Annotated in this window: 52 protein-coding genes and 1 other RNA gene (2 of these 53 cut by a window edge); 27 read left to right on the forward strand and 26 right to left on the reverse strand. The window is 57.0% G+C overall.

The features are described from left to right. The 3 genes in view from AC1RKC_RS20520 to AC1RKC_RS20530 are tightly spaced (at most 30 nt apart) and all read right to left on the reverse strand, a layout consistent with a single transcriptional unit that may run on beyond the window. A protein-coding gene (locus tag AC1RKC_RS20520) for a DUF4286 family protein (RefSeq protein ID WP_048760839.1) crosses the window boundary here: on the reverse strand, nt 1–299 show its 5' end (the start). 355 nt of this gene lie to the left of the window's left edge; the window shows 299 of its 654 coding nt (coding positions 1–299); the start codon lies at nt 297–299; its stop codon lies beyond the left edge, outside the window. A 30-nt stretch (nt 300–329) separates the two neighbouring features. Then, nucleotides 330–1,679 carry an amidase gene (locus tag AC1RKC_RS20525; RefSeq protein ID WP_261440392.1) on the reverse strand — a complete coding sequence of 450 codons (1,350 nt, stop codon included), beginning with the start codon at nt 1,677–1,679 and terminating at the stop codon, nt 330–332. Beyond that, nucleotides 1,679–2,392, reverse strand: coding sequence for a DUF2848 domain-containing protein (locus AC1RKC_RS20530; protein ID WP_128865163.1), 714 nt, complete (start codon nt 2,390–2,392; stop codon nt 1,679–1,681). Before AC1RKC_RS20530 ends, AC1RKC_RS20525 begins: the two co-directional genes overlap by 1 nt. A 129-nt stretch (nt 2,393–2,521) precedes the next feature. On the opposite strand from AC1RKC_RS20530, the gene AC1RKC_RS20535 reads away from it, so the two are divergent. Further along, nucleotides 2,522–3,199 carry a GntR family transcriptional regulator gene (locus AC1RKC_RS20535; protein ID WP_020828484.1) on the forward strand — a complete coding sequence of 226 codons (678 nt, stop codon included), beginning with the start codon at nt 2,522–2,524 and terminating at the stop codon, nt 3,197–3,199. Between the two features lie 7 nt (nt 3,200–3,206). Here the strand turns inward: AC1RKC_RS20535 and AC1RKC_RS20540 are convergent, their stop codons facing one another. From AC1RKC_RS20540 to AC1RKC_RS20550, 3 genes are read right to left on the reverse strand one after another with little or no spacing between them, the layout of a single operon-like run. Continuing rightward, nucleotides 3,207–3,953, reverse strand: coding sequence for an SDR family oxidoreductase (locus AC1RKC_RS20540; protein ID WP_020828485.1), 747 nt, complete (start codon nt 3,951–3,953; stop codon nt 3,207–3,209). Between the two features lie 25 nt (nt 3,954–3,978). Continuing rightward, entirely contained in the window at nt 3,979–4,791 is an 813-nt protein-coding gene (locus AC1RKC_RS20545; RefSeq protein ID WP_046372708.1) for a MipA/OmpV family protein, read from the reverse strand. Between the two features lie 13 nt (nt 4,792–4,804). Beyond that, nucleotides 4,805–5,038, reverse strand: a complete 234-nt coding sequence (locus tag AC1RKC_RS20550) for a hypothetical protein (protein ID WP_020828487.1) — start codon at nt 5,036–5,038, stop codon at nt 4,805–4,807. Between the two features lie 187 nt (nt 5,039–5,225). Between AC1RKC_RS20550 and AC1RKC_RS20555 the strand changes: the two genes are divergently transcribed. The 3 genes from AC1RKC_RS20555 to AC1RKC_RS20565 are packed head-to-tail and all read left to right on the forward strand — an operon-like array spanning nt 5,226 to nt 7,834. After that, nucleotides 5,226–5,894, forward strand: a complete 669-nt coding sequence (locus AC1RKC_RS20555) for a response regulator (RefSeq protein WP_020828488.1) — start codon at nt 5,226–5,228, stop codon at nt 5,892–5,894. Further along, nucleotides 5,891–7,297: an ATP-binding protein gene (locus tag AC1RKC_RS20560; protein WP_048760850.1), complete on the forward strand. Its 1,407-nt coding sequence runs from the start codon at nt 5,891–5,893 to the stop codon at nt 7,295–7,297. The genes AC1RKC_RS20555 and AC1RKC_RS20560 overlap by 4 nt, the downstream gene beginning before the upstream one ends. A 6-nt stretch (nt 7,298–7,303) precedes the next feature. Further along, nucleotides 7,304–7,834 carry a GNAT family N-acetyltransferase gene (locus AC1RKC_RS20565; RefSeq protein ID WP_046372706.1) on the forward strand — a complete coding sequence of 177 codons (531 nt, stop codon included), beginning with the start codon at nt 7,304–7,306 and terminating at the stop codon, nt 7,832–7,834. Between the two features lie 4 nt (nt 7,835–7,838). Here AC1RKC_RS20565 and AC1RKC_RS20570 read toward each other — a convergent pair whose 3' ends face one another. From AC1RKC_RS20570 to AC1RKC_RS20610, 9 genes are all read right to left on the reverse strand, one after another. Next, nucleotides 7,839–8,804: a quinone oxidoreductase family protein gene (locus tag AC1RKC_RS20570; protein ID WP_308738030.1), complete on the reverse strand. Its 966-nt coding sequence runs from the start codon at nt 8,802–8,804 to the stop codon at nt 7,839–7,841. Between the two features lie 135 nt (nt 8,805–8,939). Continuing rightward, nucleotides 8,940–12,224, reverse strand: coding sequence for an autotransporter outer membrane beta-barrel domain-containing protein (locus AC1RKC_RS20575; protein ID WP_493092740.1), 3,285 nt, complete (start codon nt 12,222–12,224; stop codon nt 8,940–8,942). Between the two features lie 240 nt (nt 12,225–12,464). Next, nucleotides 12,465–15,344 (reverse strand): aminomethyl-transferring glycine dehydrogenase, encoded by a 2,880-nt coding sequence (gene gcvP / locus AC1RKC_RS20580; RefSeq protein WP_187961880.1) that lies wholly within the window; start codon nt 15,342–15,344, stop codon nt 12,465–12,467. Nucleotides 15,345–15,430: 86 nt separating this feature from the next. Continuing rightward, nucleotides 15,431–15,817, reverse strand: a complete 387-nt coding sequence (gcvH, locus tag AC1RKC_RS20585) for a glycine cleavage system protein GcvH (RefSeq protein WP_020828494.1) — start codon at nt 15,815–15,817, stop codon at nt 15,431–15,433. A gap of 44 nt (nt 15,818–15,861) precedes the next feature. Next, complete coding sequence (gcvT, locus tag AC1RKC_RS20590; RefSeq protein WP_048760857.1) at nt 15,862–16,959, reverse strand: glycine cleavage system aminomethyltransferase GcvT; 1,098 nt, start codon at nt 16,957–16,959, stop codon at nt 15,862–15,864. A gap of 549 nt (nt 16,960–17,508) precedes the next feature. Next, nucleotides 17,509–18,711: an FAD-dependent 2-octaprenylphenol hydroxylase gene (gene ubiI / locus AC1RKC_RS20595; protein ID WP_493092739.1), complete on the reverse strand. Its 1,203-nt coding sequence runs from the start codon at nt 18,709–18,711 to the stop codon at nt 17,509–17,511. An 86-nt stretch (nt 18,712–18,797) separates the two neighbouring features. Next, nucleotides 18,798–19,976 carry a 2-octaprenyl-6-methoxyphenyl hydroxylase gene (ubiH, locus tag AC1RKC_RS20600; RefSeq protein WP_020828497.1) on the reverse strand — a complete coding sequence of 393 codons (1,179 nt, stop codon included), beginning with the start codon at nt 19,974–19,976 and terminating at the stop codon, nt 18,798–18,800. Between the two features lie 4 nt (nt 19,977–19,980). Beyond that, nucleotides 19,981–21,294 carry a Xaa-Pro aminopeptidase gene (gene pepP / locus AC1RKC_RS20605; RefSeq protein WP_493092738.1) on the reverse strand — a complete coding sequence of 438 codons (1,314 nt, stop codon included), beginning with the start codon at nt 21,292–21,294 and terminating at the stop codon, nt 19,981–19,983. 61 nt (nt 21,295–21,355) lie between these two features. Beyond that, nucleotides 21,356–21,934: a YecA/YgfB family protein gene (locus AC1RKC_RS20610; RefSeq protein ID WP_041414927.1), complete on the reverse strand. Its 579-nt coding sequence runs from the start codon at nt 21,932–21,934 to the stop codon at nt 21,356–21,358. A 321-nt stretch (nt 21,935–22,255) separates the two neighbouring features. Here AC1RKC_RS20610 and zapA point away from each other — a divergent pair, with 321 nt between their 5' ends. The 3 genes from zapA (at nt 22,256) to AC1RKC_RS20625 (ending at nt 23,446) form a co-directional block, all read left to right on the forward strand. Continuing rightward, on the forward strand, nt 22,256–22,585 hold the full coding sequence (zapA, locus tag AC1RKC_RS20615; protein ID WP_012146623.1) for a cell division protein ZapA: 330 nt from the start codon (nt 22,256–22,258) through the stop codon (nt 22,583–22,585). Nucleotides 22,586–22,626: 41 nt separating this feature from the next. Further along, nucleotides 22,627–22,809: non-coding RNA, 6S RNA (ssrS, locus tag AC1RKC_RS20620), on the forward strand. 28 nt (nt 22,810–22,837) lie between these two features. After that, nucleotides 22,838–23,446, forward strand: a complete 609-nt coding sequence (locus AC1RKC_RS20625; RefSeq protein WP_048760863.1) for a 5-formyltetrahydrofolate cyclo-ligase — start codon at nt 22,838–22,840, stop codon at nt 23,444–23,446. A gap of 207 nt (nt 23,447–23,653) precedes the next feature. Here AC1RKC_RS20625 and serA read toward each other — a convergent pair whose 3' ends face one another. Further along, on the reverse strand, nt 23,654–24,892 hold the full coding sequence (serA, locus tag AC1RKC_RS20630; RefSeq protein WP_044553273.1) for a phosphoglycerate dehydrogenase: 1,239 nt from the start codon (nt 24,890–24,892) through the stop codon (nt 23,654–23,656). A 324-nt stretch (nt 24,893–25,216) separates the two neighbouring features. Then, the gene (gene rpiA, locus AC1RKC_RS20635) at nt 25,217–25,873 is read right to left on the reverse strand and encodes a ribose-5-phosphate isomerase RpiA (RefSeq protein ID WP_020828502.1); all 657 of its coding nucleotides are present in this window, start codon (nt 25,871–25,873) and stop codon (nt 25,217–25,219) included. Nucleotides 25,874–26,075: 202 nt separating this feature from the next. On the opposite strand from rpiA, the gene AC1RKC_RS20640 reads away from it, so the two are divergent. After that, on the forward strand, nt 26,076–26,969 hold the full coding sequence (locus AC1RKC_RS20640) for a LysR family transcriptional regulator ArgP (protein ID WP_020828503.1): 894 nt from the start codon (nt 26,076–26,078) through the stop codon (nt 26,967–26,969). A 384-nt stretch (nt 26,970–27,353) separates the two neighbouring features. Here the strand turns inward: AC1RKC_RS20640 and AC1RKC_RS20645 are convergent, their stop codons facing one another. From AC1RKC_RS20645 to AC1RKC_RS20655, 3 genes are all read right to left on the reverse strand, one after another. Beyond that, nucleotides 27,354–28,085, reverse strand: coding sequence for an oxidative stress defense protein (locus AC1RKC_RS20645; protein ID WP_071888896.1), 732 nt, complete (start codon nt 28,083–28,085; stop codon nt 27,354–27,356). A gap of 122 nt (nt 28,086–28,207) precedes the next feature. Further along, on the reverse strand, nt 28,208–28,825 hold the full coding sequence (argO, locus tag AC1RKC_RS20650) for an arginine exporter ArgO (RefSeq protein WP_020828505.1): 618 nt from the start codon (nt 28,823–28,825) through the stop codon (nt 28,208–28,210). Nucleotides 28,826–28,947: 122 nt separating this feature from the next. Beyond that, nucleotides 28,948–29,766, reverse strand: a complete 819-nt coding sequence (locus tag AC1RKC_RS20655; protein ID WP_020828506.1) for an IclR family transcriptional regulator — start codon at nt 29,764–29,766, stop codon at nt 28,948–28,950. Between the two features lie 362 nt (nt 29,767–30,128). Here AC1RKC_RS20655 and AC1RKC_RS20660 point away from each other — a divergent pair, with 362 nt between their 5' ends. From AC1RKC_RS20660 to AC1RKC_RS20720, 13 genes are all read left to right on the forward strand, one after another. Beyond that, nucleotides 30,129–31,682 (forward strand): sugar ABC transporter ATP-binding protein, encoded by a 1,554-nt coding sequence (locus tag AC1RKC_RS20660; protein ID WP_308530244.1) that lies wholly within the window; start codon nt 30,129–30,131, stop codon nt 31,680–31,682. After that, nucleotides 31,675–32,757 (forward strand): ABC transporter permease, encoded by a 1,083-nt coding sequence (locus AC1RKC_RS20665; protein WP_046372694.1) that lies wholly within the window; start codon nt 31,675–31,677, stop codon nt 32,755–32,757. Before AC1RKC_RS20660 ends, AC1RKC_RS20665 begins: the two co-directional genes overlap by 8 nt. Nucleotides 32,758–32,772: 15 nt before the next feature. Then, nucleotides 32,773–33,873 carry an ABC transporter substrate-binding protein gene (locus tag AC1RKC_RS20670; protein ID WP_115058079.1) on the forward strand — a complete coding sequence of 367 codons (1,101 nt, stop codon included), beginning with the start codon at nt 32,773–32,775 and terminating at the stop codon, nt 33,871–33,873. Between the two features lie 12 nt (nt 33,874–33,885). After that, nucleotides 33,886–34,746 carry an SMP-30/gluconolactonase/LRE family protein gene (locus AC1RKC_RS20675; RefSeq protein WP_046372692.1) on the forward strand — a complete coding sequence of 287 codons (861 nt, stop codon included), beginning with the start codon at nt 33,886–33,888 and terminating at the stop codon, nt 34,744–34,746. A gap of 256 nt (nt 34,747–35,002) precedes the next feature. Beyond that, entirely contained in the window at nt 35,003–36,001 is a 999-nt protein-coding gene (gene yiaK, locus AC1RKC_RS20680; protein WP_046372691.1) for a 3-dehydro-L-gulonate 2-dehydrogenase, read from the forward strand. Nucleotides 36,002–36,014: 13 nt separating this feature from the next. Further along, entirely contained in the window at nt 36,015–36,485 is a 471-nt protein-coding gene (locus AC1RKC_RS20685) for a NanQ anomerase/TabA/YiaL family protein (protein ID WP_046372690.1), read from the forward strand. A gap of 119 nt (nt 36,486–36,604) precedes the next feature. Further along, nucleotides 36,605–37,900: an MFS transporter gene (locus tag AC1RKC_RS20690; protein WP_129941766.1), complete on the forward strand. Its 1,296-nt coding sequence runs from the start codon at nt 36,605–36,607 to the stop codon at nt 37,898–37,900. Then, complete coding sequence (locus AC1RKC_RS20695) at nt 37,900–39,378, forward strand: FGGY-family carbohydrate kinase (protein ID WP_493092737.1); 1,479 nt, start codon at nt 37,900–37,902, stop codon at nt 39,376–39,378. Before AC1RKC_RS20690 ends, AC1RKC_RS20695 begins: the two co-directional genes overlap by 1 nt. 9 nt (nt 39,379–39,387) lie before the next feature. Beyond that, entirely contained in the window at nt 39,388–40,044 is a 657-nt protein-coding gene (ulaD, locus tag AC1RKC_RS20700; protein WP_129941768.1) for a 3-keto-L-gulonate-6-phosphate decarboxylase UlaD, read from the forward strand. A 1-nt stretch (nt 40,045) separates the two neighbouring features. After that, on the forward strand, nt 40,046–40,906 hold the full coding sequence (locus AC1RKC_RS20705; protein ID WP_493092736.1) for an L-ribulose-5-phosphate 3-epimerase: 861 nt from the start codon (nt 40,046–40,048) through the stop codon (nt 40,904–40,906). Then, complete coding sequence (gene araD / locus AC1RKC_RS20710) at nt 40,900–41,601, forward strand: L-ribulose-5-phosphate 4-epimerase (RefSeq protein WP_020828517.1); 702 nt, start codon at nt 40,900–40,902, stop codon at nt 41,599–41,601. The genes AC1RKC_RS20705 and araD overlap by 7 nt, the downstream gene beginning before the upstream one ends. Before the next feature lie 175 nt (nt 41,602–41,776). Beyond that, nucleotides 41,777–42,475 carry an RluA family pseudouridine synthase gene (locus tag AC1RKC_RS20715; RefSeq protein ID WP_493092735.1) on the forward strand — a complete coding sequence of 233 codons (699 nt, stop codon included), beginning with the start codon at nt 41,777–41,779 and terminating at the stop codon, nt 42,473–42,475. 203 nt (nt 42,476–42,678) lie between these two features. Continuing rightward, nucleotides 42,679–44,028 (forward strand): MFS transporter, encoded by a 1,350-nt coding sequence (locus tag AC1RKC_RS20720; protein ID WP_115058071.1) that lies wholly within the window; start codon nt 42,679–42,681, stop codon nt 44,026–44,028. Nucleotides 44,029–44,118: 90 nt separating this feature from the next. Here the strand turns inward: AC1RKC_RS20720 and mscS are convergent, their stop codons facing one another. Continuing rightward, a complete protein-coding gene (gene mscS / locus AC1RKC_RS20725) occupies nt 44,119–44,988 on the reverse strand; it encodes a small-conductance mechanosensitive channel MscS (protein ID WP_020828520.1) in 870 nt (289 codons plus the stop codon). A 205-nt stretch (nt 44,989–45,193) separates the two neighbouring features. Between mscS and AC1RKC_RS20730 the strand changes: the two genes are divergently transcribed. Then, complete coding sequence (locus AC1RKC_RS20730; protein WP_020828521.1) at nt 45,194–45,862, forward strand: DUF1345 domain-containing protein; 669 nt, start codon at nt 45,194–45,196, stop codon at nt 45,860–45,862. A gap of 56 nt (nt 45,863–45,918) precedes the next feature. Here the strand turns inward: AC1RKC_RS20730 and fbaA are convergent, their stop codons facing one another. From fbaA to AC1RKC_RS20750, 4 genes are all read right to left on the reverse strand, one after another. Beyond that, nucleotides 45,919–46,998 carry a class II fructose-bisphosphate aldolase gene (gene fbaA, locus AC1RKC_RS20735; protein WP_020828522.1) on the reverse strand — a complete coding sequence of 360 codons (1,080 nt, stop codon included), beginning with the start codon at nt 46,996–46,998 and terminating at the stop codon, nt 45,919–45,921. Between the two features lie 117 nt (nt 46,999–47,115). Then, complete coding sequence (pgk, locus tag AC1RKC_RS20740) at nt 47,116–48,279, reverse strand: phosphoglycerate kinase (RefSeq protein WP_020828523.1); 1,164 nt, start codon at nt 48,277–48,279, stop codon at nt 47,116–47,118. Nucleotides 48,280–48,350: 71 nt separating this feature from the next. Further along, nucleotides 48,351–49,367: an erythrose-4-phosphate dehydrogenase gene (gene epd / locus AC1RKC_RS20745; protein WP_020828524.1), complete on the reverse strand. Its 1,017-nt coding sequence runs from the start codon at nt 49,365–49,367 to the stop codon at nt 48,351–48,353. 323 nt (nt 49,368–49,690) lie between these two features. Next, nucleotides 49,691–50,650 carry a LysR family transcriptional regulator gene (locus AC1RKC_RS20750; protein WP_162488645.1) on the reverse strand — a complete coding sequence of 320 codons (960 nt, stop codon included), beginning with the start codon at nt 50,648–50,650 and terminating at the stop codon, nt 49,691–49,693. A gap of 79 nt (nt 50,651–50,729) precedes the next feature. Between AC1RKC_RS20750 and AC1RKC_RS20755 the strand changes: the two genes are divergently transcribed. The 5 genes from AC1RKC_RS20755 (at nt 50,730) to AC1RKC_RS20775 (ending at nt 57,454) form a co-directional block, all read left to right on the forward strand. Then, complete coding sequence (locus AC1RKC_RS20755; protein WP_234529584.1) at nt 50,730–51,809, forward strand: tartrate dehydrogenase; 1,080 nt, start codon at nt 50,730–50,732, stop codon at nt 51,807–51,809. A gap of 379 nt (nt 51,810–52,188) precedes the next feature. Further along, nucleotides 52,189–53,787, forward strand: coding sequence for a BCCT family transporter (locus AC1RKC_RS20760; protein WP_234529585.1), 1,599 nt, complete (start codon nt 52,189–52,191; stop codon nt 53,785–53,787). A gap of 41 nt (nt 53,788–53,828) precedes the next feature. Next, nucleotides 53,829–54,953 (forward strand): aromatic ring-hydroxylating oxygenase subunit alpha, encoded by a 1,125-nt coding sequence (locus AC1RKC_RS20765; RefSeq protein ID WP_493092734.1) that lies wholly within the window; start codon nt 53,829–53,831, stop codon nt 54,951–54,953. 44 nt (nt 54,954–54,997) lie between these two features. Beyond that, complete coding sequence (locus AC1RKC_RS20770; RefSeq protein WP_493092733.1) at nt 54,998–56,446, forward strand: NAD-dependent succinate-semialdehyde dehydrogenase; 1,449 nt, start codon at nt 54,998–55,000, stop codon at nt 56,444–56,446. Nucleotides 56,447–56,488: 42 nt separating this feature from the next. Continuing rightward, the gene (locus tag AC1RKC_RS20775; protein WP_261136540.1) at nt 56,489–57,454 is read left to right on the forward strand and encodes a PDR/VanB family oxidoreductase; all 966 of its coding nucleotides are present in this window, start codon (nt 56,489–56,491) and stop codon (nt 57,452–57,454) included. Between the two features lie 42 nt (nt 57,455–57,496). Here the strand turns inward: AC1RKC_RS20775 and AC1RKC_RS20780 are convergent, their stop codons facing one another. Then, nucleotides 57,497–57,671 carry the end of an ABC transporter ATP-binding protein gene (locus AC1RKC_RS20780; RefSeq protein WP_046372679.1) on the reverse strand. It continues 896 nt past the right edge of the window, so the window shows 175 of its 1,071 coding nt (coding positions 897–1,071); its start codon lies off the right edge, out of view; its stop codon occupies nt 57,497–57,499.

Raw genomic sequence — 57,671 nt, forward strand, 5'->3', positions numbered from 1 at the left:
GCACACACCCGGCGCATCGGGTCACGCATTTTATCGAGGCTCGCCACCGACCAGGGCGTTTGCTGGGTAAACGCAGCGCGGTAGGCCGCTGAGGTAAAACTGGCCAGTGATTCGGTTTTGTACAGGCCAAGATATTTACGCCCGCCGTGCAGCGCCTGATAACGGGTGCCCGACAAAAAACCAGGCACCCGCACTCGCTCTTCCACGTGCTCGCGGTCGTACCACTGATTGAAATCCGCCTCATCCTGCGTGGCGATATCTGTTGCGACAAACAGCATTCCGTTCGGGGAACCGGTCATGGGGACTCTCCTGTTAGCTCAAAGTAAAAATCACGCGCCGGCGAGGCAACGTTCGATTGCCAGCGCCCACCCCAGCAGCGCTTCGTCATGCAAATGCAGTGCGGCCACCATCAGGCCAACCGGTGCCGCATCGGCCTGCTGGCACGGCAGTGACAATGCGCAGCCGTCGAGGAAATTGATCACCGAAGGATTACGCAGCACGGCGCCATTGATACGAAAATAGGCTTCTTCATCTGCTTCCAAATCGGCAAGGGTCGGGGCAACGAAGGGCACCGTCGGCATCAACAACGCATCGAATCCTTGCACTGCGGCACTCACCCGCCGTTGCCAATCGGCGCGCTGCGACCGTAATTGCTGCAGGTTGTTTTCATCCAGCGTTTGGCCGCGACGAATGCGTGACAGCACCCGAGGGTCATAAGCATCGGCATGTTCGGCAATCAAAGCCCGGTGCCAGTGCCAGGACTCCAGCGCGCTAAAACCGCCGTCGGCATTGATCGCCGCCAACTCGGCGAACTCCTGACAGGGAATAAATTCAATTTGCGCCCCAGCCTGCGTCAAACGTTGCAGGCTGAGATGAAACGCGGTGGTGACCTCCCGATCCAGGCCATCCAGCACCAGGGTTTGCGGGACGGCAAAGCGTGCCTGACTCAAATTTTTCTGCTGCGGTTGCAGCGGCCGATCGGCTATTGCCGTATCCAGCGCCAGGCACCCGGCAACGTCATGAGCAATTACGCCTATCGAATCCAGTGAAGGGGAAAGTGGCAGCAGGCCGCCGCTGCTAATGCGGCTGGCGGTGGGCTTATAGCCGGTCAGGCCGCAGAAGGCCGCCGGGATCCGCACCGAACCGCCGGTGTCGCTCCCTATCGAGCCGAAACACATGCCATCGCTCACCGCCACCGCAGCCCCCGAGGACGAACCGCCGGGAATGCGACGAGCGCTGCGATCCCAGGGATTGGCGGGCGTGCCGTAGTGGGGATTGATCCCCAGCCCGGAATAGGCAAATTCGGTCATGTTGGTTTTGCCCATCACCACCGCGCCCGCTTGCAACAAACGCGCCACCACGGCGGCATGGGCATTGGCCGCTGGCGCACTGGCCAGTACGCGCGACCCGGCCGCAGTAGCCTCCCCTGCGACATCAAACAGGTCTTTGACCGACACCGGTACGCCGTCCAGCGCCGACAACGGGTTAGCCGCGGCACGCCGCCGATCGGCCGCCAGGGCCTGCTCCTGAGCCCATTGAGCATACACATGAGTAAAGGTGCGCCGCCCCTCTCCCTGCTCGTCCGCAATTTTCAACAATGCGTCAGCGGTTAACCGCGCGGCGGTAAATTCGCCGTTGGCCAGGCCTGAAGCAGCCTGGGATAACGTCAGCTTTTTCATCAGGCCACCACCGGCAGCTCAATGCTGCTGTAATGGTGGCTGATGGTCCGCCCCAGCACTTCATCCACCAGTTCCATACGGAATTCGGTCGCCGGCCGGATGCCGCCAATCGCCGCCACCGTACCGCAGGCCATCGCCAGACCGTCTTGCGGCTGCGGCACTGTCAGCCCACTTTCCGGTAACTGTTGGCCGCTCAGGTAGCGATCCAGCAGATCGCCCGGAGTACGCAGGCTGGCCAGACGGCCCTGCTGATAGAGCTGGAATTCGCCGTTTTCCTTGATCCACGAGCGCAGGATCAACGAGTCCCAGTGCGCGATCACCTCACGCAACGGCCAGGCGGCACGAGCCACCGGCTTGACGCAGAGCTGTTTGGACAGGGCCACGCTGTGCGCCTCCAACTGACGATCGGTATGATCCGAAGCCAGCGAGACATACAATTCACCGCGATGTGTGAAGATCAGCGGTTCCGCTTCGCCGGAGCTGGCATTGCCGATAACTTCGATACGTTCGCTCTGGCTGAGCTGGTTAACCGCCACCCGGTAAAACAGAGGAATTGCACTGGGTTGGGGCACGCCGAGCTCGGCCAGCTCCCTGATATGGTGCAGGATCGCCTCGCGATCCCGGCCGGTCCAGCCGGCAATCACCAGGTGATCGATCTCGACATCCAACACCCCAGTGCCGCTGGATTCGGGTAAAGTAAAGGTCAGTCTCATGGCGTTTGTGCCTCTTTGGTTAAAATACTGTGAAATTTCACTATATCTTTAGTTACCAAATAAGCGATTTCCGTGCCATGTTTTTGTGTACTATGTCTAAAAACTTTCGTCTTGCAGGAGCAGAACGTGATGACCCTTGACGCAGAGAGCCCGGAACTCCCGACGGCAGAGGAAGCCGGGCTGTCACTGAATGAACTCGCCTACCGACGCTTTAAGCAGGCGCTGGTGACGTTAAGTTATAAACCTGGTGAATATCTCAATACCGCTCAGGTGATGAGCGAGCTGGACATGGGCAGAACGCCGATCAATCAGGCGATCCACCGGCTGGCCAATGAAGGATTGCTGCAGGTGATCCCGCGTAAAGGGGTGATGGTTGCGCCGCTTTCGATGGATGATGCGCTGGAATTGATTGAAGTACGTTTGGCCAATGAAATGCTGTGTATGCGGTTGGCGAGCAAGAGAATTACGGCCCCCCAGATCGCCGAGCTGACGGAGCTCAATCAACAAATCGAAGCCGCCAGTCAGCAACGCGATCGAGTAAAAATGATGACGTTGGATCATCAATTCCACCAGCAGCTGGCGCAAATCGCCGGTAATAATATGCTGGCGGACATTCTGAGCGTACTGCACGCCCGAGCACAGCGCTTTTGGGCCAGCACGCTATCACGCGAAGGCCACATGCGAGAGGTGATAGAGGAGCATCGGGCGATTATCGCCGCACTGGCCGCGCAGGACGATGACGCAGCCGCCAATGCGGCGCAGGCGCACATACTCTCATTCCGCAGTGCGCTACTGCACGAAGGATAAGCCGCCGTCAGCGGCCGCCGGCGGCTTCAATAAAGCTGCCGGTGACGTAAGAAGCGGCATCGGACAGTAACCAGACGATGATTTCCGCCACCTCTTCTGGAGTACCGCCACGCTGCATCGGCAGGCTGCTTTTTACCCGATCAACGCGCCCAGGCTCGCCGCCGCTGGCATGCATTTCGGTATAAATCAGCCCTGGCCGCACGGCATTTACGCGGATGCCCTGCGCCGCCACCTCCAGCGCCAGCCCGGTGGTAAGCGTGTCTACCGCCCCTTTGGAGGCGGCATAGTCGATGTATTCTCCCGGAGCGCCGAGGCGCGCGGCAGCGGAAGAGACATTGACGATCGCCCCGCCCTGGCCGCCATGACGCTGCGCCATGCGCTTCACCGTCTCACGGCAACAGAGAAAATAACCGGTAACGTTGGTACTCAATACCTTATTGATGCGCTCGGCGGTCAGTTGCTCAATCCCCGTCTGCTGAAACAAGATACCGGCGTTGTTAACCAGCGCGCTGATCGGGCCAAGGCCGACATCCAGTGCATTGAACATCGCCACCACCTGATTTTCATCGGCGACATCCGCCCGTAGTGCCAGTGCACGACCGCCCATGGCTTCAATTTCCGCCACCACCTGCGCCGCCGCGGCCTCATCTTTCAGATAGTTAACGCCCACCGCATAACCCTGTCGGGCCAATAACAACGCCGTGGCGCGGCCAATGCCGCGGCTGGCGCCGGTAACCAATACAACTTTCGTCATGTCGTTCCTTTCTCTGGTTGCGAAGTCAGAAACTGTAGCTGGCGCTCAGGAAGGCGATGCCAGCCGTTTTTTTCTCGACGATCGGGCTTTTGGCCGCGTCACCCAACAGAGTATAGAGACTCACACCGCCCTGAAAGGCAATTTCTGGCGTCAATTGGTAGTTCAGCACGCCGGTAAGCGTGGCTTGCTTAAAGCCGCTGCCCGGTCGATACGCGGCGAAAGACGTTTGCTGCGCCTGTTGCTGCGTCACACCAAAATAACCACGCTGGTAACCCTTGTTGGCCCAGGTGGTGCTCAAATCGGTTGAAAACGTCAATGCCTCGCTCAGCGGATAAACTGCCGCGATACCCAGATCGACGTATGCAGTATGCCCCAGGTCCTCATCCCCATAACGCCGTGCTTTGGTGGCCTGCATTCCCTTAACGTAAGTGCGAAAAGGGTCAAATTTATAGCTCAGCTCAATACCGGCTTCAAAAGCGCCATCCAAATCGCCCATACCTTTCAGCCGCTTGTTGTGACCCCGCAGCGTTTTCACCTCTTCATCCCGTCCACCGTCATAACCAGCCAATAGGGCTATACCGAAGGGCCCGGATAACGGCAACTGCCAGCGAGCACCGTTTTGCAGCCCCAGGCTGAAGTCACCCCAGGCAGACTTCTCGTAACCGGCCTCAATATCGTACAGCGGCACCGCACTGTAGTCGGAAGCTCCCTGATAGTCCGGCGCCACGGCCATGCCGCCGCTGAATTTCAATGACGCCTCTGTGCCATCTTGCGTCAGCCCCTGCAGAGGGAATAACACCAATAACGTCGCCGCGGAATAACCCAGGGTATTTTTCACCGTATCTGCCTTATTATTTAATAAAGGGTTGTAGCGCCACCAAGCGCCGCAATTGTTTTTTAATGCGTGGTTTTAAGCTTTTATAAAAATCCGATGACTCCGTATGCTGAATAAGAGGCAGGGTGGGTAACAATGGGCCGCCATGATCCCCATCTTGCGCATCGACGTGGAAAGACAGCATGGTCAATACCAACAATAAAATTGCGCCTAAGCGGGCAGCCTTCATTGAAAGATTGTCGATACGCATTTTTTCCACCTGAATGATTTATTCAGAGTCGAGCGTACTTGAAAAAGGACGGGGCTCCCTTAACGTCAAATTAATCCCAGATTAAGGTTTGCTTAAGAAGGAGCGAACAAACGGGATGACGTCGTTGTCTTCCCTGTGCGGTTGTAGTTATATAGCCGCCAGCGCCGTGACATAAACCGGATACCCCGTGAACATATTGCTTGTGGAAGACGATCTGCAATTGGGCAAAGCCCTGTGCCGTGCTTTGGAGCTGGCCGGGTTTGATTTGTGCTGGGTGCGGCTAGTCCATGATGCACAACATAAATTGTCTGAGGGCAACTTTGATTTAATGCTGCTGGATCTCACCCTGCCCGACGGCGATGGCTTGAAAAAACTGATCGAATGGCGCGCTGCCGGCCAAAATATTCCGATCATTATTCTCACCGCCCGTGACCGCATTGAAAGCCTGGTCAACAGCCTGGATTCCGGCGCAGATGATTTTCTGGCAAAGCCTTTTGCCCTGCCTGAGCTGATATCCCGCGTGAAGGCGGTAAACCGGCGCATGGCGGGGTTTGCCTCCCAAACCTGGAGCCTGGGCAACCTGTATCTGGACCCGATGAACCACCAGGTCACGCTGGACGATGAACTGCTGTTGCTGTCGAAAAAAGAGTACCGCCTGTTGCACGAACTGATGCGTTGCGCCGGTACCGTGGTACGAAAGGCCGCCCTGGAACAGCGTCTGTTCGGTAATGGCGATAATGTAGAAAGTAATTCTCTTGAGGTGCACATGCATAATCTGCGACGAAAAATTGGCAAGGAGAGAATTATTACCGTACGCGGCATAGGGTATTTATTGAAAAAAGAGTCTCAGGGATGATTAGCTTCAAATCCTTTTTCATGCGAACCATTGTTTTCCAGGTAATGGCCATACTGGTGCTCTGGGGAATATTGCTTGGCTGGGTAAAATACCTTTATTATCCAGATGCTGAAAAGTACCTGGATAATCAGCAACGCATTGTCGCACAAGGCATCGCCAATATTCTCGACAAGACTGATATCACCGACAAAAATTACACTGACATCATTAAAGATATCGAAGTCATGTATATCGACTCGATTAAAAACGGCATGCAAGACGAGATAGATTATCGCCCGTTATTCGTTGTTTACGACAGCAGTAATCGGATGATCTACGCCTCGCCGCAACAGGACAAAGCATTATTCCTGCCCCCTTCAGTACTGTCCGGCACCATCAGTTACGCCAACGTGAAGTGGCATATCGCCGGCAGTTGGAGCGATAAACAAAAATATCGGGTGATTGTCGGCGAATCCTTTGACAACCGGACCACCATTTTCGGCAATCCGGCGGAAAGTACCGCGATCCCTTTGCTGGTGATCCTGGCGGCGATCATTGTCACGCTGCTGATCACTGCCTACTTCAGCCTGCGGCCGCTGCGGCAAATTGCCCGTACCATCTCTGACCGTAAACCAGGCAATTTATCCCCGATCAATGTACGCGCGCAGTATCAGGAAATTCGGCCTGTGGTGCTGGAAATCAATAAGCTGATGACGCGTATCGACGCCGCCAACCAGCGGGAAAAACGCTTTATGGCGGATGCCGCCCACGAACTGCGCACCCCGATTGCCGCCGTGCTGGCACAGCTGCACCTGCTGACCCAGGTGGCGGATAAAACCGAACGGCAGGAAATTATTGGCGACATGCAACAGGGGCTGGATCGCGCCGCATCGCTGTCGCGCCAGCTGATTGATCTGGCCAAGCTGGAGTCGGAAGACTTCCCACTGAAGATTGAAGCAGTGGATATCTACGCAGAAATCAGCAAATGCATTGCTCAACACGTGCCCTACGCAATGGAGAAGAACGTTGAGCTTTCGCTCGAGGGCAGTGAAAACGTGGTGATCGATACCGATCGCCATTCGCTGATCACCATCTTTACCAACCTGCTGGAAAATGCCATCAAATACGCACCGCCCGGCGGCAGGATCGAAGCCAACATCCGTTCGTTGTCCCCCTTGGGCTGCTATATTACCCTGCGTGACAATGGCCCTGGCGTTAGCCGGGAATACCAAAAACGCCTGTTTGAGCGTTTTTATCGCGTGCCTGGCGTCCAGCAGACCGGTAGCGGCCTGGGGTTGGCCATTGCCAAAAACCTGGCCGATAAAATCGGGGCGCAGCTAAGGATCACCGAAGGGCTTGATGAACGCGGTATCGGGTTTGTCATCGACCTACCGGAAAGTTACCTGATACCAACGGAGAACTAATCCCCCATGACCGCTCCCATTTTACTGCAGCAGCACCAGCTTGATGCGCTGTGGCAGATCGACCGCAGTGAAATTATTGATACTCTTTATCGCCTGCAAGACGGGGAGTTACAGCCTTACAGCGACTATTACGATGTACGCGGCTGGGATCCACACGATCGGGAAACCTATACGCCGATCCATGAACAATGCTTTGCCCGCGGCGGGGCATTTTTCGCCCTGTTCGAAAAAGGTCAGATTGTCGCTGCTGCGGCGGTAGATACCTTGCCACGCGGCCCGCAACAGGACTTGCACCAACTGCTGTTTTTCTACGTCGGTGCCGCCCAACGCGGTAAAGGGCTGGGCAAAATCCTGTTCCGCCGTTGTCTGCAGCAGGCCAGAAAAGGCGGGGCTCAGGGGCTGTACGTCTCCTCAATCCCCAATAAAAACACCGTGGATTTCTACCTGTCGCAGGGCTGCCAGGTGATTGATCAGCCGGATGCAGAGCTGTTCGCCCGCGAACCGGAAGATATCCACCTGGTTTGCTATTGCCGCTAGCCGCCTATTGGGCAATACGGATCACCGAACGCACGTCGCTTTTCTTGTTCAGATCCCAGACTTCAGCGATCTCTGATAAGCCGTGCTCCTGGGTTTCGACCGAAATCTGCCCTGCCGCCGCCAATGCCAGAATTTCGCTGGCATATCTTTTCATTTCAGCCACCGGCGGGAAATTGCCGGTGCCGCTGCCCATGATTTGTAGTTGATTACTGCGCAACACCGCCGCCGGCAGTCGGATATCCGGCCCGGCCATCGATCCGACGTTGACCAAGCGTATGCCGCGTCCACCTGCGTAGGAAGACAAATCATGGTTGTTAAGCGTCGCAAGCAAGGCTTCGGTCGCTGCCCCCCAGATATAATCGACAATCACCTGATAGCCATGCGGCCCCGCTGCGGCGGCGAAAGCCTGTGTCAGTGCAGCCCCTTCCAGTCCAAGATCGACCGTAGCATCAACGTCCAGCGCATCCAGCACGCTCTGGCGGCGACCGGCAGCGACAATTCGTCCCGCCCCCGCCTGACGTGCAGCCGCCACTGCCAGCTTACCTGACGTCCCGGTCGCGCCAATAATCAGCACCGTTTCACCGGGCTGCAGCTCGGCACGCCAGTGCAGTGGCAGCCAGGCAGCAAACGCCGGGTTAATCAACGCGGCGGCGGTAGCATCATCCACGCCTTTCGGCACCGGTACCGTCCAGGAGGCGAGGCTACGTTCTGCCAGCGCACCGTGCGGTTGGCGGAAGGAGGCAAAATAGACCCGTTGACCGTCCGGCGCGTAGCCAACGCCATCGGTGCCGGGCACGATCGGCAGGATCTTCGGGCTTGAGTAATGCGTTCCGGACACTATGGCGCGATCCAGTTGTTTGATGCCGGCCACGCTCACCGCGATCACCGTTTCCCCTTCACGCGCTACCGGTTCGTCGATATTGCCAAACACCGGTGCCTGCCCTAATGCGTTTACGATTGCTGCTCTCATCATGGATCCTCACGCCGTTCAGATGGCCCTGCGGCGACAATTGAAAAGGGACACTGCATCATGCCGTGTCCCTTGATAATACATCTAGCCGAAAAGTGTTATTGATATTCGCTCAGCGGCAAGCTGATTTAAACATCAGAAGCGCCAGGTCACGGCAACGTTACCCTCTAATGAATGACTGCCCTGGCGTAACAGCTCGCTGGAAACGCCGGCGCCCAAAGAGACCGCCTGGTTGAGTTGATACTGCACACCGGCCTGTGCGGCCAACGTATCACGCCCGGCCAAGGTGCTTTCGCTATCAAAGGCAGAGGCGTTATACCCCACAAATTGAGCGCGCTGGGTCACTTTGTTGCTTAACAACTCATGCTGCCAACCCAGGCGCAAAGTGGCGGACAATGCCTGTGAGCCCTGCAACGGCTGCTGGTACAGTGCCTCCACGCCGAGCGTGCTTTGCAGCGAGTCGGCGTAACGCCCCTTAATCTGCAGCGGCGCGGTACCGAACCCGGACTCTTTGATTGTGCGATGAGTAGTCGCGGTATAGTCCAGCGCCGCGACCGGGCCGAGGCTGAAGGTATCGGTTAACGCAAAATGATAGCCACCGCCCAAGGTCAATGACCCATTCCAGGCCGTCCAGTGACTTTTGCTGGTACCGCTAATGCCGGCAACATCAAACTGGCGCTTCATCTGATTATCCTCCGCCCCTATGCGGCCCAGGCCGTAGGCGAAAGGCCCGGCCATCACGTCCTGCGCATAATTGAACTGCATCCCAACATCAAATGAGGTGCTGTTCGTACGTGCCCGATCGGCGCTTTTGGCATTGACCGTTTGCCCGCCGACCGCCGCGTGGAACCCGGTGGTCAGGCCCGCTACCAGCCCGTTACGTTTCTCGGCACCGAACAGCACGCCATAACGCGATGCGTTGTAACCGGCGATATTGCCCGTATTATTTTGCCAATTGCCACCGCCGTAAGGCAGAGCAAAGCTGATCCAATCTGGCTCGTCGCCGGTGGGTGCCAACGTCAGATTGCGTTCCGGCGCAGTCAAGGCACGGGTTAACTGGCGTTCGCGGTCAAATGAGGTCTGAATCAGGCTGTTATAAGCCGACGGCTCCAGTTGAGCCAACGCGCTATTCACCTGCCGGCCTTCGGGGCTGGAGAAGTCCAGCGCGGTCAGTAACGGCCGCAGGTCATCCCCCGCCGTCGCCGCAGCATGGGCTAACGCCAGACCCACATTTCGTTCATTCGCAGTCTGCGCGTACTGGCTGTAGGCCGATGCGTCACGGGTTGCGCTGATTTGATATTGCCCGTCCTCCAGTGGCGCCACCCGGAAGCTCAGCGTCGGTGACTGTGCCTGAATGCTCAACTGCTCGAATTCACCGCTGACCTGGCCTAATTGCAGCAGGGAAGTACTGTTCATCTGCCAGTCCGAGGCATACCAACCTTTGACCGGCAGCAGCTCCAGAGCCCCGCCCAGACTGGATTTACCGCTAACCTGGAGCTGATCCCCCTGCCCCAGACCGTCAAACATCAGTTGCAAGCGCCCTTGTGGCCCTTGAAGATAATTGCCGTCGATCGAAAGTTTGCCAAAAGGAGACCCGGTGGTGAGCAAGCCGTTGTTGGTGAACAGCCCGGCATCCGACAGCGCATAGCGACTATTACCCGCCAATTGGGCGCCCGGTTGGATATCAACGCTATAGACCTGGTGGTCGCCGTTCAGCGTGGTTTTCCCGCCTTCGGCCACCAGCGCCAGGTTATCCTTGCCGCGGATATTACCGTTATAGGTGAAATCAAAACTGTTATCCGCCACCTCAGTGACCCGCCCCTGCGCATCTGGCTGCAGGCCGAAGGTTAAGCGAGTCAGGCGAGCCTGGTTATTTTCGTCCCATTGTGCGTAGTCGGAAATTATGTCGCCCTGAATATCGGCGCCGCGCATCACGTTAATCGCACCGGCCAATGCATTCACCGACTGGTAGATGGCCGCTTTGGTTCCTTTCAACGAGCCGGTAATATCGAAGTTAGACACCAACGGCGCAGCGCGGTATTGGGACAGGTCGACCCCAGCCCACTGCCAGATATACGAGCCACGGTATTCGGTTTCGTTGCCCAGCAGGTTGTTGCCGAAATCCAACCTGGCGGCGATGCCTTCTTTACCGGTGGCTTCCAGGCTGCCGCGTTGAACGATATTGTGGCGATCTCCGTATGCTACCAATAAACCGGTGCCGTAATCGCCGTTGGCTTGCACCCGCACACCAGGTGCAATACTGAGCGTATTCCCTGCGCCATCAATTCTGATACCCGCTGCGGCAACGCCGTCCGCCAAGATATCGCCGCGCTGCTCGACACGATTATTGCTGCCGTAAATGTGCAACCCAACACCCCGTGCTGCGGTATTGGCCTTACCGTCAAGATACGCCGTGCCTGCCGCATTGCGCGCACAATAACCCTGTTGGTTTACCACTTCCAGGCCGCTGCCGTAAATCGAGCGGCCAAAGAAGTTACGGCGATCGATGTCGTACCCCATGTCCTGCAGCAGCGCCAGCTCGGCCTCCATCATTATGGTGTAATTACGGTAATTTTGGTGGCTCATCAGGCTGCGCTCCAGCTCAATGTGCGACATGTAATCGTCGTCGAGATCGCCCAGTACATCGAGAATACGCACCGGGACACCCGGCATGGCCCCTGCCAATACCTCATTGACGTGGCTGCCTGCGAAATAACCCCGATCTTTGCGTACGTCAAAGGCCGAAGGGTCGTCCGGCCCCTCACACTTAGTACACAAGATAGCCTGCCCCGGCTGCGCCGGATTGCCATTGTCATCAAACAGGTGCGAACTCCAGCTGCCGAACGTCGGGCCAAACTGGGTCACACCATCAGCCACACCGGCATCAGCGCTGATGCCTAATGCATGGGCTATTTCATGAAAAATGATGACTTCCAGATCGGCACGGTGATCGGTGGGGATCAGTGCTGGCGAAGCCTGGCCAGGGGTAAAATCCATTTTCCCGATCTGGACGACGGCATGGGCACCGCTGTTCAATTCGCCGGCATCCTGGCCCTGCAACACTGCCTGAAGCTGGGTTAGGCTAAATGCGGCCTCACTGACGTCTGGGCTCATCGCTCCGGCGTTCTCATCGTCAAAGGTGCCGACGTTGATCACGCCCGGCAATTTGCCCGGTAGGGGTTTGATAATATCGGCCCAGCGTTGCGCGGCGCTGATCACCTGTGCCTTTTGCGCATCATCCAATCCCCAGGAGGAATGCTGGGGGGCACCTTCTTCATTGAAGTAGCTGCCGTCGGTCGGACCGTAGAAGTTCAGTTTAAACACCGTTTGGCCGCTGTTATTCCGAACGTCGTAAGTCTCAATTGCCTGCGCGGAACACAAGGGTAAAGCCGCAACGATTGCGATAGCCAACTTTTTCATAGTGCACTCCCTGTCAGTAAATCTTCCCTGCAAAATAGTTTGCTGATGACAATTTAGCCGCAGGGGTTTAAACGGAAAGTAAACTGGAGAGAGTCTTAAACGATCGGGGTAACAAAATGCAGAAAAATAAAATAACCAGTAATTAATCAAATATATAAGCAAGAAAACTCTCAGGGTTTAGCCATAAAAAAAGCAGCGCATAATGCGCTGCTTCCTGATGGCAAACCTCGCCGAATAAACTTATTCGTAATCGCTCATCGGCACGCAGGAACAGAACAGGTTACGATCGCCATAAACGTCATCCAGACGCTTCACGCTCGGCCAGTATTTGTTCTCACGTACTCCGGCGATAGGGAACACCGCCAGCTCACGGCTGTAGGCGTGCTGCCAATCGCTGACCAGCTCCGCCTGCACATGTGGCGCGTTTACCAGCGGGTTATCTTCCAGCGGCCATTCACCTTTTGCTACCCGGTCAATTTCTGCGCGAATCGCCAACATCGCATCGATAAAGCGATCCAGTTCAACCTTGCTCTCCGACTCGGTTGGCTCAACCATCAGCGTGCCCGCCACCGGGAACGACATGGTCGGCGCATGGAAGCCGTAGTCGATCAGACGTTTGGCGATATCCATTTCGCTGATACCGGTTTCTTCCTTCAGCGGACGAATATCGAGAATACATTCATGCGCCACGCGATGATCGCGACCGGTATACAGCACTGGGTAAGCGTCCTTCAAACGGGTCGCAATATAGTTGGCATTAAGGATTGCCACCTGGCTGGCCTGCTTCAACCCTTCCGCGCCCATCATGCGGATATACATCCAGCTGATTGGCAGGATAGAAGCACTGCCGAACGGCGCAGCGGAGACCGCGCCCTGCTGGGTGGTCACGCCGTCGATCTGCACCACACTGTGGCCTGGAACGAATGGGGCCAGGTGGGCTTTCACGCCGATAGGGCCCATGCCTGGACCACCGCCGCCATGAGGGATACAGAAGGTTTTATGCAGGTTAAGGTGCGAAACGTCCGCCCCGATGTAACCTGGGGTGGTGATGCCCACCTGCGCATTCATATTGGCGCCGTCGAGGTAGACCTGGCCGCCGAACTGGTGAACGATCTGGCACACTTCACGGATGGTTTCTTCGTACACGCCGTGGGTCGACGGGTAGGTCACCATGATGCAAGACAGTTCTTCGCCCGCCTGCTCTGCCTTGACGCGCAGGTCATGCAGATCGATGTTGCCGTTCTTGTCGCAGGCGACCACCACCACGCTCATGCCCGCCATTTGCGCGGAAGCAGGGTTGGTGCCGTGCGCAGAGCTTGGGATCAGGCAAATATGACGGCCCGCTTCATTGCGGCTTTCATGGTAACGGCGGATCGCCAGCAAACCGGCGTATTCACCCTGTGCGCCGGAGTTCGGCTGCATGCAAACCGCATCATAACCAGTCAGTTGCACCAGCCACTGCGACAGTTGGCCAATCATTTGTTGGTAACCTGCCGCCTGCTCCGGTGGACAGAACGGATGCAGTTCGGAGAATTCAGGCCAGGTGATCGGGATCATTTCCGCCGCGGCATTGAGCTTCATGGTGCAGGAGCCCAGTGGGATCATCGCCTGGTTGAGCGCCAGGTCCTTGCGTTCCAGACGGTGCATATAGCGCATCATCTCGGTTTCGCTGTGATAACGATTAAACACCGGGTGAGTCAGGATCGGATCCTGACGCAGCATGGCGACCGGGATCGACTGGCTGTTTTTACTCACCGCGGCGTCCAGCGCGTCGATGTCCAGGCCGTGATCGTCACCCGCCAGCAAGGCAAACAGCGTCTGCACGTCTTCACGTGAGGTCGCTTCGTCCAGCGTAATGCCTACGGCACCGTGAATGTCGGTACGCAAGTTGATGCCGAAGCTCAATGCACGTTCCAGCACCGCGGCCTTGTCTTTCACTTCTACCGTCAGGGTGTCGAACCAGGTTTTATGGCGCAATGCCAGCCCGGCTTGTTGCAGCCCGGCGGCCAGAATGTCGGTCAGACGATGGATGCGCCCGGCGATGCGTTGCAGGCCCTGCGGGCCATGGTACACCGCATACAGGCTGGCTATGTTGGCCAGCAGCACCTGCGAGGTACAGATATTCGAGTTGGCTTTTTCGCGGCGGATATGTTGCTCACGGGTTTGCATCGCCATGCGCAGCGCGGTGTTGCCGGCGGCATCGCGGGAAACACCAATGATACGGCCCGGCATTGAGCGTTTGAACTCGTCGCGACAGGCAAAGAAGGCGGCATGTGGGCCGCCGTAGCCCATCGGCACGCCGAAACGCTGTGCAGAACCGAACACCACGTCGGCTCCCTGTTTGCCCGGAGCGGTCAGCAGCACCAACGCCATAATGTCGGCTGCCACGCTGGTGCCGATTTTACGATTCTTCAGCTCGGCCAGCAGTGCGCTGTAGTCGTGCAGTTCACCGGTGGTACCGACCTGTTGCAGCAGCACGCCAAACACGCCTTGCAGCTCCAGAACTTTCTCGGCTTTATCCACGATCACTTCGAAACCGAAGGTTTCGGCGCGGGTACGCACCACGTCCAGCGTCTGAGGATGTACGTCATCAGCCACGAAGAAACGGTTGGCGTCTTTCAGCTTGCTGGCGCGTTTGGCCAGCGCCATCGCTTCGGCAGCCGCGGTGGCTTCGTCCAACAGCGAGGCGGACGCCAGATCCAAACCGGTCAAATCCAGGGTCAGGGTTTGGAAGTTCAACAGCGCCTCAAGACGGCCCTGGGATACTTCTGGCTGATACGGGGTATAAGCGGTGTACCAACCTGGGTTTTCCAGCATGTTGCGCAGGATCACCGGCGGCGTCAGCACCGCGCTGTAGCCCATACCGATATAGGATTTGTAGCGCTGATTCTGCGAGGCAATCGCCTTCAGTTCGGCCAACGCCTGATGTTCAGTTGCCGCATCGCCCACCGGCGGCGGCGCAGGCAGTTGAATGTCTGCCGGCACAATCTGTTGGATCAGCGCGCTGAGCGAGCGTGCGCCCACCGCTTCCAGCAACTGCTGCTGTTGTTCTGCAGAAGAGCCGATGTGACGTTCGATGAACGCTTCGCTGTGTTCAAGTTGGCTGAGTGTCTGAGTCATTGCTACAAATTCCTGAATTCTGGCGTGGTACGGGATATAGCCTGAACTAAAACGCCCCGGCAGAAAGACCTGGGGCGTTGCATGGATTACTCGTCGATAGAAGCCTGATAAGCACCGGCGTCCAGCAGGTTCGCCAGCTCGCTCTCGTCTGATGCTTTAATCTGGAACAGGAAACCTTCACCGTAAGGCTCGCTGTTCACCAGCTCCGGAGAACCTTCCAGTTCAGCGTTTACCGCTACGATTTCGCCGCTGATTGGCGCGTAAATGTCCGATGCCGCCTTAACGGATTCCGCCACGGCGCAATCTTCGCCTGCGGCAACGACGCGGCCCACTTCTGGCAAATCAACAAACACCATATCGCCCAGCAGTTCCTGCGCGTGTTCGGTGATACCTACGGTGTAAACGCCGTTACCTTCTGAACGAACCCACTCGTGGGAGGATGCGTATTTCAATTCTGTTGGCACATTGCTCATCGCCAGCTACTCCTTCGAAGAAATAAAGAATCAACAAACAAAAATTAATTAATCAGTGACTTACCGGCACGCACAAAGCCAGGTTTGGTGACCCTGACCGGCATTTCACGGTTGCGGATCTGTACGATAGCCTGTTCGCCGATACCGGCAGGGACGCGGGCCAGGGCGATGCTGAAGCCCAGGGTCGGTGAAAATGAACCGCTGGTGATCACCCCTTCATGCGTCTGGCCTGCCGCATCGGTGAAACGCACCGGCAGCTCATTACGTAATACGCCTTTTTCCGTCATGATCAAGCCGACCAGTTGTTCGGTGCCCTGCTCACGCTGTTTTTCCAGCGCGTCACGACCGATGAACTGACGATCTTCCGGCTGCCAGGCGATGGTCCAGCCCATGTTGGCGGCCAACGGCGAAATACTTTCATCCATCTCCTGGCCATACAGGTTCATGCCAGCTTCCAGACGCAGCGTGTCACGCGCGCCCAGCCCGGCTGGCTTAACGCCTGCCGCCAGCAGTTGCTGCCAGAAATCCGCCGCCTGCTCTTTCGGCAGGGCGATTTCATAACCCGCTTCGCCGGTATAACCGGTGGTGGCGATAAACAGATCCCCTGCCTGCACGCCGAAGAAAGGCTTCATGCCTTCAACCGCGTTTTTTTGTTCCGGGGTGAATAAGGTAGCCGCGCGTTCTTTGGCCTGTGGGCCCTGTACTGCAATCAGCGCCAGATCGTCACGCACCGTCAGCGTTACGCCATACGGCGCTGCGTGCTCTTCGATCCAGGCCAGGTCTTTGTCGCGTGTGGCGGAGTTCACCACCAGGCGGAAATAGTCTTCAGTAAAGAAGTAAACGATCAGGTCGTCGATTACGCCGCCGGACGCGTTCAGCATGCCGGTGTACAGCGCTTTGCCAGGCTGGGTGAGCTTGGCGACATCGTTCGCCAGCAGGTAACGCAGGAATTCACGGGTACGGGCACCGCGCAAATCAACAATGGTCATATGGGAGACGTCGAACATACCGGCATCCTGACGCACGGCGTGGTGCTCATCGATCTGGGAGCCATAATGCAGCGGCATCATCCAGCCATGAAAATCTACCATGCGCGCACCGCACGCCACGTGCTGGTCGTACAGTGGGGTTTGCTTTGCCATCTTTTCCCTCATTCCACTCAGAAGCTGAAGATAGGGTGCTGCTACGCAATACGTCAGATTATGGCTCGTGGCCGGATTGCGTGGCGCACTGACTGCCCAACAGAAACGCTGCGTCGAAATTGACAAAAACTGCGGCAAATCGCCGCGACGCAAACGATACCTTTGCTCTGACGTTATCACCGAACGACCACATTAACCATAAGTTAAAATAGGCTGGGCGGCGTTCTGCGCCAGTAAAAAGCTGGGCTAGTGTGCAGAGTTTTAAACTGGAAAACTGCGCTTTAAGGCACAAAACCAACAATTAGAGCACCAAAAATCCGAAGTTATATAACAAACCCACGGCCAGAGACGGAATTTCGACTTTTGATAACCGGTTATGGAATTAGAAAAAGTAATGGTAAAAACAGCCTGAAATTAGATTATTTCAAATGAAGGGTTATATAAGGAAAAGCTATGAGCATAAGGCGCAGATCTGCGCCTTTGGAGAGCGATAACGCTACGGGGAAACAAGACAGAAAGACCGGCAAACCGGTCTCTCTCAGGCGGTGATCAGGCCAGCCAATCCGGCAGATCGTTCAGGCCCATAGCCTGGCGTACCAGCTTCGGCTTCACGCCCGGCAGGCTGTCAGCCAGCCGCAGCCCGACATCGCGCAGCAACTTCTTCGCCGGGTGATTGCCGTCAAACAGTTCGCGGAACCCTTGCATGCTGGCCAGCATGACCGCTGCACCGTGTTTGCGACGACGCTCATAGCGGCGCAGATACAGGTGTTGACCGATGTCCTTGCCCTGACGTTGCAGGCGGCGCAATTCGGCGATCAGCTCAGCGGCATCCATAAAGCCCAGGTTGACCCCCTGGCCAGCCAACGGATGCACGGTATGGGCAGCATCGCCCACTAATGCCAGACGGTGTGCAGCAAAGCTACGCGCATAGCGCCCGGTCAACGGGAAGGTCTGGCGTTCGCTTTCCAACTGGCAGGCGCCAAGGCGCAGATCGAAGGCCATCGCCAACTCACGGTTAAACTGCTCGGGCTCCAGTTGCCTGAGGCGTTCGGCCTCTTCAGGAGCAACCGACCAGACGATGGAGCTTAAATGCGGATCGCTGAACGGCAGAAATGCCAGAATGCCGTCGCCGTGGAATACCTGACGCGCCGTCGCCAAATGAGGCTCTTCGGTGCGAATGGTGGCCACCAACGCATGATGGCGGTAGTCCCAAAAGGTCAACGGGATATCGGCATGCTGACGCAGCCAGGAGTGAGCGCCGTCGGCGCCGATCACCAGCCGGGCGGTCAGCATGCGGCCGTCCTCGAGGGTGATAAACGCGTCGTTTTCGCCCCAGGCTACCTGTTTGAGCGCCGCCGGGGTAATCAGCGTGACATCGCTCAGGCTTGCCGCCCGTTTCCACAACGCCTGCTGGATCACCGAGTTTTCAATGATGTGGCCGAGGTGGCTGAAGCCGCATTCGTCACCGCGGAAGGCAATCTTGCCGAAGCTGTCGCGATCCCACACTTCCATCGCGTTATAGGCACTGGCGCGCAGATTGAGGATCTCGTCCCAGACGCCAATATGCTGCAGCAGGCGCTCGCTGGCGGCGTTGATGGCGGATACGCGCAGTGCCGGCTGTGGCGACGGCGGTGTCATATCCGGTGGCTGATGCTCCAGCACCGCAATGCGCAGGCCGCTGCCCTGCAATCCGCAAGCCAGTGCCAGCCCCACCATACCGCCACCGGCGATAACCACGTCAAATGATTGCATGCTGCTTAATTTCCTTAAATGACGCGCTGCGCAGTGATTGCCCAGCGCTTTTGGGCGCAACACGCTGCGCCGCTACTGAATATCGCCTAGCGATCTACCCAGCCCAAAGTCCGCTTGGCAAAGGCATCACGCACCGCCGGCAATTGGGCCATCGCCATCAGACCGAGATTACGTCCGACCACCAAAGGACCGTAACGGTTGGCGAACAGCCGGATCAAACCGTCGGTGACGCCAATCGTCGCTTGCTGATCCTGCTGGCGGCGTTGTTGATAACGACTCAACAACGCATAACCACCGGGATCTTCTCCGTCCTGCTGTGCCTGGGCCAGCGTTTCCGCCAGCGACATCACGTCGCGCAGGCCAAGGTTGAACCCCTGACCGGCGATCGGATGCAACGTCTGGGCGGCATTGCCCACCAGAGCCAGCCGATGGCTGACGTGCTGATTAGCGGTCAATAGGCTGAGCGGATAGCTGTGGCGCTTACCGGCACGCAGGATCCGCCCCAATCGCCAGCCGAACGCCTGCTGCAATTCACTGATAAAGCGTGCATCGTCCCACGCATCAACCTGTTCACGATCTTCGCGTGCATGGCACCACACCAATGAGCTACGCCCCTGGGACATTGGCAACAGCGCCAAAGGCCCGTAGCGAGTGAAACGCTCAAAGGCACGCCCTTGCGGATGCACTGCCGTGGTTACGTTGGCGATGGTGGCAAACTGCGGATAGTCACTTTGCTGCCATTGCAGATTACAGGCCTGAGCCAGCGCCGAGCGCGAGCCGTCCGCTGCCACCAGCAATTTTCCACTGATACGCCGACCATTATCCAGCAATACCTCTGCCTGCTCCGCCGTGCGCACCACATCGACCACTCTGGCCGGACAATGCAGCGTGACGCCGGGTGCCTTGGCCAGCAACGCAAACAACCGTTGCCCGGCGTCGTGCAGTTCAATCACCTGCCCTAGCGCGTCAACCTGATAGTCTTGCGCGTACAGATTAACGAACCCGGCGTGACCGCGATCGCTGACGTGTACCTCGGTGATGGCCGTCGCACAATCGCGTAGTGCCGGCCAAACGCCGATACGCGTCAACTGTTGGCAGGTGCCCTGCGCCAAGGCAATGGCGCGGGCGTCAAACCCCGGATGGCTACGATCGTCCGGTCGGGTAGCTTCGACCAGATCAACCGCCATTCTTCCCTGAGTGAGCGATGAAATGGCCAGCGCCAAGGTCGCGCCCGCCATGCCGCCGCCAACAATAATTACGCTCATGCCGTTACCTTGCCGCCGCCATCAGTGCTTCGATGGCGTCAGCGTCTTTCACTACGCTGGCGGTCAGGTTTTCATTACCGTTGGCAGTGATCACAATGTCATCTTCAATGCGAATACCCATGCCGCGGTACTCTTCCGGCACGTCGGCATCCGGCGCGATGTACAGCCCTGGCTCGACGGTAAACACCATGCCCGGCTCCAGCGTGCGGTCGCGGTTTGGCGTGCCGTAATGCCCGACGTCGTGCACATCCAGCCCCAGCCAGTGGCCAAGTCCATGCATGTAGAATTGACGATGGGCCTGTTCGGCAATCAGCTGCTCCACTTCGCCCTTCAGGATCCCCAGCTCCACCAGCCCGGTGATCATGATGCGTACCACCTCATCATTAACCTCACGGATACTGGTACCCGGTTTGAACAACTCCAGAGCACGCGTCAGCGATGCCAGCACGATGTCATACACCGCGCGCTGTGGCCGGCTGAATTTGCCGTTGACCGGGAAGGTCCGAGTGATGTCACCCGCGTAGCCTTTATACTCGCAGCCGGCGTCGACCAGCACCAGATCGCCATCGCGCAATTCACTTTCATTTTCGGTGTAGTGCAAAATGCAGGCGTTGTCACCGCCGCCGACAATGGTGTTGTAAGACGGATAACGAGCGCCAAAGCGGGTAAATTCGTGATGAATTTCCGCTTCAAGCTGGTATTCGAACATGCCGGGACGGCATTTCTGCATCGCGCGGGTATGGGCCAGCGCGCTGATTTCACCGGCGCGGCGCATGATCGCCAGCTCTTCAGGCGATTTAAACAGGCGCATTTCATGCACCCACGGACGCCAGTCGGTCACGGTCGCCGGTGCCTGAAGATTCTGGCGGAAACCCTTACGCAGCTTGTCCAGCGCGTTGAACAGGATTTTATCGGCGTAATCGTATTGGCCCTGCCCGTGGTAAACCACGTCCAGGCCATTGAGCAGCAGGGGTAATTGATCGTTGATTTCATCGAACGGCAGCGCGCGGTCCACACCCAGTTTCGCCGGAGCCGCTTCTTGCCCCAGGCGACGGCCAAACCAGATTTCCGCCGTCAGGTCGCGCACCCGGTTGAACAGCACGCTGTGGTTGTGCGTCTCGTCGCTCTTGACCAGAATCAACACCGAACCCGGTTCGTTGAAGCCGGTCAGATACCAGAAATCGCTGTTCTGACGGTAGGGATATTCGGTATCTGCACTGCGCGTCACTTCCGGCGCAGAGAAAATAATTGCCGCGCTGGCCGGAGCCATTTTAGCCAACAGCGCCTGACGGCGGCCGTTGAATTCCTGCTGAGTCATCACCTTCTCCTGAAATCAATCTGCCTGTGCTCACGGCCGCTAAGGACGTGAAATCGGGTGTTTAGTGCAAGGTCGGTTTGGCATTTTCCGGCGCCGTCGGCTTATGGCGGGTAAATTCGGTGTGGCACAAAATGGCCGCCACACGCACGTACTCCACCACTTCCTCCAGAGAGTGCTCAAGCTCTTCCTGGTCTTCGTCTTCGTCATAACCGAGCTGAGCGATATTGCGCAGATCGTCGATCGCCTCGCCCACTTCGTCTTTCACCTGCGCCAGCTTGGGTTGCATCATGCCCAGCCCCAGCAGGAAATGATTCACCCAACCGGCCAGCGCATCGGCGCGGTCAAACACGCTGACGGTTTCGCCTTCCGGCATCATCAATTGGAACATGAAGTCGTCGTCTTCCAGCGTTTCACGCGTGATTTCATGAAGTTGCTGTAACGGCAGGCTCAGCGCCTGCGGGAAGGCCACGCCTTCATTGGTCAGATCGTAGACCAGCGATTGCCAGCCGGCGTCGCGGCTGCCACCGCACAGCAGGCCGCTGATCAGGCCGTGCATTTCTGCTGCGGTTAACGCCACCGCTTGCTGGTTGAGAGCAACGGTCAAAGATTGGTAACTTGGAAATGTATTCTGTATAGACATGCGCATTCGTCATCGTTGGCAGGATAAGTTCGTGTTATGCTACCACCAAGGTCCGTCGCTGTACCAGATAAGCGCGACACCTCAGTGGCTAGTTATAATCGTGATGTGTCAGAACTCACACGCTGCCGGCAGGGGACGAAATGACGCTAAATACGCATTTTGAAACCCTTTTTTGACTGGTAATGTCTGACGCAGTAGATTACAACCAGGTACTGAAAAAGGGGTTGTATCTTGGTACCGAGGTATATATAGTGGCGCCCGCTTTGGTAGGCCCGGTCAGGGCAAGCTGGGGCTGGCGCGAAATTTAGGCAGGAAGGTGGCATGTCTGCACAACCGGTAGATATTCAAATTTTTGGTCGCTCTTTAAGAGTCAATTGCCCGCCAGAACAACAAGATGCGTTGAACATGGCCGCGGTCGATCTTAACGAACGGTTGCAAGATCTTAAAGTTCGCACTAGAGTCACAAATACTGAGCAGCTCGTTTTCATCGCAGCATTGAACGTTTGTCATGAACTTGCTCAAGAACGGTTGAAAACCCGTGATTATGCGTCCAATATGGAACAACGCATTCGCATGCTGCAACAGACCATTGAACAGGCTTTGCTTGAACAGGGTCGCATCTCTGAACGTCAGGATGCACAATTCGAATAACTTAAGTTGCTGAAACCTCAGGTTTTGGCAATGAGTAAAAAATTTCTCTGAGATGTTCGCCAGCGGGCCAGTCCCCTGAGCCGATATTTAGTACCAACAGAATGTGATGATCCGCGATCGGTGTGCATGCTCGGCCCGCCGAGAAGCCTTAAGATTGCGACAGCACGTTCACCTTGAACCATGGGTTCAAGGGTTACAGCCTGCGACGGCATCTCGGAGATTCCCCCTTCCTCAGCGGTATGTGTGCTGACTATGTCTTTTCAAGCCCAGTATGCCCAGCAGCGGCAAAATATCCGAAATCAAATCCGTCAGCGTAGACGCGCTCTAACGCCTGAACAACAACAACAATCCTCCCTGCAGATAGCTGAACGCATCGCTGCACATCCACGCATCCTGGCAGCGCAGAATATCGCGGTATTTTTGTCGTTCGACGGTGAGCTAAATACCCGCCCGTTGATTGAACGGCTGTGGCAATTGGACAAGCAGGTTTATCTGCCCGTGTTGCACCCGTTCAGCAAGGGTAATCTGTTATTCCTGCATTACACCCCTGAAACGCCGCTGGTGCACAACCGCTTCAACATTCTCGAGCCCGAGCTCGACGTGCGCCACGTGCTGCCATTGGGCTCGCTCGACGTGGTACTGACGCCGTTGGTGGCCTTTGACAGCGCGGGCCAGCGCCTGGGGATGGGGGGTGGCTTCTACGATCGCACGCTGCAAAACTGGCAACACCGTGGCCCTTATCCGATAGGCCTGGCCCATGATTGCCAGCAGGTCGAACAGGTGCCGGTGGAACACTGGGATATTCCGCTGCCGGAGATTGTTACCCCCGCGCAGAATTGGGTTTGGCAGATCGTTAAATAGCAAAAGGCCGGATAAATCCGGCCTGAGACTGCTGACAAACATATAATGTTTGGCGGCAGGCGCTAAAGGTTTTGAAAATAAACCAGGAAAATCAATTTGTTGATTTTCGGCTAATAACACAAAGGGGGAAAAACCACGCTTTTATCCCCCTTTGTCAATAACCTGAGGCCGGATAAATCCGGCCTTTATTCGTTACAGCACGTTCAATCAGAACAGCAAGCGAGCACGGATAGTGCCGTCAATCGCCTTCATACGTTGCAATGCCGCATCGGCACGCTCGGTTTCCGCTTCAATGTCGATCACCACATAGCCGATTTCCGGACCGGTTTGCAGGTACTGCGCGGCGATGTTCACCCCTTCTTCAGCGAAGATTTGGTTAATCTGCGTCAGTACACCCGGACGGTTTTCATGGATGTGCAGCAGGCGGCTGGCGTTAGGCCCATGCGCCGGCAGGGACACTTCCGGGAAGTTTACCGCCGACAGGGTTGAGCCGTTGTCGGAATATTTCGCCAGCTTGCCGGCCACTTCGTCACCGATATTCTCCTGCGCTTCCTGAGTGGAGCCGCCAATGTGCGGGGTCAGGATCACGTTATCGAATTCACAAAGCGGTGAGTTGAACGGCTCGCTGTTGGTCGCAGGCTCTTCCGGGAAGACGTCGATCGCCGCGCCGGCCAAGTGCTTGCTGGCCAATACCTTGCACAGTTCCGGAATATCCACCACGGTGCCGCGCGAAGCGTTGATCAGAATCGAGCCCGGCTTCATCAGTGCCAGCTCTTCTGCACCCATCATGTTTTTGGTTGATGGGGTTTCCGGCACGTGCAGCGTCACCACATCGCTCATATTGAGCAAGTCTGACAGGTGGCGCACTTGCTGAGCATTGCCCAACGGCAGCTTGTTCTCGATATCGTAGAAGAACACTTTCATGCCCAGGCCTTCGGCCAGGATGCCCAGTTGGGTACCGATATGGCCGTAGCCGATAATCCCCAACTTCTTGCCGCGCGCTTCAAACGAGCCCACGGCCAATTTTTGCCATTCGCCGCGGTGCGCTTTGGCGTTGGCGGATGGAATGCCGCGCAGCATCAGCAGCAGTTCGCCCAGCACCATTTCGGCCACGGATCGGGTATTAGAGAAAGGTGCGTTAAACACCGGAACGCCGCGTTTGGTCGCCGCCTTCAGATCAACCTGGTTAGTGCCGATGCAGAAACACCCTACCGCCACCAGCTTTTCTGCAGCGGCGAAGACTTCTTCGGTCAGATGCGTACGCGATCGGATGCCGACGAAGTGAGCATCGCGGATGGATGCCTTAAGCGCTTCGGTGTCTAACGCACCTTTGTGATATTCAATGTTGGTATATCCGGCTGCCAGCAGATTATCTACCGTGCTCTGATGAACCCCTTCCACCAACAGGAATTTAATCCTGTCTTTCTCCAATGATACTTTTGCCATTTACCCGACCCTATGTTCAGACTTCAGAAGCGGCTGTTGTTAACAGCACGCATCCAACATAACAAAAATAACGCGGGCGGCAATACAAACGATTGCCCGCCCGTCAGTACAAGGCTCAGCGATGTTGGCGGTTTGTGGCAGAAAATGCCATAGGGAAAGAAATAGACAGAAGCTTTGTGGAGCTAACGCTGACAATGTGACATATGTCACCAAATTTGGCGCTTTAAAGAAAAGATATTTTAGCCAGTGAATTATGCGGTCCGCTGGGATCCAAGATCGTATTCCAGAGGGGCGCCATGGCGACGCCCCTGCTAACACATGCGGTTATTCGACGACTTTCACACCTTCAGGCGTGCCGACCAACGCCACATCGGCGCCGCGGTTGGCGAACAAACCGACGGTCACCACGCCGGCAATACCGTTGATTTTGTTTTCCAGCGCGATGGCGTCGACGATGCTCAGGTTGTGCACATCGAGGATCACGTTGCCGTTATCGGTCAGCACATTCTGACGATATTCCGGCAAGCCACCCAGCTTCACCAGTTCACGCGCCACATAGGAACGCGCCATCGGGATCACTTCGACCGGCAGCGGGAACTTGCCCAGCACGTCGACCTGCTTGCTGGCATCGACGATGCAGATAAATTTGCGCGCGATGGCGGCAATGATTTTTTCGCGAGTCAGCGCGGCACCGCCGCCTTTGATCATCTGCATCTGGCGGTTGATTTCATCCGCACCATCAACGTAAATATCCAGAGAATCCACTTCGTTGCTGTCGAACACGTGGATGCCGAGGCTTTTCAGCTTGGCGGTGGAGGCGTCGGAGCTGGACACCGCCCCTTCGATTTGGTGCTTGATCGAGCCGAGCGCGTCAATAAAGTGGGCGGCGGTGGAGCCGGTACCTACCCCAACGATGGTGCCAGGGGTTACGTAATCCAGCGCGGCCCAGCCAACCGCTTTTTTCAGTTCATCCTGCGTCATAATATGTCCATTGCCTCTGTACGAAAACGTGTGCGTATTATAGGGTAAATCGCTATTTTTCACTCAGGCAGGATCACACTTCTTCACCCTAAGCCGCATTTTTAGGCGCGTCGCGGTAAAGTCGCGCGGTGATTTTCCACCTGTAAAACACCCCAGATGTGGCATAGTGCCTGTATCTATTACTGTAAGGGATATCTTTCCGATGAAACGCCCAGACTATCGAACGCTGCAAGCGCTGGACGCGGTGATCCGTGAGCGCGGCTTTGAGCGCGCCGCGCAAAAGCTTTGTATCACCCAATCGGCAGTATCCCAGCGCATTAAGCAGTTGGAAAACCTGTTCGGCCAACCGCTGCTGGTCCGCACCGTACCGCCGCGCCCGACCGAGCAGGGCCAAAAATTGCTGGCGCTGCTGCACCAGGTCGAGTTACTGGAAGAAGAGTGGTTGGGCAACGACACCGGTATCGACACGCCGTTGCTGCTGTCGCTGGCGGTCAACGCCGACAGCCTGGCCACCTGGCTGCTGCCGGCGTTAAAACCGGTGCTGACGGACTCCCCTATCCGCCTGAACCTCCAGGTGGAAGACGAAACCCGTACTCAGGAACGCCTGCGGCGCGGTGAAGTGGTCGGCGCGGTGAGTATCCAACCGCAGCCGCTGCCGAGCTGCCTGGTAGACCGGTTGGGTGCGCTGGACTATCTGTTTGTCGCCTCCAAGGGTTTTGCCGAGCGCTACTTCCCGAACGGCGTCACGCGTTCTGCGCTGCTAAAAGCGCCGGCGGTGGCGTTCGACCATCTCGATGACATGCACCAGGCTTTCCTGCAGCAGAACTTTGATCTGTCGCCGGGCAGCGTTCCCTGTCATATCGTGAACTCATCGGAAGCTTTCGTGCAGTTGGCTCGTCAGGGCACCACCTGCTGTATGATCCCGCATCTGCAGATTGAGAAAGAGTTGGAGTCGGGCGAGCTTATCGACCTGACACCAGGCCTGTTCCAACGCCGCATGCTGTTCTGGCACCGCTTCGCCCCGGAAAGCCGCATGATGCGTAAAGTGACCGATGCCCTGCTGGAGCACGGTCGTCAGGTTCTGCGTCAGGATTAAAAGGTAAAAAGGTTCGCCGCAGCGAACCTCAGATTACTAACAAAGCTGTTTTAAGTCCGAGATTCCCCGGATCTCGCGTACCGAGGGGCTATTACGGGATGCATCCCTGTATCCCCCCTTCGGGCCGTTGACCACTTCAGCACGCTCTCGCTAATAACAGGTTTTATCAGCAGTTTGAAAAACCTGACTTATACCCTAGATAATTGGAGTTGCATCACAACAAAACCAAGGGTTTTGTTGTGATGCGCTTGCGCTGGCCCCAACGGGGCGAGGCTTTGCCGAGTAACGCGGCCAGGGCGGGAGTCCCCAGGAGCTTACTCAAGTAAGTGACTGGGGTGACTGCCTGCAGCCAACACAGATGCAGCTTCAAGTATGACGGGTATGTTACTGCGCCGTGTTGCGCTGCAGCTCGAAGACTACATCGACCTGATCGTCAAAGTGAATGCTCTGCTGCTCGTAGGTTTGCGCCACGTCGCTTTCCGCAGCGGCTCCCGCCGCTTTGTACATGCGCGCTACCGGCATCGGCTGGTAGTTGGCGACATGATAACGAATGCTGTAAACCGGCCCCAGTTTCGCGTTGAAGCCTTTCGCCAGTGAAGCCGCCTGCTGCGTGGCGTTCTCGATGGCTTTCTGACGCGCCTGTTCGCGGTAAACATCCGGTTTGGCTACGCCCAACTCAACGGCGCGGATCTCGTTCAGGCCAGACTTCAACGCGCCGTCCAGCAGCTCGTTCAACTTATCCAACTGACGCAGAGTTACCTGCACCTGACGAACTGCACGGTAGCCTTTCAGCACCGACTCACCGGTTTTCAGGTAATCGTATTCCGGCTGGGTGCGCAGATTTGCGGCGCTGATGTCTTTCTTCTCGATATTGTTTTTCTGCAGGAAATCAAAATATTGCGCTACGCGCTCATCGACCTGCTTCTTCGCCTGTGCCGCGTCTTTAGAAGAAACGCTGACCTCGATCGCCAGGGTGGCGATATCTGGAGTGGCGTCAACGCTTGAAGTGCCTGAGGTCACCACGTGCGGCCCTTCCGGCACTTCAGCCGCTTGCAACGCCAGCGGTAACGTCCCTAATCCAATCATTGCGGCCATAGCCAATGCTTTAAGCTTCACAGAGTCTCCTTGATGACAGGCTGTAACTGATTACCGGCCTTTCTCGACTGAAAACGGCCGGTTCCTTGGCATCAAACGTAGCATATCGCACGGGCTTTTGAATTCGGATTAGTGACAAATTCTTATAAACTTGCGCCCTGCCAGGCCAATTGCAATGCGATGCCCCACATCACCACGCCGACCAGCGTATTGATGACGCGCTGCGCCATTTGGGTCTTCAACCAGGGTGCCAGCCAGGAAGCCAACAGCGCCAGCGCGAAGAACCAAAGAATCGAGGCGCTTACCGCCCCCAGCGCAAACCAGGAACGAACGTCCGGCGCCAACTGACCGCCCAGGCTGCCCAACACCACAAAAGTATCGAGATAAACGTGCGGATTAAGCCAGGTTACCGCCAGCATAGTCACCACCAGCCGCCAGCGACTCTGCTTCAGTTCCTCGGCCGTTGCCAGCGCCAATTGGCGGCTGAACGCGGTGCGAAACGCCCCCCAGCCGTACCACAACAGAAAGGCGACCCCGCCCCAGGTGACCAATGCCAGCAGCAACGGCGAACGACTCAACAACGCGCTCCCGCCGAAAATCCCCCCGCAAATCAACACGACATCGCTCAATGCGCACAGTGAGGCGACCATCAGATGGTACTGACGGCGGATGCCCTGGTTCATGACAAAAACATTTTGCGGGCCCAGCGGCAGGATCATCGCGGCGCTCAGGGCAAAGCCCTGCAGAAAGACAGCTAGCATGGTATTCCTCACAGAAAGAGTGCGCCGGTCAGCGGCGCGTGTCGGTCAACACGCGCATCATAGGAGGAAAAAATTATTAGGTGAAATTGATATTTCTAATCAACTATCAGCAATGCTAATAATCAGGCGGGAATGACAAAACCCAGCTCCTGAGAAATGCGCTGCGCGGTTGCCAACACTGGCTTAATCAGGGCTTTAACGCCGATTTGCTGCAGTTTGGCGGTCGGCAACGATACCGATACCGCATAGGGCACCCGCTGTTGAATATCAAACACCGGCGCCGCTACGCAAGACACGCCCAGCTCATTTTCTTCGCGATCCATCGCCATGCCCTGTTTGCGAATGTCGGCCAATTCCTCATACATCTTCGGTAATTCGGTAATGGTATTGCGCGTCAGCGTCTGGATCTCATGCTGATGTGTCTGCCAGTAGTGTTCCGGATAATCACTGTTGCCGTAGGCCATAAATATCTTGCCCATCGCCGAGCAGTACAGCGGCATATGCTGACCGATATAGGCACGAGTGCGCATCATGCCGGTGGTGGGCTCCAGCTTGTAGATCAAAATAACGTGGTCGTCTTCACGGCTGGAGAAGTTTACCGTCTCCCCCACCTCAAGATTGAGCTGCTCCAGATGTGGTGCGGCAACGTGGATAATATTCAGCGAAGAAAGCGCTTTCTGGCCGACCGAAATGAACTTGGTGGTCAGGCGATAGCTGCCGGGCGACGGCGCCTGTGTCACATATCCGCTGGTATGCAACCCTTGCAGCAGGCGATGGACGGTGCTTTTGTTCATGCCGGCCAACTCAGACAGATGCGCCAGTGGGCAGCCGTTAGGGAAGTTGCTCAGGATCTCAATCAGTTGCAATCCGCGGAACAGGCTTTGACTGCCCAGGGGTTTGTCTTTCTTGTCATCTTTCTCTTCGACAGCTTTCAAGCTCATTGCGCAATTTCTCCAGTGTCGAACCGCCGGCCAACGCCACGGCGTGGCAAACGGCCCCTTTGCCGGGAATGTTACCCCAAGGCCCGCATCAGGTGAAGACGGAACGCCGTTTCATTGTCAGCAGCAGGTTAAAAATGCGCAACATTCTGCTAACTCCTGAAGTGAGTTGTACGTCACAATTCCGCAAAGACATAAATAACCAATTGATTTAAAACAAGAATTAAAACACCTCCGGCTTTGCTTTAGATTGGCGTTCGGCATATTATTTTTGAAATTGAATTTCACATATTGAAATTTAACGAACATATAAACACCAGAAAGCATGAATCCGATTGCGTATTTCACTATCAGGGGCGCATCACATGACACCAGATAATGCGGAACAACCCATTCTAACCCTCAGCCATATCGTTAAGCGCTTTGGCGGCAACGTCGCGGTAAACGACGTCAGTCTGCAGGTGATGCCGGGTGAAGTCCTGGCCCTGCTGGGCGAAAATGGCGCCGGCAAATCGACGCTGATCAAAGTGCTGGCCGGGGTGTATCCACGCGACGGCGGCGACATTCAGTTCCAGGGGACCAGCATAGCCTCCGCCGCGGCGATAAAAAGTGACAGTCGCCAGCCTATTGCCTTTATTCATCAGGATCTCGGGCTGATCGAATGGATGACGGTAGCGGAGAACATGGCGCTGGTGATGGGATTCCCACGCCGCTTCGGCCTGATCGACTGGCGAGCCATTCGCCGCCGCGCCGCTCAGGCGCTGCAGGATGTCGGCATCGCGCTGGATCCCGACGCCAGGGTGTTCGAACTGTCGCGCACCGAGAAATCGCTGCTGGCGATCGCCCGGGCGGTGGCCGTTAACGCCGAACTGCTGGTGTTGGATGAACCGACCGCCTCGCTGCCCGCCAACGATGTGCGTCATCTGTTTGCCGTCATTAACCGGCTGCGCGACAAAAAGGTCGGCATGATTTACGTCACCCACCGGCTGGACGAAGTGATCGAGATTGCCGACCGGGTATGCGTCATGCGCGACGGCCGCTATGTGGCGGGCGGCAATACCGCCGACTATTCGCTGCGGGATCTGGTGCATATGATCGTCGGTGAGGCAATGGCAGAAGATCAGCGCGAGCCCCTGCCGGAAAATCAGCCGCCGGTGTTGCAGCTCAATCACGTGGTGGTGGGCGATATCGGCCCGGTCAGCTTTAACCTGCAGCCCGGTGAAATGCTGGCGCTGGCCGGCCTGCGCGGCGCAGGCCAAGAAGAGATTGGTCGCCTGCTGTTCGGCCTGCGTCATGCCGATGAAGGTGAAATCCGCTTTCGCGACCAACCCTATAGCGCCAGTAGCCCACAACAGGCCATGGCCTGCGGCGTTTCGCTGGTGGCGGGTGACCGTACCGGCGAAAGCCTGGTGATGTCGATGAGCGTGCGTGAAAACCTGTTTATCAACCCTTGTGCCAGTGGCCACAAGCTGCTTTCCCGCTACAGCCGCCGGGCCGAAATCGGCGCCAGTTGGTGGAAAGTACAGCTGTTCGACGTGCGGCCCAAGGACGTCAATATCGATATCAGCGCCCTGTCCGGCGGGAACCAGCAAAAGGTGGTGATGGCGCGCTGGATGCACCTCGGTGCCCCATTGCTGATCCTGGAAGATCCCACCGCCGGTGTAGACGTAGGGGCCCGGGCGGAAATCTATCATCTGTTAAATAAATCCCTGGCGGAGGGCGTGGCGGTGTTGGTGATCTCCAATGACTTTGAAGAGATCGCCCATATCTGCAACCGCGCACTGGTATTCAACCGGGGAAAAGTGGTCGGCGAGCTGAAAAATCAGCAGGTGTCATTCGCCAATTTATTGGAACTGGCCTCCGCCAGCTCCGGGGAACCCCTCGCGACAACGTTAGAATCTGAGGTAGGCCATGTCTAAAACATCTGTTAAATCAACGGCACTGGAGCAAAGAGTCAGCCTGTCGCAGGACGGTGCTGGCCCCTGGCTGATGCAGGTTCTCACCCGCTACGGCCTGCTGCTGCTGTGCGTTGCGCTGGTGGTGCTATTTTCGCTGATCGCACCGTCTTTCGCGTCCATGCTGACGCTGCAGGCAATCCTCTCCAGCAAAGCCAAGATTGCGCTGCTGGCACTGGCGGCGACCATCCCGATGATCGTCGGCAAAATTGACCTCAACGTCGGTTTCGGCATCGTGCTGTGGCATATCCTGGCCATCACCCTGCAGGTGGAATACGGCTTTTCGTGGCAGATGGCGGTACTGACGGTGCTGGCCCTTTCCGCTCTGTACGGCCTGCTGAACGGCATTCTGGTGGCACTGGCGGACATCGACAGCTTCGTCGCCACGCTCGGATCCGGCACCGTGCTGTATGCCATTGCGCTGTGGCACTCCGGCGGGCGACAGATCGTCGGCGATCTGCCGGATGCTTTCATCGCCCTGCACCATACCGAGATCGGCGGGATCCCGATCGTCGCATTCTACGTGCTGATCGTCGCCGTGGTGCTGTGGTTAATCACCGAACATACCCCGCTTGGCCGCTGCATGTACGCCGTGGGCGGCAATCCGGCAGCGGCACGGCTGAACGGCATCTCGGTCAATCGCTTCACCATTGGCGCCTTTATCGCCTCCAGCGTGCTGACCGGCTTCAGTGGCGTACTGATCGCCGCCGAACAGGGCGTTGGTCAGGCCAGCGTCGGCATGGACTACCTGCTGCCGGCGCTGGTCGGCGCCTTCCTCGGCAGCACCACCATTCGCCCGGGCCGGGTTAACGTCTGGGGCACCGTGGTTGGCATTGCCATTCTGGCTATCGGCATCGCCGGTATCCAACAGTTCGGCGGTGAATTCTGGGTCGAGCCACTGTTCAACGGTGCGACGCTGTTGCTGTCGATCACCCTGGCGGGCTATGCCCAACGCCGCCGGTTACTCAATCAAAAAGCGGTACAACGCAGCCCAGCCGCTACGGCTGATAAAAATAACCAAAAAGCGATCAATCCTTAACCAGGAGTGCACCGAATGAAACGTCTTTGGATATTACCGACTACCCTGCTGCTGGCCAGCGCTGCTTCATCCGCCTGGGCCGACGCCTATCTGGATCAGGCCACCGCAGCGGTCGCCAAGGCGACTGCCAGCGTGACTCAGTGGGACGGCCCCACCAGCGGGCCACAGCTGCAAGCCAACAAGAAAATCATCTTTATCGCTTCGGACATGAAAAACGGCGGTGTGCAAGGGGTGCAGGAAGGGCTGAGCGAAGCGGCGAAAGCCGCGGGCTGGAAGCTGGAAACCCTCGACGGCGGTGGCTCGGTGAAAGATCAGCTGGCCTCGCTCAATCAGGCCATTGCCCAAAAGCCGGACGGCATAGTGATCGGCGGCTGGAACCCTAACGTCGCCAAGATCCCGCTGAAAAAGGCCATTCAACAAGGCATAGTGCTGACGGCCTGGCACGCGGTGCCGGAGCCGGGGCCAATCGCCAAGTACAGCGTGTTCTATAACGTCACCTCTGACTCTAACGAAGTGGCGCGCATTGCCGCCCAATATGCCGTGGTGCAGTCCGGCGGCAAAGCCAGCGTGCTGATCTTCACCGATTCGCTGTACCAAATCGCGCTGGACAAAGCCAACGTGATGAAAGAGGAGATCGGCAAATGCAGCGGCTGCAAGGTGGTTGAGTTTATCGATACCCCGCTGGCGGACACCGCCAACCGCATGCCCGCCATGACCTTCAGCCTGCTGCAGAAATACGGCGATCAATTCCAGTACGCACTGGCGATCAACGATTTGTATTTTGACTTTATGGCACCGGCACTGAAAACCGCCGGTAAGGGCGGTACCCATGCGCCATACAGCATTTCCGCCGGCGACGGCTCGATTTCGGCCTATCAGCGCATTCGTTCCGGCGGCAGCCAGTCAGCCACGGTACCGGAGCCGCTTAAACTGCACGGCTGGCAACTGCTGGATGAGTTCAACCGTGCCTTCGCCAAACAGCCACCTTCCGGCTACGTGACCCCGGCGCACCTGGTGACCCGCGACAACATCACCGCCGACGGCGGCGCCAGTAACCTGTATGACCCGCAAAATGATTATCAGGGCCATTACAAAGCCATTTGGGGCGTGAAGTAAGCGGAGGTCAGCATGAACGAAATGATGGCGGGCCCGCCGCTAGAACGCCTGTGCTCACCGGCCATTTGGGCCGAGGGGCCGGTGTGGCTGCCCGCACAAAACGCGGTGGTGTTCAGCGATGTGAAAGGCAATCGCATGTTCCGCTGGTCGCGACAGGGGGAACTGAGCCTGTGGCGCTCCCCGTCGCATTATGCCAACGGCAACGCACGGGATGCCGAAGGCCGCGTGGTCAGCTGCGAGCACGGACGACGCGGCATCAGCCGAACCGAAAACAACGGTGAGGTGCAAATGCTGGTCGATCGCGTTGACGGCAAGCGTTTCAACTCACCCAACGATCTGGCGGTGCGTTCCGACGGCACCCTTTGGTTTACCGATCCGCCCTACGGCATTATCGGTGACGAAGAAGGTTACAAGTCGGAAAGCCAGATCGTTGGCTGTTACCTTTACTGCTTCGATCCCCGCGACGGTTCGCTGAACATCGCGGCCAGCGATCTCCAGCGCCCTAACGGCCTGGCGTTCTCGCCGGATGAGTCTCTGTTGTACGTGGCGGATATGTCGATCGTCGATTTCCCAACCCTGGGCCGCAGAGAGCTGCGGGTGTATCAGGTTAACGGACGTGAACTGAACGCCGGACGCCGTTTTGCCACCGTGGCCCCCGGCTTCCCGGACGGCTTTTGTGTCGATGCGTTAGGAAACATTTTTTGCAGCTGCGCCGACGGCATACTGATCTTCGACAGTCAGGGAACACAGCTCGGTAAGATCGAAGTGCCAGAGCGGGTCTCCAACTGCACGTTTGGCGGACCAGACGGCAATGAGTTGTACATCACCGCCACCACTTCGCTGTACCGCAAGATACTGAATACGCGAGGGTAATTAGTCATAAAGGCCAAAGCAGAGCGGGCAGTTACCGCTCTGCTTTGCCACGCCTAAAACACCGCAACGACCAAAAACGTGTCTGCGATCACAAAACCACCAAGTTAATTTAACCGTTTGTTTTATATAAATAACTTTCTCTTCCCTCGCTTTGACTTCACCTGGCCGCAGGTATAGCATTTATTTGAAATGCAATTTCGTATATTGAAATTAAAAGAACACAAAACAAACAAAAATGCCGTAGCGGAGAACCAGCATGAGAGTGAGTTACACCGATCTGAAACAGGAATTCAAACGCGTGCTGCTGTCGCGGGGCGTGGCGGAAGCCACCGCTGATGACTGTGCGGGCATGTTCGCCGACACCTCTGCCAACGGCGTTTACTCCCACGGCGTTAACCGTTTCCCACGCTTTATTCAGCAGTTGGACGCCGGCGATATCGTGCCGGACGCCGAACCCAGCAAGCTGTTGTCACTCGGAGCCATTGAACAATGGGACGCGCATCAGGGTATCGGCAATCTCACGGCGCGCCGGATGATGGATCGCGCCATGCAGTTGGCCGACAGCCACGGCATAGGTCTGGTGGCCCTGCGCAATGCCAACCACTGGATGCGCGGCGGTGGTTTCGGTTGGCAGGCGGCGGAGAAAGGTTATATCGGTATCTGCTGGACCAACTCGATTGCCGTTATGCCACCCTGGGGCGCCAAGGAGTGCCGGATCGGCACCAACCCGCTGATCGTCGCGGTGCCGGGCAACCCCATCACCATGGTGGATATGTCGATGTCGATGTTCTCCTATGGTGCTTTGGAGCTAAATCGGCTGGCGGGCAAAACGCTGCCGGTGGACGGCGGTTTCGACAACGACGGACAATTGACGCGCGATCCTGCCACCATTGAAGAGAACCGCCGCATTTTGCCTATGGGCTACTGGAAAGGATCCGCGCTGTCGATCGTGCTCGATATGATTGCCACCCTGCTGTCTGGCGGATCCTCAGTGGCGGAAGTGACCGAAGACAACCGCGAAGAGTATGGCGTGTCGCAGGTCTTCATCGCCATTGAGATCGAACGCTTGATCGACGGCGCCACCCGCGATGCCAAACTGCAGCGCATCATGGACTACATCACCAGCGCAGAACGCGACAACCCGGAGATAGCCATTCGCCTGCCGGGCCATAAATTCCCACGTATTCACGCGGAAAACATGCGTGACGGCATTCCCGTGGATGAGCGCGTCTGGGCGCGCATTCAGGCGCTTTAACAGGAGAGTCACCATGATATTCGGCCATATTGCCCATACTTCGCCGGAACAGTACCCGGCGCCGGTGGCCAAAGCCATCGCCTATCTGCAAAGCACCGATTTCAGCGCCCTGCCCGCCGGTCGGTATCAGGATCCTGCCACCGGCTACGTGGTACAGGTGCTGGATCTGCAGACCCACCAGCCGAGCGATCTGCAACCGGAGGTACACCGGGAAAACGTCGACGTGCAGTTTCTGGTCAGCGGCACCGAATTGATCGGTGTGGCGGCAGATCGCGGTAATAACCCGATCCACCAGGATTTGCTGGCGCAGCGCGACATTCTTTTTTATCAGGACGTCGCCGATGAATCCTGGTTAACCCTGCAGCCCGGAAATTTTGCGGTATTTTTCCCGCAGGATGTGCATCGCCCGGCCTGTATTAACCAACAACCCGGCGATATTCGCAAAGTGGTGGTGAAAATACCGCTGGCATTATTTAGCGCTTAATTAGCAGCAAACGAAAACCTGCAAAAAACACCGGTCCTCAGGCCGGTGCGGGCACCCTTGTGCCCAACGCAAACCAAAACAATAAAGCCCGACCCTACAAAATAGCGAAAGGTGTATAGATGAATACAGCCTCTGTTTCCGTTAGCCGCAGCCAGGTCATTCCCAAATTACGCTGGTTGAGAATAGTGCCGCCTATTCTTATTACCTGCATCATCTCCTACATGGACCGGGTGAATATTGCCTTCGCCATGCCCGGCGGCATGGACGATGAACTCGGCATCACCGCTTCCATGGCCGGCCTGGCCGGCGGCATCTTCTTTATCGGCTATCTGTTTTTGCAGGTGCCGGGTGGCAAGCTGGCGGTGTACGGCAACGGCAAGAAATTCATCGGCTGGTCACTGCTGGCCTGGGCGGTGATCTCGGTACTGACCGGGCTGGTCAGCAATCAATATCAGCTGTTATTCCTGCGTTTCGCGCTAGGCGTCTCCGAGGGCGGCATGCTGCCGGTGGTGCTGACCATGATCAGCAACTGGTTCCCGGACAAGGAGCGCGGGCGCGCCAACGCCATCGTAATTATGTTCGTGCCCATTGCCGGTATTCTCACCGCGCCGCTGTCCGGTTGGATCATCACCGCCTGGGACTGGCGCATGCTGTTCCTGGTGGAAGGCGCGCTGTCGCTGGTGGTGATGGTGCTGTGGTATTTCACCATCAGCAACCGCCCGCAGGAGGCCAAGTGGATTTCACAGGCTGAAAAAGACTACCTGATCAAAACGTTGCATGACGAACAGCTGCTGATCAAAGGCAAAACGGTGCGTAACGCCTCGCTGCGCCGGGTGCTGGGCGACAAGATCATGTGGCAGTTGATCATGGTGAACTTCTTCTATCAAACCGGGATCTACGGCTACACCCTGTGGCTGCCGACCATCCTCAAGGGGCTGACCAACGGCAACATGGAGCAGGTCGGCATGCTGGCCATCCTGCCCTATATCGGCGCCATCTTCGGCATGCTGATCATCTCCACCCTGTCCGATCGTACCGGCAAACGCAAAGTGTTCGTCGCATTGCCGCTGGCCTGCTTCGCCATCTGTATGGCGCTGTCAGTGCTGTTAAAAGATCACATCTGGTGGTCTTACGCAGCGCTGGTTGGCTGCGGCGTCTTTATCCAGGCCGCCGCCGGGGTGTTTTGGACCATTCCTCCCAAACTGTTTAACGCCGAAGTGGCCGGCGGGGCACGCGGCGTGATCAACGCACTGGGCAACCTGGGCGGCTTCTGCGGCCCGTACATGGTCGGCGTTTTGATCAGCCTGTTCAGCAAGGATGTCGGCGTTTACAGCCTGGCGGTATCGCTGGCCATCGCTTCGGTACTGGCACTGATGTTGCCGAATAAATGCGACCAGAAAGCGGGGGTCGAATAATGGAATATTGGTTGGGGTTGGACTGCGGCGGCACCTTTATCAAAGCCGGGCTGTATGACCGCCGAGGTAGCGAGCTGGATATTGCCCGCCGCAATCTTGAGATTATCGCGCCACAGCCCGGCTGGGCGGAACGGGATATGCACGCGCTGTGGAGCACCGCCGCCGAGGTGATCCGGGAAGTCTTGGCCCGCAACGAGATTGTCGCCGGCGATATTCAGGCAATCGGCATCTCGGCACAGGGCAAGGGCGCGTTTTTATTGGATAAACGCGGCCTGCCGCTGGGCAACGCCATGCTGTCTTCCGATCAGCGCGCATTGACACTGGTGCAGGAGTGGCAAAAACAGGGCGTGCCGCAGGCGCTCTACCCGCAGACCCGACAAACGCTGTGGACCGGCCATCCGGTGTCATTGCTGCGCTGGGTCAGGCAACACCAGCCGGAACGCTATCGCCAAATTGGCAGCGTTTTGATGGCGCACGATTATCTGCGCCACTGCCTGACCGGCGAGCTGGCCTGCGAAGAGACCAATATCTCCGAATCCAATCTTTATCAGATGGCCGACGGCCGCTATGACCCGGCGCTGGCGCAGTTGCTGGGGATTGGCGACATCATGCCCGCGCTGTCACCTATCGTCGGTTCCGCTGAAATCACCGGTCGCGTCAACGCTACTGCTGCCGCCGCGACCGGGCTGCTGCCGGGAACGCCGGTGGTTGGCGGGCTGTTTGACGTGGTGTCCACCGCACTGTGCGCCGGGCTGCAGGACGAAACCCGACTCAATGCGGTGATGGGTACCTGGTCGGTCACCAGCGGCATCACCGACCGCATTACCGCAGGGTCCGATCATCCCTTTGTTTATGGCCGTCATGCCGAAGCCGGCAAATACATCGTGCATGAAGCCAGCCCCACCTCCGCTGCCAACCTGGAGTGGTTCTGCCGACAATGGGGCCTGCAAGACTACGCCCAACTCAATGACTGGGTAGCGGCGTTGCCCAAGGCCGACAGCAGCCTGCTGTTCGCACCCTTCCTGTATGGCTCCAACGCCGGGTTGGGCCTGAGCGCCAGCTTCCACGGCCTGCAGGCTTTCCACCAGCGCGAGCACCTGGTGCAGGCGATTTACGAGGGCGTGGTGTTCTGCCATATGACCCATCTCAACCGCATGCGGCAACGTTTCCCTGAGGCCACCGCGCTGCGCGTCACCGGTGGCCCAGCCAAGTCAGTGCCCTGGATGCAGATGTTTGCCGACGTCAGCGGCCTGCCGGTCGAACTGCCGCAGGTGGAAGAAACCGGCTGCCTGGGCGCCGCGATGGCGGCGATGGTCGGCAGCGGCGCATTCAGCGACTTCACCGCTGCCCAACGCGAGCTGGCGCCACGTATTGAGCGGGTGTTGCCGGATGCTTCAGCAAGCGCGGCCTACGGCAAAAAACACCAACGTTATCAGGCGCTGATTGCCGCGCTGCAAACGCTGCAATCCGCACAGTAAGGAGGCTTTATGAGCAATAAACCGCGCCTGCAGCTGGCGCTCGATCACACCCGGTTAGATGCCGCTCTGCAGACGGCAGAACGCCTGCGGCCCCACGTCGACATCATCGAGGCCGGCACCATCTTATGCATCAGCGCCGGTATTCAGGCGGTGAGCGCACTGCGCGAGCGCTGCCCGCAACATACGCTGGTGGCCGACCTGAAAGTGGCCGATGCCGGTGGCACGCTGGCGCAGCAGGCCTTCGGCCACGGTGCCAACTGGATGACCGTCATTTGCGCCGCCCCGTTGGCCACCATGGCCAGTGCGCTGGAAGTGGCGCAACGACACCAGGGCGAGATTCAGATTGAGCTGTTCGGCCGCTGGACGTTGGAGGATGCCCAACAGTGGCGCGACCTCGGTATCCGCCAGGCGATATACCACCGTGGCCGCGACGCGCAGGCCAGCGGGCAAACCTGGAGCCATGAAGATTTGGATCTGATGAAGGCCTTGTCTGATCTGGGCATTGAATTGTCGGTGACCGGCGGTATCACGCCGACCGATTTGCCGCTGTTTAAAGACATCGCCGTGACCGCTTTTATCGTCGGCAGAGCGCTGGCGGAGGCTGCCGATCCGCTGGCCGCTGCCGGTCAGTTCCGCTCGGCCATTGATGACATCTGGAGAAGTTGATATGCGTCAGCACCCCTTGGGAATTTATGAAAAAGCCTTGCCGAAGCACCTGACCTGGCCCGAGCGGCTGGCGCTGGCCAAGGCCTGCGGTTTTGATTTTGTCGAAATGTCGGTGGATGAAAGCGACGAGCGGCTGGCACGTCTGAGCTGGAGCAAGGAGCAGCGGTTGTCGTTAGTCAGCGCCATGCTGGAAACCGGCATCAGCATCCCGTCGATGTGCCTGTCCGGTCATCGCCGCTTTCCCTTCGGCAGCCATGACGATGCGCTGCGTCAGCGTGCCTTCGAGATGATGGAACAGGCGATTCAACTGGCGAAGGACGTCGGCATCCGCACCATTCAGCTCGCCGGGTATGACGTCTATTACGAGCCGCAGGACGAAAGCACCCTTGCCCGCTTCAACGAGGGTATGCAGTGGGCAGTCGAGCGCGCCGCCGCAGCGCAGGTGATGCTGGCGGTAGAGATCATGGACACCGCCTTTATGAACTCCATCAGCAAATGGAAAGCCTGGGACGCCTGCCTGGCCTCCCCCTGGTTCACGGTCTATCCGGACGTCGGCAATCTGAGCGCCTGGGGCAATGACGTGGCGCAGGAGTTGGCGCTGGGCATTGACCGCATCGCCGCCATCCATTTGAAAGACACTTACCCGGTTACCGATAGCTCGCCGGGACAGTTCCGCGACGTGCCGTTTGGCGAAGGCTGCGTCGATTTTGTCGCCGTATTCCGCACCCTGAAACAGCTTAACTACCGTGGTTCTTTCCTGATTGAAATGTGGACCGAAAAAGCCGAAGAGCCGGTGGCCGAGATTGTGCAGGCCCGCCGGTGGATCGAACAGAAAATGCAACAAGGGGGTATGACATGCTAACGCTGCCGCAGCTTAAACAACAGGTGCTGGAAGCCAACCTAGACCTGCCGCGCCATAACCTGGTGACCTTCACCTGGGGTAACGTCAGCGCCGTGGATCGCGAACGCGGGCTGGTGGTGATCAAACCTTCCGGCGTGGAGTATGAACACATGACCGCGGAGGACATGGTGGTGGTCGATCTCGCCAACGGGCACACCGTCGAGGGCACCAAAAAGCCCTCCTCTGACACCGCTACCCATCTGGCGCTGTACCGTGAATTCGCCGATATCGGCGGTATCGTTCATACCCATTCGCGCCACGCTACCATCTGGGCGCAGGCAGGATTGGATATCCCCGCCTGGGGCACCACCCACGCCGATTACTTCTACGGTGCGATTCCCTGTACCCGCCTGATGACCGAAGACGAAATTGAGCATGAATACGAGCTGGAAACCGGCAAGGTCATTATCGATACCTTCCGCCGTCGCGGCATCAACCCGAACGCCATTCCGGCAGTATTGGTCAATTCACACGGGCCGTTCGCCTGGGGCAAGGACGCGCACAGCGCGGTGCATAACGCCGTGGTGCTGGAAGAAATTGCCTACATGGGGATTTTTTCACGTCAGCTGACGCCGGGCATTCACAGCATGCAACCGGCACTGCTGGATAAACATTACCTGCGCAAACACGGCAAAAATGCCTACTACGGGCAATAAGCCGGCAACGCCTTTCAGTAATTCTTTTGGAAGCCAGACGCCGTTCGGCGTCTGGTGAAAGCCCCTCTGCCGGGTTAGCCGTTCCCCCTCCTTTGGCAAGGGGCCGGGCAGCGACAACTGACTGGCGGCCAAAAATTCGTTATTATCCGCTCCCACTTTCCCGTCGGGCAGCCTGATGTCTAAGATTATCGATACCTTTATTGCCCCGCCGTGCCATGACCAGATAGAAACGCTGTATCAGGACGAAAGTCTGGTGCTTATCAATAAACCCGCCGGGCTGCTAAGCCTCTCGGGGAAAAACCCGCAAAACCTCGATTCGGTACATCATCGGCTGGTGCAGCTATTTCCTGGCTGTACGCTGGTCCACCGCCTTGATTTCGGCACTTCCGGGCTGATGGTGATAGCGCGTAATAAAGCGATCAATGCCGCCCTTTGCCAACAGTTCAGTCAGCGTACCGTCACCAAGGTGTACAGCGCATTGCTCTGCGGGCACCTGAACGACGACGAAGGGGTGATAGATGCGGCAATTGCCAAAGACCCGGCGCTGTTCCCGCTGATGTCGATTTGCGCAATCCACGGCAAGCCCGCTCGCTCACGCTATCGGGTCATTGAACGCATTTATCGCGAGTTGAAAGACGGGACGTTACTGCCGTTGACGCGGGTACAGTTAATCCCGGAGACCGGACGCACCCATCAGCTGCGTATCCACTGCCAGCAGTTGGGCCATCCTATTTTGGGCTGTGACCTGTATGGCGGCCGTCTGCTGCCAAGCACCGAAGGGACGCCGCGATTGATGCTGCACGCCAGCGAACTGCATTTCGTTCATCCTGTCAGCGCAGAGAAGATCAAGGCCCACCATGCTTGCCCGTTCTGAGAACCGAGTATTTAAGCCGTTTTGTCTGAAACAGAACGGCTCATCTCAGCGCATCGCTGCAAGCCGCTGGCTCTGGTGTATACTCAGACTTTCTGCACCATGCCAGCCACAGCGGCTTTGGTTCAGGCCCGTTTCAGCAAGAGCCTGATGCCTGCACAGCCCTCCAGCCAGCTCCACACAAGCCTAATTAAAGTGGAACCCCCATGAGCCAAAACACCGCTCGTATCAGCGAGATCATCGACAACGCGAAAATCTCGCCCTATCAAATCCTGATCCTTACCCTGTGTTTCCTGATCGTCCTGCTGGACGGTTTTGACACCGCCATCATCGGCTATATCGCCCCGGCGTTACGCGAAGAGTGGCAACTGCTGCCTGCCCAGCTATCGCCGACGTTTGGCGCGGGATTGTTCGGCCTGCTGCTCGGCAGCCTGATCTTCGGCCCGGTTGCCGATGCCATAGGGCGCAAGCGCGTGCTGCTCGCCTCCATACTGATCTTTGGCGGAGGCACTCTGGCCTCGGCCTATACCAGCTCAATCGAGTCGTTGACCCTGCTGCGTTTAATCACCGGTATCGGTTTGGGCGGGGCGATGCCCACCTGCATCACCCTGAGCTCGGAATACTCGCCGGCACGTCGGCGGATGATCATGGTCACCCTCAGTTGGAGCGGTTTTACCGCCGGTCTGGCACTGGGCGGCATCCTTGCCGGGCAGGTTATTCCGGCCTTCGGCTGGCGTGGTTTGCTGATGCTCGGTGGCATCGCGCCATTGTTGCTGTTGCCGTTGCTGGCCTGGCAGATGCCCGAGTCAGCGCGCTTTATGACTGCCAGCCCGAAACATGCCGATAGCCTGCGCCAGGTGGTCGAGCGTATCACCGGCAAAAGTTGGGCCGGCGTGACGATTATCGATGATGAACGCCCCGCGCTGGCCAGATCGCCAATCTCCCACCTGTTCATCGAAGGTCGCGCAGTGCGCACTTTGCTGCTGTGGGTGGCATTCTTCTGCTCGTTGTTTGTGTTTTATCTGCTCACCAGTTGGCTGCCGAGCATCCTCAAGGATACCGGGTACGATATCGTCCACGCTTCGCGCATCGGGGCGATGGTGCCGCTGGGCGGAACCCTTGGTGCCATCCTTATGGCGCTGCTGATGGACCGCATCGGCCCCTACCGGGTATTGGCCCTGTCGTACCTGGGTGCCGCGCTGGTAATTGGCGCTACCGGTTATCTGATGGGGGACGCCTATACGCTGGCAGTCACCGTATTCCTCATCGGTTTCGGCGTGGCCGGTGCGCAGAACGGCCTGAATCTGGTCTCCGCTACCCTTTACCCTACCGCCGCTCGCGTCACCGGAGTCAGCTGGGCGATGGCAAGCGGTCGCTTCGGCTCGATAGTCGGTTCAATGCTTGGCGCCTGGATGATTGTCGCGGCAGGGACGTCGGAGATGTTCTTCATCTGGCTGGCGCTGCCGGTACTGGTGGGCTCTGCCGCTATTTTCCTGCTCTACCGGCTCAGCGTGAACCGCCGCGTCCCTGTGCCAGACTCCGCGTTATCAAACTGATAAAACGAAAAAGCCGAGGCGACATCCGCAGGATGCAGCCTCGGCCGGCAATAAAAAAAGGGGCCGTGGCCCCTTTTCTCTTGTTCTGCTTTATTCCGCTTTCGCGGTAGCCGCTTCTTCAGTGCGGTACAGATGAACATCCATCTGCGGGAACGGAATGCCGATATTGTTGGCATCCAGCGCGCGCTTGAAGTTCTCCATCAGATCGAAGTATACGTTCCAGTATTCCGCATTGGTGGTCCAGGAACGGGTGACAAAGTTCAGGGAAGATGGCGCCATCTCGTTCAAGCGTACGGTTACGCCTTTGGCGTGCATGATGCGCTTGTCGGCAGCGATCACATCACCCAACACTTTTTTCACCACGTCGATATCGGCGTTATAAGCCACGCCAACCACGATGTCTACGCGGCGGTTTGGCTCGCGGGAATAGTTGATGATGTTGCCGGCGATGATTTTGCCGTTCGGCACCACGATGGTTTTGTTGTCTGCGGTACGCAGCGTGGTGGAGAAAATCTGCACCTGGTCGACGGTACCGGCTACGCCGCCCAGATCGACATATTCACCGGCACGCAGTGGACGGAAGGCCACCAGCAGCACGCCTGCAGCGAAGTTGGACAGTGAGCCCTGCAGCGCCAGGCCGACGGCCAAACCTGCGGCACCCAACACGGCGATCACCGAGGTGGTCTGAACGCCAACGCGCCCCAGCACGGCGATAAAGGTGAAGGCCAGAATGCCGTAACGCGCCATGGCAGACAGGAAGTCGGCAACCGTGGCGTCAATACCACGCAGCTTCATCACCCGGCTTAATGCATTGCTGACTACGCGTGCAATGATCGAACCGATGATGAAAATAACGATCGCCGCGACGATGTTCACCGCGTACTGAATCAATAAGTCCTGGTTCTGCACCAGCCAGTTACCGGCACCATTAATGCCATCTACTACATTCAGATCTTTCATTCGTGTCGTCCTAACTTGTCCCTAAGGGGATAAACTCGCAAAAAAACTGACATCAGCCGTCAGTCGGAAACCACCGCCTTAGGTTAACCAACATTTCCACCGCATGCCAACCGTAAGCGTCAAAAATAGCCGAAACAGCCGCCACGCTTCTTCTATGCTGAACACAGCGCTATCGCCTTTATAACGATAAGGAACTTCATCGGTTATGCACATTCCATCGTCAATCAAACACTACTGGCAGGTTCGGCCAAGGCTGCTGCTGTCCGTCGGTGCGGGCATTTTGTGCTACCTGCTGCTGCCCGCCACGCTTTCTGAGCTGCAGCGACTGATGCTCGGCTGGAACGTTTTGGCCTGGTGCTATCTGCTGTTTCTCTGGCGACTGATGCTGATCAGCACGCCAAAGCACATCCGCCAACTGGCACGGGCACAGGATGAGAGCGCCAGTATGGTGCTGGCACTGGTCAGCATCGGCTGTCTGGTGAGCATTTTATCCATTCTGTTTGAGCTGAGCACCGCCAAACAGGTCAGCGATTCGCTGAAGACGCTGCATCTGGCGCTGACCGGCGCGACGCTGGTGGTGTCCTGGTTACTGCTGCCCACGGCATTTACCATGCACTATGCCCATCAGTTTTATCGTCAGGGTGCACAGCAGGATCCGCTGCCGCTGTTGTTTCCCGGCGACCTTAAGGAGCCTACCTATTGGGACTTTGCCTATTTCTCGTTCACCATCGCGGTGGCTTCGCAAACTGCCGACGTGGCCGTCGGTGCGGCCGAGGTGCGCAAAGTCGCTCTACTGCAATCGGTGATTTCTTTTGTTTTCAACCTGGTGATCCTGGGGCTGTCGATTAACGTCGGCGCCAGTCTGTTGGGCTAGCAACAAAAAAGGCTCCCCGAAGGGAGCCTTTCAATATGGCTAACAGCTGACCGAGATTACAGAACGTCTACTGCGTTCAGATCTTTGAAAGCCTGTTCCAGACGAGTAATCATGGAAGTCTGGGCTGAACGCAGCCATACGCGTGGATCGTAGTATTTCTTGTTCGGCTGGTCGGCGCCTTTCGGGTTGCCCAACTGGCCCTGCAGGTAAGCTTCGTTCGCTTTGTAGTACTGCAGGATACCGTCCCAGGTTGCCCATTGGGTGTCGGTATCGATGTTCATTTTGATCACGCCGTAACCTACGGATTCTTTGATCTCTGCGTCGGTAGAACCGGAACCGCCGTGGAACACGAAGTTCAGGCTGTTGTGCGGCAGATTGAATTTCTTGGACACGTAGTCCTGAGAATCACGCAGGATGGTCGGAGTCAGTTTAACGTTGCCTGGCTTGTATACGCCGTGCACGTTACCGAAGGACGCTGCGATGGTGAAGCGTGGGCTGATGGCGTTCAGTTTTTCGTACGCGTAAGCCACGTCTTCCGGTTGGGTGTACAGAGCGGATGCGTCCATATGGCTGTTGTCCACGCCATCTTCTTCACCGCCGGTGCAGCCCAGTTCGATTTCCAGGGTCATACCGATCTTCGCCATGCGAGTCAGGTATTTGCTGCAAATTTCGATGTTTTCTTCCAGGGACTCTTCAGACAGGTCGATCATGTGAGAAGAGAACAGTGGCTTACCGGTAGCCGCGAAGTGTTTCTCGCCAGCGTCCAGCAGGCCGTCCAGCCATGGCAGCAGTTTCTTCGCACAGTGGTCGGTGTGCAGAATAACCGGCACGCCGTAATGCTCAGCCATCTGGTGAACATGATGTGCACCAGAGATAGCGCCCAGAATTGCTGCACCCTGAGGAACGTCAGTCTTCACGCCTTTACCGGCGATGAACGCGGCACCGCCGTTAGAGAACTGTACGATAACCGGAGCACGCACCTTCGCTGCTGTTTCCAGCACGGCGTTGATGGAGTCGGTACCTACGCAGTTCACTGCTGGCAGAGCAAAGTTGTTCTCTTTAGCTACTGCGAATACTTTCTGAACGTCATCACCAGTGATGACACCCGGTTTTACGAAATCAAAAATTTTAGACATGTTACTTTGTCCTGTTTCGTCGGCCGTAGATGGATGTAAATCGATTTTTTCATGCCGCGCCGCATTATGCCGCGCGGTATAAAACAAACGGGCGGCTTTCGCCTCCCGTTGTCTGAATTACTGCTTAGCGCGCTCTTCCAGCATCACGACCGCCGGTAACGCTTTACCTTCCACGAATTCCAGGAAGGCGCCGCCGCCGGTTGAGATGTAGGAAATCTTGTCAGCAATGCCGAACAGGTCGATTGCTGCCAGGGTGTCGCCGCCGCCTGCGATAGAGAAGGCTTCGCTGTCTGCGATAGCGCGAGCGACAATTTCGGTGCCCTTACGGAAGTTAGGGAACTCGAATACGCCAACCGGGCCATTCCACAGAATGGTTTTGGCGTTCTTCAGGATAACGGCCAGACGCTCGGCTGAGACGTCGCCCATATCCAGAATTTGCTCGTTGTCCTGAATTTCGTTCGCCTGCTTCACGGTCGCAACCGCAGTTTCAGAGAACTCGGTCGCCACGCGCACGTCGGTCGGAACCGGAATGTCGCAGGTTTCCAGCAGTTTCTTGGCGTTGTCGATCAGATCAGGTTCGTACAGAGACTGGCCCACGTTGTTGCCCTGCGCCGCCACGAAGGTGTTGGCGATGCCGCCACCGACGATCAGCTGATCGGCGATTTTGGACAGGGAATCCAGTACGGTCAGTTTGGTGGAAACTTTAGAACCACCCACGATGGCAACCATCGGACGGGCAGGGTTGCCCAGCGCTTTACCCAGCGCTTCCAGCTCTGCAGACAGCAGCGGGCCGGCACAGGCAACAGGCGCGAACTTGCCCACGCCATGGGTGGAAGCCTGCGCACGGTGTGCGGTGCCGAAGGCGTCCATCACATACACGTCACACAGTGCCGCATATTTCTTGGACAGGGTTTCGTCGTCTTTTTTCTCGCCCTTGTTGAAACGGACGTTTTCCAGCACGACCAGCTCGCCTTCTGCAACATCAACGCCATCCAGGTAGTCTTTAGCCAGACGTACCGGGTTTTTCAGGTGTTCTTTCAGATAGTTGACAACAGGCAGCAGGGAGAATTCTTCGTTGTACTCGCCTTCGGTAGGACGACCCAGGTGGGAAGTTACCATCACGCGGGCGCCTTGTTTCAGCGCAGCTTCAATAGTCGGCAGGGAGGCACGGATACGTGCATCGGAAGTCACTTTACCGTCTTTCACTGGAACGTTCAGATCGGAGCGGATCAGAACGCGTTTACCTGCCAGATCCAGATCGGACATGTTAATTACAGACATGGTGAACCCTCTTGGTTGATTCTCTATAAAGTTGCCTGAGCGGCGCACCGGCCAGTGCCGATGCCGCCGTACTAGAAACCGCTTGCGGCCATTGCCCGTGTTGTATCCAACATCCGGTTGGCAAAGCCCCATTCATTATCACACCAGACCAAGGTCTTGATCAGGTGTTGTCCGCTGACCCGAGTCTGCGTACCGTCGACGATAGCGCTGTGCGGGTCATGGTTAAAATCGATCGAGACTAATGGTAGTTCCGTATAGTCAACTATACCACGAAAAGATCCCCGTGCGGCCATTTGCAACAGCTGGTTGACCTCTGCCACTTTCACCGCCGAACTGACGCTGACGCTGAGATCGATGGCCGTCACGTTGATGGTCGGCACACGTACGGAAATCGCTTCAAAACGATCGCAAAACTGCGGAAAAACGCGGGTAATACCGGCGGCCAGCTTGGTGTCGACCGGAATAATCGACTGGCTCGCCGCGCGGGTGCGCCGCAAATCCTGGTGATAGGCGTCTATCACTGGCTGATCGTTCATTGAGGAGTGAATGGTGGTCACCGTGCCCGACTCGATGCTGTAGGCATCGTCCAGCAGTTTGATCACCGGAATAATGCAGTTGGTGGTGCATGACGCATTGGACACGATGCGGTGTTCCGCCAGCAGCGTCTGATGGTTGACGCCAAACACGATGGTGGCGTCCAGATCGTTGCCGCCGGGGTGAGCGAACAACACTTTTTTCGCTCCCGCCGCCAGATGGGCCTCGCCATCCGCCCGACTGCCGTACACGCCGCTGCAGTCCAGCACCACGTCAACGCCCAGCTCGCCCCAGGGAAGCTGTTCCACCGCCGGCTGATGCAGCAAACGAATGGTATCGTCCCCGACGGTCAACATGTCGCATTCCTGGCGAACATCCCAGGCAAAACGGCCATGGCTGGAGTCGTATTTCAGCAGGTGGGCCATCCCCTCGGCGTTCGCCAATTCGTTGATCGCCACCACGGAAATTTCCGCTCTTCGTCCCGATTCATACAGTGCGCGTAAAACGCTGCGGCCTATGCGGCCAAAGCCGTTTATCGCTATGCGGATTGTCATGCTGCTCCTGAAAAAGGGCCTTCTCACACCGGGCATGCTCACCCTATCTGAGAGAGCGCTGATAGGTTATCAAGCTCACTCGCATAGAGTACTTTAGCGCACCGCCTGCTGTGAATCGCCACGTCGCATTATTCCTTCCATCAGCCGCGTGTTCATCACCTTCACTCCGGCGTTTCAGTTGAATCCTGATGCAACTGAAACGCTTCAGCTGAGCATAAACCAAAGTTTTGCCAAAAGGAACAGATGCGACAGCTCGCCTGACAACTGATCGACACTTTGCGGGAATAAAATGATCTGGCGCACACTTTTGCCTCCTCCTTGCCCTAGCGACGCGCCAGGTATTCCGACAACAACGAGGCTTCGCCATAGTGTTGGCGGAAATAATCGCGCAAAAATTCGACGGTCACCCGCACTTTGGCCGAGGTCGCCAGGCGTGAAACGTACACCGCCCAAATATCTGCCGGCTGGTAGTAGTCCGGCAGGATATGCACCAACCAGCCATTTTCAATACTCTCCCGTACGTCCCAAAAGGAACGCAGCGCCACACCCTGTCCGTCCAGGCACCATTGATGCACAATTTCACCGTTGTTGGATGACAGCCCGCCGGTCACCTTCACCGCCTCCTCCCCTTGTGGCCCCTGCAGTCGCCACAGGCCAAAAGGATGGTCACGCTCTTTAATTGCCAGACATGCGCGTCCGGAAAGCTCGCTCAAGGTTTTCGGTGTGCCATAACGCTGCAGGTATTCCGGAGACGCGCACAAAATGCGTTGGTTCTGCGCCAGCTTGCGGGCAATCAGATTGGGGGCAATGTCATCACCGATGCGGATATCCAGGTCAAAACCTTCGCTGACCAAATCCACCAGCCGATCGGAAACGTCCAGCCGCAGTTCAAGCGCCGGGTATTCCAGCGCCAGCGCCGACAGTGCCGGGCCGACAAAACGCCGACCGAAACCGAAACTGCTGACAATACGCAACGTACCTTGCGGTGCCTGACGGGCGTCGGAAAGCTCATCCATCATTTGATCGACGTCGTTCAGAATGCGTTGTGCCCACTCGTAAATGCGCTCGCCATCTTCGGTGATCGCCACCCGGCGCGTAGTGCGGTGCAGCAACGACACGTCCAGCGCCTTTTCCAACAGCGCAATACGTTTGCTGATGAATGCCGGTGAAACGCCCAGCTCGTCGGCGGCGGCGGCAAAACCGGCGCGTCGCGCCACCAACACAAACACCCGCAGGTCACTCAGGATAGGTAGATTATTCATGATTCGTGTTTTATGTTTCACCGTTTCCAGCATTGATTAACAGTTAGTCAATTATAGGATGGAAGGGATGTCAATCGCCCCTCTTCACAAGTGAGATCCTATGAGCAAAAGCTATAAAATCGCCGCCATACCGGGAGACGGTATTGGCCAGGAAGTGATGCCGGAAGGCATTCGGGTGTTGCAAGCTGCTGCCGCGCGTTGGGATTTGTCCCTGGAGTTTGAAACCTTCGAATGGGCCAGCTGCGATTATTACCTTCAGCACGGCCAGATGATGCCGGACGATTGGTTCGAGCAACTACAAGGCTTCGACGCCGTCTATTTTGGTGCCGTCGGCTGGCCGGACAAGGTGCCGGACCATATCTCGCTGTGGGGCTCATTGCTAAAATTCCGTCGCGATTTCGATCAGTACGTCAACCTGCGTCCGGTGCGCTTGTTCCCCGGCGTGCCCTGCCCGCTGGCAAATAAGAACCCGGGGGATATCGATTTTTACGTGGTGCGTGAAAATACCGAAGGGGAGTACTCGTCGCTCGGCGGCCGAATGTTTGAAGGCACAGAACGCGAAATGGTGATCCAGGAGTCGGTGTTCACCCGCCACGGCGTCGACCGCATTTTGAAATACGCCTTTGAACTGGCGCAACAACGCCCGCGCAAAACGCTCACCGCCGCCACAAAATCCAACGGAATGGCGATCAGCATGCCGTATTGGGATGAACGCGTAGCCGCCATGGCGCAGCAGTATCCGGACATTAGCTGGGACAAACAGCATATCGATATTCTGTGCGCGCGCTTCGTGCTGCAACCCGAACGTTTCGACGTGGTGGTGGCCTCCAACCTGTTCGGTGACATCCTGTCCGATCTTGGCCCGGCCTGCGCCGGCACTATCGGTATCGCGCCTTCGGCCAACCTTAACCCCGAGCGCAATTTCCCTTCACTGTTCGAGCCGGTGCACGGTTCCGCACCGGATATTTTCGGCAAAAACATCGCCAACCCTGTCGCCATGATCTGGGCCGGCGCCATGATGCTGGACTTCCTCGGTAAGGATGAACCACGCTATCGCCAGGCGCACGACGGTATTCTCGCCGCCATCGAACAGGTTATCGCCTGCGGGCCACGCACCCCGGACATGCACGGTGACGCCACCACCCAACAGGTCGGTCAGGCGATCGCCGCCCTGCTTTAACCTAAACATTCACACCATAAATGACTATGCAGAGCGATATATATCGCTCTGCATAGTCACGTGCTAATTTTGTATTCCTCCATAAATTCTCATCGTAATTCGCTGAAAAGCCCCCGAAAAGCCACACTAATTCTCCGGTCAAGATCACAACAAATTATTTACATACCGTGTTTTATCCCTTCACAGATACCTCAATTGTGGCAGTTGGGTAATTTGTGCACACTCTCAAATGTTAATGAAGGGTAAAAACTCATGGCATCTAGCGTGTCGAGATACCTGCCCTACGTGGTCTAACAAACGGCTTAACGCCAATCAATAAGGCCGATAAGCGTGCTGATTGCACGCAACGGCCAACCACAAATAACAGGAGTTCACTCCCATGCAGAGCACGCCTAAAAAGGATGTCATGCTCATCGCGATCAGTCTGTGCAGCATCACGCTGATCGCTATCTGCCTGATGCTATTTCCAGCACAATCCGCACTGGTAGCCACCACCATTTTTAACGCGGTCACCCGCCTGTTCGGTTCGACCATTCAGGTGCTGGTACTGATGGCACTGCTGGTGGTGCTTTATCTGGCCTTAAGCAAATATGGCAATATCCGCCTTGGTGAAGGCAAGCCGCAGTACTCCACTCTAGCCTGGGTGTTTATGTTCATCTGCGCTGGGCTGGGTTCCTCAACCCTGTACTGGGGCGTAATGGAATGGGCCTATTACTATCAAACGCCCGGGCTGAATATCGCACCACGCACGCCAAAAGCATTGGAATACAGCATCAGCTACTCGTTCTTCCACTGGGGGCTGAGCGCTTGGGCAACCTATGCCTTGGCCTCACTGATCATGGCCTATCACTTTCATGTCCGTAAAAATAAAGGCTTGAGCCTGTCCGGCATTATCTCGGCCATCACAGGTGCACGCGCCGACGGCCCTATAGGGCGAGCGGTAGATCTTATTTTCCTGGTTGCTACCGTGGGTGCATTGACTATTTCACTGGTGTTAACCGCCTCCACCTTCACCCGCGGGCTGACGGCATTAACCGGTATTCCAGACACCTTCGCAGTACAGGCCACAGTGATCCTATTGGCCGCAGTAATTTTCTGCCTCAGCTCGTACATTGGTATCGACGGCGGCATGCAGCGACTGAGTAAAATGGTCGGCTGGGGGGCGTTTATCTTCGCCGCACTGGTACTGTTGGTCGGACCGACCGAATTCACCATTAATAACACCGTTAACGCTATCGGTCTGACGGCGCAGAATTTCCTGCAGATGAGTCTGTTTACCGACCCCATGGGAGACGGCAGCTTTAGCCGCAGTTGGACAGTGTTCTACTGGCTGTGGTGGATTTCCTATACGCCTGGCGTGGCCATGTTTGTGACCCGGGTTTCTCGCGGGCGCAAGATCAAAGAGGTGATTTGGGCCCTGCTGCTCGGCAGCACCCTCGGTTGCTGGTTCTTCTTCGGTTCGCTGGAAAGCTTCGCCATGCATCAATTCATCAGCGGGCAGTTGAACGTACCGGAGATCCTCAACGCTCGGGGCGGAGAAACGGCGGTGCAAATGCTGCTGATGTCTCTACCACTCGGCAAACTGTTCCTGGCGGGCTACCTGTTTATCATGATTATTTTTCTGGCGTCGCATATGGATGCCGTCGCCTACACCATGGCGGCCACCAGCACCCGGAATCTGCAAGAGGGGCAGGATCCCAGCCCGATGCTGCGCCTGTTCTGGTGTGTGGTGATCACGCTGATCCCGCTGTCGATTCTGTTCACCGGTGCCTCGCTCGACACCATGAAAACCACCGTTGTCCTAACCGCCTTACCGTTTCTGTTGGTGCTATTGGTCAAAACTTACGGGTTCGCCCGCTGGCTGAAACAGGACTACGCCGCGATACCGGCGCACCTGATCGACGTCAGCCGGCCGACATTGAGCACACCGTCAGAACCTCCGGCCGTTAACCCGTTAAACAACACAACCGTCGTCTGAAACACTCCCGTGGAATAAAAATAAAGAAGAGGAAGGTTATTATGAGCACAGTAATCCCCGCATTGACGTTACCCAAAGACTTCTGCGCCGATGCCCGCGAGGCGTATACCATTCCGGCTCAGTTTTATACTCAGCCGGCCGCATTCGATCATGAAAAAGAACGGGTGTTCGCCAACAGCTGGATCTGCGTGGCGCACGGCAGTGAAGTGGCGCAGCCGAATGAATACATCACCCGCGAGATCATCGGCGAAAATATCCTGGTGGTACGCGGTCGCGACAAGGTGTTGCGCGCCTTTTACAACGTTTGCCCACACCGTGGGCATCAATTGTTGTCCGGCGACGGCAAGGCCAAAAACGTCATTACCTGCCCGTACCACGCCTGGGCGTTCAAGCTCGACGGCGAACTGGCCCATGCGCGCAACTGCGAGAACGTGCATAACTTCAATAAAGACATCGCCCATCTGACGCCGGTACGGGTAGAGGAATACGGCGGATTTATTTTTATCAATATGAACCCGCAGGCCGGCAGCGTAGAAGATCAACTGCCCGGCCTGGCAGCCAAGGTGCGCGAGGCCTGCCCGGCGGTAGACGACCTGAAGCTGGCAGCACGTTTCACCACCCTCACCCCGGCCAACTGGAAGAACATCGTCGACAACTATCTCGAGTGTTATCACTGTGCCCCGGCGCACCCCGGTTTCGCCGATTCGGTGCAGGTCGATCGCTACTGGCACACCCTGCACGGTAACTGGACGATGCAGTTTGGCTACGCGCGCCCTTCCGAGCAGTCATTCAAATTCGAAGAAGGCAAAGACGCCAGCTTCCACGGCATCTGGCTATGGCCATGCACCATGTTCAACATCCCGCCGCTGGAAGGCATGATGACGGTGATTTATGAGTTCCCGGTCGATGCGGAAACCACCCTGCAACACTATGACATTTATTTCACCAACGAGGAGCTGACCGCCGAACAACAGAAGTTGATCGAATGGTATCGCGACGTGTTTCGCCCAGAGGATCTGCGGCTGGTGGAAAGTGTACAGAAAGGGCTGAAGTCACGTGGCTATCGCGGGCAAGGACGCATCATGGTTGACGGTGCGGGCAGTGGCGTTAGCGAACATGGTATCGCGCACTTCCACAACCTGCTGGCGCAGGTCTTCCAACCTTAAATGTACAGGGGCCCCTCGGCCCCGTTAACCCATGAGGTCATCCGGTGAATATTTCCGATCAATCACTGTTCCGCCAGCAGGCGTTTATTAACGGCCAATGGTGCGATGCATCCAATCACGAAATCTTGCCGGTCAGCGATCCGGCGACCGGCCAACTTATAGGCCAGGTGCCGAACATGGCACAACCCGAAGCACAACACGCCATAGCCTGCGCACAGCAAGCGCTGGCAGGCTGGCGTAGTCTGCCAGCCCAACAACGGGCACTGCATCTGCGCCGCTGGTTCGAATTGATGCTGGAGCACCAGCAGGATCTGGCGTCGCTAATGACGCAGGAACAAGGTAAACCGCTGGCAGAATCGTTGGGCGAAATCCGCTATGCCGCTTCGTTTGTCGAGTGGTTCGCCGAACAGGCAAAGCGCACCAACGGCGATATCATTCCTTCACCCAGTGCTGACAAGCGCCTGATGGTGATCAAACAAGGCATCGGCGTTTGTGCCGCCATTACGCCGTGGAACTTCCCAGCGGCAATGATCACCCGAAAAGCGGCACCGGCACTGGCGGCCGGCTGCACGCTGATCGTTAAGCCCGCCAATGAAACGCCTTATTCGGCGCTGGCAATGGCGGAGCTGGCTAACCGTGCGGGCATTCCCGCTGGGGTTTTCAACGTGATCACCGGCAATTCACAGATCATCGGTGCCGAGCTGACCAGCAATCCGCTGGTCCGTAAGCTGAGCTTTACCGGTTCCACCCCGGTTGGTCGCGTGTTGATGCGCCAAAGCGCCGACACCATCAAAAAGGTCTCTCTGGAACTGGGTGGCAATGCGCCCTTTATCGTGTTCAAGGATGCGGATATCGACGCTGCCGTTGAGGGTGCATTAGTCGCCAAATACCGTAACGCGGGGCAAACCTGTGTTTGCGCTAACCGTTTCTATATCCACCGTGACGTTTACCCGCAGTTCACAGAAAAATTTGTCGCTCGGGTAGCGGCGCTGAAAGTGGGTAACGGCTTCGATCACGATGTGCAAATAGGTCCGTTAATCAACCGTAAAGCACGAGACAAGGTCATGGAACTGCTGAACGATGCACAAAACAAAGGGGCCATCCTACTCACCGGCGGTCATCCGCACCCGCTGGGCGGCAATTTCTTCACGCCGACGGTACTGGGGGACGTTCAAGCCGGCTCACTCTTGCTGGAAGAAGAGATTTTCGGCCCGGTCGCACCGCTGGTGGTCTTTGACGATGAAGCCGAAGTGCTGCAACGCGCAAATGACACGATCTATGGGCTGGCGGCCTATTTCTACACGCGCGATGCTGCGCGCATCTGGCGGGTTTCGGAGCAGTTGGAATACGGCATGGTAGGCATCAACACGGGCCTGATATCCAACGAGGTGGCACCGTTCGGTGGCGTCAAACAGTCCGGTCTGGGGCGTGAAGGCTCCACCTATGGCATAGACGATTATCTGGAACTGAAATATCTGTGCAAGGCGGTATAACCTGTTATGCGCGGGCGCAGCCCGTGCTCTGGAGTGAATAACATGTCCAGTTATCGGATGTTTGATGTCCGCGTGATCGAAATCGAAACCATTACCGCGCAGGTAAAGCGTTTTACTCTGGCGGACCCAATGCAGCGGCCGTTGCCGGCCTTCAGTGGCGGCAGCCATATCATCGTGCAGATGCAACAGGGGGAACAGCGCTACAGTAATGCCTACTCCCTGCTAAGCTCTCCTTTCGACTTACAGCACTATCAGATCGCCGTACGGAGCGAGTCGCCCTCGAAAGGCGGATCCAACTTTATGCATAACAACCTGCAGGTAGGCGATACGCTGACCATAAGTACGCCGAACAATCTGTTTGCATTGGCACCGACGGCGGAACAACACCTGCTGATTGCCGGCGGCATCGGCATTACGCCGTTTATGGCACAACTGCATGAACTGCACCAGCGCGGTCAACGTTACCGGCTGCACTATTGTTTCCATAGCGAAGAACAGAATGCTTTTCAGGCACAGCTGCTGACTTCCCCCTTTGCTGAACATGTCCACTGCCATGTTTCCACCCAGGGTAGCCGTTTAGATTTGGCACGCCTGCTGGCAGACATCGAACCTGCAACCCATATTTACGTGTGTGGCCCACCGGCGTTGAACGATGCGGTATTGCAGGCGGCTTCCGCGCACGGGATTGAGAAGGCACGTCTGCACCGCGAGGCCTTTGCCGTCACTGACAGCCAAGGGAAAGCCTTTACGCTGGTGTTGGCTCGCTCAGGGATTGAGCTGGAAGTGGCACCAGAGATGACCATTCTGCAGGTGCTGGAAAACAGCAAGGCAGCGAAAGTGGAATGCCTATGCCGGGAAGGTATTTGCGGCACCTGTGAAACGCGAATTATTGAAGGGGAAGCTGACCACCGCGATCAGTATCTGAGCGAGGAGGAACGAGAAGCGCAGCAGAGCCTATTGATATGCTGCTCAAGGGCCAAGGGGCAACGGCTGGTACTGGATTTGTAGTTCAACCAACCGCGCCCGCCACAGGCGCGGTTATTGTTGAAGCTAGGCCTTGGGGAAAATCCACAGGTGCTCTGCCGGTAAGGACAGCCGGCAAAGCGTCTGTCCACGCACTTCGGTGCCATAAGCCCGCACCACGAAATCTTCAGCAACGGTGCGGAACAGGTATTCCCAACGATCGCCCAGGTACATGCTGGTCAGCAGTGGCAACTCCAGTTGG

The organism is Serratia sp. GW822-FHT06E05, assembly GCF_058799445.1.

Bases quoted from the DNA above. Each gene is read 5' to 3' on its own strand.
- AC1RKC_RS20525 (WP_261440392.1), bottom strand. From the start codon at position 1,679: ATGAAAAAGCTGACGTTATCCCAGGCTGCTTCAGGCCTGGCCAACGGC.
- AC1RKC_RS20530 (WP_128865163.1), bottom strand. From the start codon at position 2,392: ATGAGACTGACCTTTACTTTACCCGAATCCAGCGGCACTGGGGTGTTG.
- AC1RKC_RS20535 (WP_020828484.1), top strand. From the start codon at position 2,522: ATGACCCTTGACGCAGAGAGCCCGGAACTCCCGACGGCAGAGGAAGCC.
- AC1RKC_RS20540 (WP_020828485.1), bottom strand. From the start codon at position 3,953: ATGACGAAAGTTGTATTGGTTACCGGCGCCAGCCGCGGCATTGGCCGC.
- AC1RKC_RS20550 (WP_020828487.1), bottom strand. From the start codon at position 5,038: ATGCGTATCGACAATCTTTCAATGAAGGCTGCCCGCTTAGGCGCAATT.
- AC1RKC_RS20560 (WP_048760850.1), top strand. From the start codon at position 5,891: ATGATTAGCTTCAAATCCTTTTTCATGCGAACCATTGTTTTCCAGGTA.
- AC1RKC_RS20565 (WP_046372706.1), top strand. From the start codon at position 7,304: ATGACCGCTCCCATTTTACTGCAGCAGCACCAGCTTGATGCGCTGTGG.
- AC1RKC_RS20570 (WP_308738030.1), bottom strand. From the start codon at position 8,804: ATGAGAGCAGCAATCGTAAACGCATTAGGGCAGGCACCGGTGTTTGGC.
- AC1RKC_RS20575 (WP_493092740.1), bottom strand. From the start codon at position 12,224: ATGAAAAAGTTGGCTATCGCAATCGTTGCGGCTTTACCCTTGTGTTCC.
- gcvP (WP_187961880.1), bottom strand. From the start codon at position 15,344: ATGACTCAGACACTCAGCCAACTTGAACACAGCGAAGCGTTCATCGAA.
- gcvH (WP_020828494.1), bottom strand. From the start codon at position 15,817: ATGAGCAATGTGCCAACAGAATTGAAATACGCATCCTCCCACGAGTGG.
- gcvT (WP_048760857.1), bottom strand. From the start codon at position 16,959: ATGGCAAAGCAAACCCCACTGTACGACCAGCACGTGGCGTGCGGTGCG.
- ubiI (WP_493092739.1), bottom strand. From the start codon at position 18,711: ATGCAATCATTTGACGTGGTTATCGCCGGTGGCGGTATGGTGGGGCTG.
- ubiH (WP_020828497.1), bottom strand. From the start codon at position 19,976: ATGAGCGTAATTATTGTTGGCGGCGGCATGGCGGGCGCGACCTTGGCG.
- pepP (WP_493092738.1), bottom strand. From the start codon at position 21,294: ATGACTCAGCAGGAATTCAACGGCCGCCGTCAGGCGCTGTTGGCTAAA.
- AC1RKC_RS20610 (WP_041414927.1), bottom strand. From the start codon at position 21,934: ATGTCTATACAGAATACATTTCCAAGTTACCAATCTTTGACCGTTGCT.
- zapA (WP_012146623.1), top strand. From the start codon at position 22,256: ATGTCTGCACAACCGGTAGATATTCAAATTTTTGGTCGCTCTTTAAGA.
- AC1RKC_RS20625 (WP_048760863.1), top strand. From the start codon at position 22,838: ATGTCTTTTCAAGCCCAGTATGCCCAGCAGCGGCAAAATATCCGAAAT.
- serA (WP_044553273.1), bottom strand. From the start codon at position 24,892: ATGGCAAAAGTATCATTGGAGAAAGACAGGATTAAATTCCTGTTGGTG.
- rpiA (WP_020828502.1), bottom strand. From the start codon at position 25,873: ATGACGCAGGATGAACTGAAAAAAGCGGTTGGCTGGGCCGCGCTGGAT.
- AC1RKC_RS20640 (WP_020828503.1), top strand. From the start codon at position 26,076: ATGAAACGCCCAGACTATCGAACGCTGCAAGCGCTGGACGCGGTGATC.
- argO (WP_020828505.1), bottom strand. From the start codon at position 28,825: ATGCTAGCTGTCTTTCTGCAGGGCTTTGCCCTGAGCGCCGCGATGATC.
- AC1RKC_RS20655 (WP_020828506.1), bottom strand. From the start codon at position 29,766: ATGAGCTTGAAAGCTGTCGAAGAGAAAGATGACAAGAAAGACAAACCC.
- AC1RKC_RS20660 (WP_308530244.1), top strand. From the start codon at position 30,129: ATGACACCAGATAATGCGGAACAACCCATTCTAACCCTCAGCCATATC.
- AC1RKC_RS20665 (WP_046372694.1), top strand. From the start codon at position 31,675: ATGTCTAAAACATCTGTTAAATCAACGGCACTGGAGCAAAGAGTCAGC.
- AC1RKC_RS20670 (WP_115058079.1), top strand. From the start codon at position 32,773: ATGAAACGTCTTTGGATATTACCGACTACCCTGCTGCTGGCCAGCGCT.
- AC1RKC_RS20675 (WP_046372692.1), top strand. From the start codon at position 33,886: ATGAACGAAATGATGGCGGGCCCGCCGCTAGAACGCCTGTGCTCACCG.
- yiaK (WP_046372691.1), top strand. From the start codon at position 35,003: ATGAGAGTGAGTTACACCGATCTGAAACAGGAATTCAAACGCGTGCTG.
- AC1RKC_RS20685 (WP_046372690.1), top strand. From the start codon at position 36,015: ATGATATTCGGCCATATTGCCCATACTTCGCCGGAACAGTACCCGGCG.
- AC1RKC_RS20690 (WP_129941766.1), top strand. From the start codon at position 36,605: ATGAATACAGCCTCTGTTTCCGTTAGCCGCAGCCAGGTCATTCCCAAA.
- AC1RKC_RS20695 (WP_493092737.1), top strand. From the start codon at position 37,900: ATGGAATATTGGTTGGGGTTGGACTGCGGCGGCACCTTTATCAAAGCC.
- ulaD (WP_129941768.1), top strand. From the start codon at position 39,388: ATGAGCAATAAACCGCGCCTGCAGCTGGCGCTCGATCACACCCGGTTA.
- AC1RKC_RS20705 (WP_493092736.1), top strand. From the start codon at position 40,046: ATGCGTCAGCACCCCTTGGGAATTTATGAAAAAGCCTTGCCGAAGCAC.
- araD (WP_020828517.1), top strand. From the start codon at position 40,900: ATGCTAACGCTGCCGCAGCTTAAACAACAGGTGCTGGAAGCCAACCTA.
- AC1RKC_RS20715 (WP_493092735.1), top strand. From the start codon at position 41,777: ATGTCTAAGATTATCGATACCTTTATTGCCCCGCCGTGCCATGACCAG.
- AC1RKC_RS20720 (WP_115058071.1), top strand. From the start codon at position 42,679: ATGAGCCAAAACACCGCTCGTATCAGCGAGATCATCGACAACGCGAAA.
- mscS (WP_020828520.1), bottom strand. From the start codon at position 44,988: ATGAAAGATCTGAATGTAGTAGATGGCATTAATGGTGCCGGTAACTGG.
- AC1RKC_RS20730 (WP_020828521.1), top strand. From the start codon at position 45,194: ATGCACATTCCATCGTCAATCAAACACTACTGGCAGGTTCGGCCAAGG.
- fbaA (WP_020828522.1), bottom strand. From the start codon at position 46,998: ATGTCTAAAATTTTTGATTTCGTAAAACCGGGTGTCATCACTGGTGAT.
- pgk (WP_020828523.1), bottom strand. From the start codon at position 48,279: ATGTCTGTAATTAACATGTCCGATCTGGATCTGGCAGGTAAACGCGTT.
- epd (WP_020828524.1), bottom strand. From the start codon at position 49,367: ATGACAATCCGCATAGCGATAAACGGCTTTGGCCGCATAGGCCGCAGC.
- AC1RKC_RS20755 (WP_234529584.1), top strand. From the start codon at position 50,730: ATGAGCAAAAGCTATAAAATCGCCGCCATACCGGGAGACGGTATTGGC.
- AC1RKC_RS20760 (WP_234529585.1), top strand. From the start codon at position 52,189: ATGCAGAGCACGCCTAAAAAGGATGTCATGCTCATCGCGATCAGTCTG.
- AC1RKC_RS20765 (WP_493092734.1), top strand. From the start codon at position 53,829: ATGAGCACAGTAATCCCCGCATTGACGTTACCCAAAGACTTCTGCGCC.
- AC1RKC_RS20775 (WP_261136540.1), top strand. From the start codon at position 56,489: ATGTCCAGTTATCGGATGTTTGATGTCCGCGTGATCGAAATCGAAACC.